Below are 56746 nucleotides of genomic sequence, written 5' to 3'. Positions count from 1 at the left end.
TGGCTGAGCAAGCTCAGCGCGCTGGCGTGCCTTTCGTGGATCAGCGTTGGTTGGGCGGTATGCTGACCAACTTCAAGACCGTGAAGACTTCCATCAAGCGTCTGAAGGACATGAAGGCTCAGCAAGAAGCTGGCCTGGAAGCCATGTCCAAGAAGGAACAGCTGATGTTTGCTCGCGAACTGGAAAAGCTGGAAAAGGACATCGGCGGCATTCAAGACATGAACGCCCTGCCTGATGCTATCTTCGTGATCGACGTGGGCTTCCACAAGATCGCTATTTCCGAAGCCAAGAAGCTGGGCATCCCACTGATCGGTGTGGTGGATACCAACCACAATCCCGATGGCATCGACTACGTGATCCCCGGTAACGATGACTCCGCCAAGGCTGTTGCCCTGTACGCTCGCGCCATCGCTGACGCGATCCTGGAAGGCCGCGAAGCCCGTCTGAACGACGTGGCTCAAGCAGCTGCCGGTGAAGGCGCTGACGAGTTCGTGGAAGTGCAAGAGTCCGCTGCCTAAGTCCTGGCACGCGCTCTGTCGCGATAAAAAAGCGGGGCTCACGTAGCCCCCTTTTTTTAAGCAAAATCCTGTAACGATTTGAACTGAATACGGAGAAACAAGATGGCTGCAATTACCGCAAGCATGGTGTCTGAACTGCGCGCAAAGACTGACGCGCCCATGATGGAGTGCAAGAAGGCTCTGGTGGAAGCTGAAGGCGATATGGCCAAGGCTGAAGAGCTGCTGCGTGTGAAGCTGGGTACCAAGGCTGGTAAGGCTGCTGCACGCGTGACTGCTGAAGGCGTGGTGGCTTGCTTCATCGAAGGCAACGTGGGTGCCATGATCGAAGTGAACAGCGAAACCGACTTCGTGTCCAAGAACGACAGCTTTGTGGCCATGGCTGACGCTGCTGCCAAGCTGGTGGCTCTGCACAATCCTGCTGACATCGAAGCCCTGGGCGCTCTGGCTTACGAGCAAGACGGCTTTGGCCCTACCCTGGAAGACGTGCGCAAGGGCCTGATCGGCAAGATCGGCGAAAACATGTCCTTCCGTCGTTTCAAGCGCTTTGAAGGCAACCTGGCTTCCTACCTGCACGGTTCGCGCATCGGCGTTGTGGTTGAGTTTGACGGTAGCGCTGTAGCTGCCAAGGACGTGGCTATGCACGTTGCCGCCATGAAGCCTGTGGCGCTGACTGCTGCTGACGTTCCTGCTGACCTGATCGAAAAAGAGCGCTCCGTGGCTGCTGCCAAGGCTGCTGAATCCGGCAAGCCTGCTGAAATCGTCACCAAGATGGTGGAAGGTTCCGTGCAGAAGTACCTGAAGGAAGTGTCTCTGGCTGACCAGGTGTTCGTGAAGGCTGAAGATGGCAAGCAGACTGTGGCTGCCATGCTGAAGGCTGCTAACACCACCGTGAAGGGCTTTACCCTGTACGTGGTGGGTGAAGGCATCGAGAAGAAGGCCGATGACTTCGCTGCTGAAGTGGCTGCCCAGATGGCCGCTGCTAAGGGCGCTTGATATTTATATTTAGCTAGCCCAACCGTTCCCTTTATTTCCTGATATCACCTTAATTAGCCGCCGGAGAATCCCTATGACACAAGTTCAACCAGTCCACAAGCGCATTTTGCTCAAGTTGTCTGGTGAGGCGCTCATGGGGGACGATCAGTTCGGCATCAATCGTGCCACCATCGAACGCATGGTCAGCGAGATTGCTGAAGTGACCAAGGTGGGTGTTGAGGTAGCGATCGTGATCGGGGGCGGTAACATCTTCCGTGGCGTAGCAGGTGGCTCGGTCGGTATGGACCGGGCAACCGCCGACTACATGGGCATGCTCGCCACGGTGATGAATGCATTGGCTCTGGCCGATGCCATGGACAAGCAGGGTCTGACAGCGCGCGTGATGTCTGCTATTGGCATCGAGCAAGTGGTTGAACCCTATGTGCGTCCCAAGGCGTTGCAGTATCTGGAAGAGGGCAAGGTGGTGGTGTTTGCAGCCGGCACTGGTAATCCTTTCTTCACCACAGATACGGCTGCTGCCCTGCGTGGCGCTGAAATTGGCGCAGAGGTTGTGCTCAAGGCGACCAAGGTGGATGGCGTGTACACCGCAGACCCTATGAAGGATCCTGAGGCAACGCGTTACACCAAGCTGGCGTTTGATGAGGCCATCGGTCGCAATCTGGGCATCATGGATGCCACGGCTTTTGCGCTGTGCCGTGACCAGAAGTTGCCCATCCGCGTGTTTTCCATCGTCAAGCCCGGCGCTTTGCTGCGTGTGGTGATGGGCGAGGACGAAGGTACACTGGTGTACGCTTGATTTGTTAAGAGCGACTTCTGGCCTTCCTTGTGCAAACACAGGAAGGCCGTTTGCTTTCAGAGGTAACAGATATGACGATTGCTGAAATCAAGAAAAATGCGGAAACCAAGATGGGGCAGTCCATCGAGGCTCTGAAGAACAACCTGTCGCGTATCCGTACCGGTCGCGCCAGCCCCCAGCTGCTGGATGTGATCCATGTGGAGTACTACGGCTCCATGGTACCGCTGTCGCAGGTGGCGAACCTGTCGCTGCTGGATGCACGCACTATCAGCGTTCAGCCCTGGGAAAAGAACATGTCGGCCAAGATCGAAAAGGCCATTCGTGAAAGCGATCTGGGTTTGAACCCCGCTTCCATGGGTGATCTGATTCGTGTGCCCATGCCTCCCATGAGCGAGGAGCGTCGCAAGGAAATGACCAAGCTGGCACGCAATGAAGGCGAAGCCTCCAAGGTTGCTGTGCGCAATCTGCGTCGCGATGCCAACGAAGCCGTCAAGCGCCTGGTCAAGGACAAGGAGGCTTCGGAAGACGATCAGAAGCGCTCTGAAGCTGACATCCAGAAGCTGACAGACAAGTTCATCGCAGAGATCGATGTGCTGGTGTCTGAAAAGGAAAAGGACATCCTGGCTGTGTAATCAGTCAAGGACGCAGAGCGAGGCTTATGACTACGAAGATGACTGTGGTGCCGTCGCATATTGCCATCGTGATGGATGGCAATGGGCGCTGGGCCAAAAAACGTTTTATGCCCCGTCTGGCGGGGCATAAGCAAGGCCTGGAAGCTCTGCGTCGCTGCGTGCGCCTGTGCATTGAGCGCGGCGTGCGTGTGCTGACGGTGTTTGCATTTTCGTCGGAGAACTGGAATCGTCCTGAGGATGAAGTCAGTGGACTGATGAATCTGCTGGCGGGTGCACTGACCAAGGAAGTGCCCAGCCTGCACGCAGAAGGCGTGCAGCTGCGTTTTGTGGGAGAGCGCGCCAATCTCTCTGAAAAAGTGCGCAATGGTTTTGCGCAGGCAGAGGCTCTGACAGCAGGTAATGACTGTCTGGTGTTCAATATCTGTTTCAACTACGGTGGCCGCTGGGACATTGTGCAGGCTGCAGCACGGCTGGCCCAAGAAGGCAAACCTATTACGGAAAGCAGCCTGAGTGCTGCCATGGCGCTGGCTCATGTGCCTGATCCGGATCTGGTGATTCGTACGGGTGCTGAAACACGCATCAGCAACTTTTTGCTGTGGCAGTCAGCGTACTCTGAGTTTTATTTCAGTTCGGCGCTGTGGCCGGACTTTGGTGCAGAGCAGCTCGATGCTGCGATTGCTGACTTTGCGCAGCGTGAACGCCGCTTTGGCAAAACCTCTGAACAAATAACCCCGACATCTGGCGAGCAGGTGTCCGCTTGAAGGGAGAGCGCCTATGCTCAAGCAGCGCGTGATCACGGCCTTGGTTTTGCTGGCCATTTTGCTGCCTGCCATGCTCAGCTCTGATACTTTGGCATTTAACGCCATAGTCTTGCTGATGCTTTCACTGGCTGGCTGGGAGTGGGGAAGGCTGAATGGTTTGCGCATGCCGGGTGCCGTATGTACAGGGCTGCTGGTTCTGGTAGCCGGGCTGGGCTTGGGCTATAGCGGTTTTGTTGCGCAGTCGCACACGGTGCTATGGCTGGCTGCTGGCGGGGTGTGGGTGCTGGGTAGTGCGGCCTTGATCAAGTCGGGTGTACCGGGTTGGGGAAAGATTCCTGTGGCGGTACGCTGGGTTGCGGGCGTCTTGGCTTTGTTGGTGGCAGGGTTGGCCATCGTTCAGGCGCGTGCCATAGGTATCAACTTCTTGCTGTCGGTGCTGGCGCTGGTGTGGGCAGCAGACATATTTGCCTACTTTGCAGGCCGTGCCTTTGGCCTGCGCTTTACCAAGGTCAAACTGGCCCCCTCCATCAGTCCCGGCAAGAGCTGGGAAGGTGCATGGGGTGGCTTTGCCGGTGTGTTTTTGATGGCCTGTCTGTGGGTGTGGCTCGATGCACGTCTGCATGCTCAGGTTGGCAGCCTGTACACACGCTTGTTTGACCAAGGCTGGTGGATGTTGCTGATGGCTGTGCTTTTCTTGACAGCCATGAGTGTGATTGGCGATCTGGTGGAGTCCTTGATCAAGCGCAGTGCGGGGGTCAAGGACAGCAGCCAGCTTTTGCCGGGTCACGGTGGTGTGCTGGACCGTATTGATGCTTTATTGCCCACCCTGCCGCTGGCCATGATGCTGACTTCTTTGGTGCATTCATGAAACAACGCCTGACGGTACTGGGCTCTACGGGCTCGATTGGTACCAACACGCTGGATGTGGTTCGTCGCCACTCCGACCAATACGAAATTTTTGCGCTGAGTGCTGCCACGCAGGTGGAGCTGATGCTGGCACAGTGTGCGGAGTTCAAGCCGCGCTACGCGGTGATGGCCAGTCAGTCACATGCCTTGCAGTTGCAGGAAAAGTTAAAGGCGAATAGCCTTCCAACGCAGGTCCTGCTTGCCTCTAATGCTCTTGAAGAAATAGCATCTCACCCGGATGTTGATGCTGTGATGGCGGCCATCGTGGGGGCAGCAGGTCTGGCGCCGGCGCTCGCAGCGGCCCGTGCTGGCAAGCGCCTGTTGCTGGCGAACAAGGAAGCCTTGGTCGTAGGTGGTGCCTTGTTTATGCAGACCGTGCACGACAGTGGCTGCACCCTGTTGCCCATTGACAGCGAGCACTCTGCCATCTTCCAGTGCCTGCCAGAAGACCGCAGCACCTGGAAGACACGTATCGACAGCCTGCTGCTGACGGCGTCAGGCGGCCCTTTCCGTCAGCGTGATCCCAGTACGCTGTCGGAAATCACACCTGCGCAGGCCTGTAAGCACCCCAATTTCTCCATGGGGCGCAAGATCTCGGTGGACTCTGCCACCATGATGAACAAGGCGCTGGAAGTGATTGAGGCGCGCTGGCTGTTTGATGTGGCGCCTGATCAGATCAAGGTGGTGATTCATCCGCAGCAGATCGTTCACTCCATGGTGCAGTTCAAGGATGCGTCCATCTTGGCGCAGCTGGGCACGCCCGATATGCGTGTGCCGATTGCCTGTGGTCTGGCATGGCCTGAGCGTATCGAAAGCGGTGTGGAGCGCCTGGATTTTGCAAAGCTGACGGCGCTGACCTTTGAGGAAGCAGACGAACAGCGTTTCCCGGGGCTGTATCTGTCCTGGCAGGCACTGAAGGCGCCAGAAGGTACGACGACGGTGCTCAATGCAGCCAATGAGGTGGCCGTTGCGGCCTTCCTGTCTGGTGAGTTGCGCTTTGACCAGATTCACGCAGTCAACCGTGCCACTATGGAGGCATTGCAGCCTCAGCGCCCGGATAGCCTGGAAGCCTTGTTAAGCTTGGATGCTGAAGCGCGCAGCGTGGCCTGGGGGCTGCTGCGTCACATGGTGGCTTAGGTCATCGTCTTATCTGCCGCTAGGAATTCATGCTGACTGTTCTTGCCTTTGTTGTTGCTCTGGGGCTGCTGATTGCTGTCCATGAGTATGGTCACTATCGCGTAGCAGTGGCCTGTGGTGTCAAGGTGCTGCGCTTTTCCATTGGTATGGGCAAGCCCTTGTTCCGCTGGAGAGGCAAGAACGGTGAAACTGAATTCGTGATTGCCGCACTGCCTATTGGGGGCTATGTGCGCATGCTGGATGAGCGAGAAGGTGACGTGCCCGCAGACCAGCTCTCACGGGCGTTCAATCGACAGCCTTTGCGCAAGCGTGCCGCAATTGTGGCGGCAGGGCCCGCTGCAAATCTGCTGCTCGCCGTCCTGCTGTATGGCTTGGTGAACTGGATGGGGCAGGAGCAGCCGCAAGCCATTATTGCCAAGCCTGCGCAGGCGACGCTGGCAGAGCGTGCGGGCTTGTTGGGCGGAGAGCAGATTCTCAGTGTGCAGACTGCTGGTGCAGATGCTGCTGCGGTGGAGTCTTTTGAGGCTTTGCGCTGGGCGCTGATGCAGGCAGCCCTCAATGGCCGTGATGTAGAACTTATCTGGCAAAAGGCAGGCGGGCGTGAGCAAGGTCAGGCATATTTGCCGCTTTCCTCCTTGCAGGGCTCGGATCTGGATCAGACTGCTTTGCGCCAGATTGGCATTGAATATCCTTGGTCGCCCGCGGTGCTGGGGGATGTGCTCACGGGCATGCCAGCCGAGAAAGCAGGGTTGCAGCCTGGCGATCGGGTACTTCAGGTCAATGACATGCAGATTACGGATGCTCCGCAGCTGCGCAGTCTGATTCGCAGTGCTGCAGCCGATCCAGCTGTACAAAACGCGATGTGGCTGATTGAGCGTCAAGATCGCCAGCTGCAGCTTCCTGTGGAACTGGATGTGGTTGAAGACAAAGGCCTGGCAATTGGCCGGGTCGGCGCCATGATAGGCAGCGCACCAGCCATGGTCTTGGTGCAAAAAGGGCCGATAGATAGTTTGCTCGCAGGTGTGGTCAAGACCTGGGATGTGTCCGTGCTGAGCTTGCAGATGATGGGCAAGATGTTGGTTGGACAGGCATCTTTGCAAAACCTCAGTGGTCCGCTGACGATTGCTGACTATGCTGGCAAATCAGCCAGTCTTGGCTTGGTGCAGTACATCTTGTTTTTGGCCCTGATCAGCGTTAGCCTCGGCGTCTTAAATCTGCTGCCGCTTCCTGTTTTGGATGGTGGGCACCTGATGTATTATCTTTGGGAAGGTGTGACTGGCCGTGCGGTCAGTGACGTCTGGATGGAACGCTTGCAACGGGGGGGCATAGGCCTTTTGCTGGTGATGATGTCCATCGCTTTGTTTAACGATATCAGCCGCATTTGGGGCTAACGAGTCTCTGCCGATCCGCAAGGATGGCGCCTGCATCACAAATGAAACTATCTAAAAATCGATATGCTGCTCGCACGGCCTTGGCTGTGGCAGCCTTGCTGAGTGCTGCACAAGCTGCATGGGCTTTAGACCCATTCAAGGTCCAGGATATTCGTGTCGAAGGCCTGCAGCGCGTAGAGCCAGGAACGGTATTTGCCTCCATGCCTATTCGTGTAGGTGAAGAGTACAACGACGATAAAGGCGCGGCAGCAATTCGCGCCTTGTTTGCGTTGGGACTTTTCAAAGATGTGCGCCTGGAAGCGAACGGCAATGTGCTGGTGGTAGTGGTGGAAGAGCGCCCAACCATTGCCAACGTAGAGTTTGTGGGCACCAAGGAGTTCGATAAGGAAGCCTTGCAAAAAGCCATGCGTGATGTGGGATTGGCAGAGGGTCGTCCTTTTGACAAGGCGCTGGCAGATCGTGCAGAGCAGGAACTCAAGCGCCAGTACATCAACCGCAGCCTGTACGGTGCAGATGTTGTGACTACAGTCACGCCCATCGAGCGCAATCGCGTGAACCTGACGTTCTCAGTGACTGAAGGTGAGCCAGCCAAAATCAATGACATCCGCATTGTGGGCAATCACGCCTTCAGTGAATCGACGCTCAAGAAACAGTTCGACCAGGACACTGGTGGCTGGATGAGCTGGTACACCAAGTCCAATCGTTATTCACGCAGCAAATTGAATGCTGACCTGGAGGCGCTGCGTTCGTATTATCTGCAGCGTGGCTATCTGGACTTTCGTATCGACTCGACACAAGTTGCGATTTCTCCAGACAAGCAAAAGATCTCACTGGTGGTCAATATCCATGAAGGGGACAAGTTTGTCGTCTCTGATGTGGAGCTGGATGGCAACTATCTGGGGCGTGAAGAAGAATTCAAGTCTCTGGTGAAGATTCGCCCTGGTCAGCCGTACAACGCAGACCAGGTGGCAGAAACGACCAAGGCATTTTCTGATCACTTCAGTAATTTTGGTTTTGCCTTTGCGCGTGTAGAGGCTGTGCCCGAGATTGATCGTGAGAAGAATCTCGTCAAGTTTGTGCTGCAGGCTGAGCCTTCGCGCCGTGCCTATGTGCGCCGCATCCATATCGAAGGCAATGATCGTACGCGTGACGAGGTGATTCGCCGTGAATTCCGCCAGTTTGAATCCTCTTGGTATGACGGTGACAAGATCAAGCTATCGCGCGATCGTGTAGACCGCCTGGGCTTTTTCACCGAAGTGGATGTCGATACCCAGGAAATTCCTGGTTCTCCTGACCAAGTGGACTTGGTGGTGCGTGTGAAGGAAAAACCCACCGGAGCAGTCACCTTGGGTGCGGGTTTCTCGAGCGCTGAAAAAGTGTCTTTGAGCTTTGGTATCAAGCAGGAAAATGCGTTTGGCTCGGGTAACTACTTGGGCCTTGATATCAATACCAGCAAATACAACCGTACGCTGGTGCTGAGTACCACCGATCCTTATTTCACACAGGATGGTATTTCTCGCACGATTGATGCCTTCTACAGAACATCCCGCCCTTATTCTGGTGATGTGTATGTGGATGACCAGGTGGTCAAGGCGGACCAGCTGTACAAGATCGTCTCCAAGGGGGCTTCAGTTCGTTTCGGTGTGCCTTTCAGCGAAATTGATACCGTGTATTTCGGTGCTGGTTTTGAGCAGACCAAGATTGATCGCGGTGTCTACATGCCTCGACAGTATGAGGCGCTTGCGGGTAAAAGCAACACTGCGATTCCTCTGACGCTGGGCTGGGGGCGCGACTCACGTGACAGTGCTCTGGCGCCTAATTCCGGACGTTATCAGCGTGTGAACGCAGAGTTGTCTCCAGCTGGTGATCTGAAGTATGTGAAAGCCACTTACCAGTTCCAGCAGTATGTGCCAGTGACCAAGGCTGTGACATTTGCCTTTAATACGGAGCTGGGCTGGGGTAAGGGTCTGGGTGGTAATGCCTACCCCATCTTCAAGAATTTCTATGCGGGTGGTCTGGGCTCGGTTCGAGGCTTTGAGCAAGGCAGTCTGGGGCCACGTGCTACAGAGTACATTGGCCCCAATGGCTCTATTGAGAAATACAGTGGCGGTAGTTACTCGTATCTGGGCGGTAACAAAAAAGCCGTCATGAACTTTGAACTGATTGCTCCGTTTCCTGGTGCTGGCAACGACAAAACTCTGCGCTGGTTCACGTTTGTCGACGTTGGCACTATTTATGGTGACAAGGAGCAGACACGAGGTCTTGGTGTTATAAACGCCGATGGTATGCGAGCATCAGCAGGTATTGGCTTGAGCTGGATCTCTCCGCTGGGACCACTGCGACTGGCTTGGGCGAACCCCATTCGCAAACAACCAGGTGATGAGTTGCAAAAACTTCAATTTCAAATTGGAACGGCTTTCTGATGAAAAAAATGTATCGCACATTGGCAGTTTCTGCCCTGTTGGGTGGTCTGGCACTGACCACTTACGCACAAGAATTTAAGGCGGGCTTTGTGAACACGGATCGTATCTTCCGTGAGGCATCGTCAGCCAAGGCTGCACAAAGCAAGCTGGAGCAGGAGTTTTCCAAGCGTGAGCGTGAACTGATCGCTGCAAGCAATCAACTCAAGAGTGCATCAGAAGCTTTTGAACGTGATGCGCCTACGATGTCGGAGAGTCAGCGTCTGGCCAAGCAGCGTGCCTTGGTCGAGCAGGATCGTGACTTCCAGCGCAAGAGCCGTGAGTTCCAAGAGGACCTGAGTGTCCGCAAGAACGAGGAATTGGCTCGCGTGCTTGAGCAGGCCAACCGGGTGGTGCAGCAAGTTGCTGAAAAGGAAAAGTACGACATCATCCTGCAGGAAGCTGTCTACGTGAATCCCAAGCACGACATCACCGATAAAGTGATCAAAGCTTTGAACGACGGTTCCAAGTAAGCCTTGAGGGCATGGAAGTGATTGTTCAGCTTGGACAAATACTCGATGCCCTGGGTGGAGAACTGGTGGGGGGCAGCAGAGAAATACCAATTTCTCGAATTGCTCCCCTCGAGACCGCAGATGCTGGATCTATCAGTTTTCTGAGTAACCCAAGGTACGAAGCACAAATGGCCGCCTCCAAGGCGGCCTGTGTCGTTGTTGCGCCTGGCATGCGTGCAGCTGCCGAGCGACGTGGGCCATGTATTGTGGCGGCCAATCCCTATGTGTATTTCGCAAAGCTGACGCAGCTCTGGAAAGCGCAGCAGCAGGGTGGCGTCCGGACTGGTATTCATCCGTCAGCAGTTGTGGACGCTACGGCGCAGGTGGATGTATCTGCCTATATTGGGCCACTGTGTGTGATTGGCGCAGGCGTGAAAATCGGTGCGCATACGGTGTTGACCTCTCGAGTGACGGTTGCCGATGGCTGTGAGCTGGGCCAGCGTTGCCTGGTTCATCCAGGCGTAGTGATCGGCGCTGATGGCTTTGGCTTTGCGAATGAGGCCGGGAGCTGGGTCAAGATCGAGCAGCTCGGTGGTGTACGCATTGGTAACGACGTTGAAATTGGCGCCAATACCTGCATTGACCGCGGGGCGCTGGATGACACTGTGATTGAGGATGGCGTCAAGCTCGACAATCTCGTGCAGATTGCGCACAACGTGCACGTAGGCGCGCATACAGTAATCGCGGGTAATACAGGTATTGCTGGCAGTGCACGCATTGGCAAGCACTGCTCGATTGGTGGTGCAGCCAACATCCTGGGTCATCTGAGCATTGCCGATGGGACCAGTATTTCTCCAACATCCATGGTGACTCGCTCGATTCACCAGCCAGGCTTGTACACTGGCATCTTTCCTCTGCAAACTAACGAGCAGTGGGAGAAAAACGCCGCATCGCTCAAGCAATTGCATGTGCTGCGAGAGCGCATCAAAAAGCTGGAGCTTGCGATGCAAGCGGAAAAAAGCAAGAACGGAAATTCATAATGGATATTCACGCAATTCTCAAGCAACTTCCTCATCGTTATCCTTTCCTGCTGGTGGATCGTGTTGTAGAGCTTGAGAGCAACAAGCGCATTCGCGCCATCAAGAACGTTACTTTCAACGAGCCTTACTTCATGGGCCACTTTCCTGGCCGTCCCGTGATGCCCGGTGTGCTGATGCTGGAAGCGTTGGCGCAAGCTGCAGGCCTGCTGGCATTTGATGCCATGGGGCAGGTGCCTGATGAAAACAATATCTACTACTTCGTGGGCATTGACTCGGCACGCTTCAAGCGTCCTGTCGAGCCTGGTGATCAGCTGATTCTGGAAGCTTCGATTGATCGCGTGCGCGCCGGTATCTGGAAGTTCAAAGGCATAGCTCGTGTGGGTGATGAAGTCGCCTGTGAAGCAGAGCTGATGTGTACCATGCGTTATGTAGGCCCTGAAAAGCAGGCTTGATGAGCAACGCCAATATCCATTCCACTGCCATCATCCACGAAGGAGCACAGTTGCATCCTTCCGTGACTGTGGGCGCATACAGCGTGATTGGCAGTCATGTCAAGGTGGGTGCTGGCACGCGTATTGGGCCACACTGCGTCATTGAGGGTTACACCACCATTGGTGAAGACAATCAGATTTTTCAGTTTGCTTCACTGGGTGCGCAGCCGCAGGACAAGAAATATGCGGGTGAGCCTACGCAGCTGGTGATTGGTGACCGCAATACCATCCGTGAGTTCTGTACTTTCAATACGGGTACGGCACAGGATTCGGGTGTGACGCGCGTGGGCAATGACAACTGGATCATGGCCTATGTGCATATCGCGCACGATTGCGTGGTGGGCAATCACACAATTTTGGCGAACAACGCCACGCTGGCAGGGCACGTTCACCTGGGTGACTGGGTGATTCTGGGTGGCCTCACGGGCGTGCATCAGTTTGTCAAAATCGGTGCGCATGCCATGTCGGGTTTTGCCAGCCGTATCGCACAGGATGTGCCCCCATACATGATGGTCGAAGGCAATCCACTGGCTGTGCGCGGCTTCAATATTGAAGGTCTGCGTCGCCGTGGCTTTACGCCAGAGCGTATCCAGGCGGTCAAGCAGATGCACAAGCTGCTTTACCGTCAAGGTCTGACCTTGCAGGCAGCGCAGCAGTCAATCGGTGATCTCTTGACAGAAATTCCTGAGGCGACCGCTGACATTGCGTTGATGCAGGAATTTTTGCAGGCATCCACCCGAGGTATTGCACGCTAGATATGTCGCTACAAGACCTATTTCAGCCTCGCATAGCGATGGTGGCCGGCGAGACGTCAGGTGACTTGCTCGCCGGTTTGCTTTTGGACGGCATGCAGCAGCAGTGGCCCGGCGTCTCCAGCTATGGCATTGGTGGGCCCTGCATGCAGCAGCGTGGTTTTGAAGCGCTGTGGCCCAGCGAGCGGCTGGCCGTGCATGGGTACAGCTTTGAAGTGTTGATGCGGCTGTGGGATATCCTGTCCATCCGCAAGCAGCTGCGCGCACGCCTGCTGCAAGATCGCCCTGATGTATTTGTTGGCGTAGATGCGCCGGACTTTAATCTGGGGCTGGAGCAGGATCTGCGCGCGGCAGGCATCAAGACTGTGCATTTTGTGTGCCCCTCCATCTGGGCCTGGCGCCCGGAGCGCGTACACAAGATTCGTGCTGCGGCCGATCATGTACTCTGCCTGTTTCCGTTTGAGCCTGATTTGCTGGCGCAGCATGACATTGCTGCGACCTATGTCGGCCACCCGCTGGCGCAAGTCATCCCCATGGAGCCTGACCGTGCTGCGGCGCGTACGCGCCTGGGGCTGGAGCAGGACAAACCCGTGCTGGCTTTGCTGCCCGGTAGCCGCCGTGCCGAAGTGCAGTACATCGCCAAGCCATTCATGCAGGCCGCAGCGCTGCTCAAGCAGGAGTTTCCAGATCTGCAGGTGGTATTGCCTGCAGTGCCTGCTTTGCATGAGCGTCTGACTGCCTTGTCGCACGAGCTGCAAGTGGCGTCATGGCTGAAGATTGTCAAAGGCCAGTCGCACGATGTGCTGGCAGCCTGTGATTGCACCTTGATTGCCAGCGGCACAGCTACGCTGGAGGCCGCTTTGTTCAAGCGCCCCATGGTGATTGCCTACAACATGCACCCATGGAGCTACAAGCTCATGCAGCGCAAGCAATTGCAGCCATGGGTGGGTTTACCAAATATCTTGTGTTCAGACTTTGTGGTGCCTGAACTCCTGCAAGACCAGGCGACACCCCGTGCGCTGGCTGATGCGATTGCACAGTGGCTGGACCATAGCGAGCATGCACGGGCCAAGGTGAAGACCATACAGGCACGTTTTACCGCCTTGCACCACAGTTTGTTTCGAGATACCCCTCAGTTATCAGCACATGCCATCCAAAAAATCCTCTCTCCCTGAGCAAAGCACACTGCCTTGGCATGCGCCAGGTCTGGTTGCCGGGGTGGATGAGGCAGGGCGTGGCCCACTGGCAGGCCCTGTCGTTGCCGCCGCAGTGATTCTGGACGACTTGAACCCTATTGAAGGGCTGGCTGACTCCAAGAAGCTTTCCGCTGCACGTCGCGAAAAACTGTTCGACGAAATCCGTGCCAAGGCCCTGTGCTTTTGTATTGCACAGGCTTCGGTGGAAGAAATTGATCGCCTGAACATCCTGCAGGCCACCATGCTGGCCATGCAAAGAGCTGTGAATGGCCTGCGCCTGAAGCCCAGTCTGGTGCAGGTGGATGGCAATCGCATTCCAAGGCTGGACATGCAGGCCGAGGCCATTGTGAAGGGGGATGCCAAGGTGCAGGCCATCTCTGCTGCATCCATCCTCGCCAAGGTGCATCGTGACCGCTGGTGTCAGGAGTTTGATCTGCAATATCCGGAATACGGTTTTGCGGCACACAAAGGCTATGGCACGGCTGCCCATTTGCAGGCTTTGCGCGGACTGGGGGCTACGCCCGAGCACCGCCGCAGCTTTGCGCCTGTGACGCAGGTGCTGCAAACCTCGACAGCGCTTTCTGGCGCAGTGACAGAGCTATGAACATCACAGAAATTTCTTCGCGCGACAACGCGTTTGTCAAAGAGCTGCGCCGCCTCTCGCGCGAAAGCGGCATGTATCGCAAGCTGGGCCATGTGTGGCTGGAAGGTGACCACCTGTGCCGCGCAGCCCTCACGCGTGGTCTGACACCCAAGGTGGCTGTTTTTTCTAAGTCTTTTTGGCCTCTAGCGCCCGTGGAATGGGCGCAAGCAGCTAGCAAAGTAATAGTTCTGGATGATGCCTTGTTTGCAGATATCAGCGGTCTGGAGTCGCCTGCACGCATGGGCTACATCCTGCCCTGGCAGGCGGATACGGCCATCTTGCCGGAGGCTCCTACCGTGGTGTTGGACCGTGTGCAGGATGCGGGCAATGTAGGCTCCATCTTGCGGTCGGCCTCTGCCTTTGGTTTCAAACAAATCATTGCCATGAAGGGTACGGCGGCGCTGTGGAGCCAGAAGGTGCTGCGTGCAGGTATGGGTGCACACTTTGCCTTGCACCTGGTAGAAGGGGTGGAGCCTGAGGCGCTGCAGCAGCTCAAGGTGCCGCTGCTGGTCACCAGTTCGCACCGTGGGGGGCTGATTCATGCATCGACATTGCCATGGCCCTGTGCATGGGCCATGGGGCATGAAGGGCAGGGCGTGGGTGAAGCAGTAGAAGCCTTGGCTGCGCAGCATGTGCGTATTGCCCAGCCTGGCGGAGAAGAGTCCCTGAATGTTGGTGCGGCGGCTGCTATCTGTTTACACGCCAGCGCGCTTTCTGCACTGAAGTGAGGCACTCCTCATGCGGGTTTATAAGAGCCTGCATGAGGCGATGGATATAATGAGTGGCTTTTCAGCATTCTTTCCATACGCCTAGCGACGCTTACTCGTCATTCATTGCAGTAGCCACTTGCTCCACGACGCTAGGTCGCAGGAGCACGCGCTGGGCGTAACCGTATTTAGAACCGGAGAATCCAGTGCTTTTGTCTCTTCAGGGAAGCTTCCCATCCGCCATCCTGGCGCTCGCAGACGGCACGGTCTTTATTGGCAATTCCATTGGTGCGCAAGGCACCACCGTGGGTGAAGTGGTGTTCAACACTGCTATCACTGGCTATCAGGAAATCCTCACCGATCCTAGCTACTGCCAACAGATCGTTACGCTGACATACCCCCACATCGGCAACTACGGTGTGAACCGAGAGGATGTGGAAGCCGACAAAGTCCATGCTGCAGGTTTGATCATCAAGAATCTGCCACTGCTGGCCAGCAACTTCCGCTGCGATGAAACTTTGTCCCAATATTTGGTGCGCAACCACACCGTTGCCATTGCCAACATTGACACCCGCAAGCTGACACGCCTGCTGCGAGACAAGGGCGCGCAAAACGGTGCCATCGTCGGTCTGGCAGCGGGTGAGCAAGTGACCCAGGCCAAGATTGACGAAGCACTGGCGGCTGCCAAGGCTGCGCCAGCCATGAAGGGGCTGGATCTGGCCAAGGTGGTGACCACCGAAGCTGCCTACGACTGGACGGAAACCGAGTGGAAGCTGGGCGAAGGCTACGGCAAGCTCGAGAGCCCCAAGTTCCACGTCGTGGCCTATGACTTTGGCGTGAAGAAGAACATCCTGCGCATGCTGGCTGAGCGCGGCTGCAAGCTGACCGTGGTTCCTGCCAAGACGCCTGCCAAGGACGTGCTGGCGCTGAATCCTGATGGTGTATTCCTGTCCAACGGCCCTGGCGACCCAGCGCCTTGCGACTACGCCATTGCTGCGGCGCAGGAAATCATGGCCGCCAAAAAGCCTTTGTTTGGCATCTGTCTGGGCCACCAGATCATGGCCCTGGCCTCGGGTGCCAAGACCTTCAAGATGCAGAACAGCCACCACGGTGCCAACCACCCTGTGAAGGAATTGGCCACCGGCCGCGTGAGCATCACTAGCCAGAACCACGGTTTTGCCGTGGAAATGGATACCCTGCCAGCCAATGTTCGCCCCACGCACATCAGCCTGTTTGACGGCACGCTGCAAGGCCTGGAACGCACCGATGTGCCCGCCTTCTGCTTCCAGGGCCACCCCGAGGCTTCGCCCGGACCCCATGACATCGCCTATTTGTTTGACCGCTTTACCGCGCTGATGGAGAGCCACAAAAATGCCTAAGCGCACCGACCTCAAAAGCATTCTGATCATTGGCGCTGGCCCCATCGTGATTGGCCAGGCCTGTGAATTCGACTACTCCGGCGTGCAGGCCTGCAAGGCGCTGCGCGAAGAGGGTTACAAGGTCATTCTGATCAACAGCAACCCAGCGACGATCATGACCGACCCCAATACGGCGGACGTGACCTACATCGAGCCCATCACCTGGCAGACGGTCGAGAAGATCATCGCCAAGGAGCGCCCCGATGCCATCCTGCCCACCATGGGTGGCCAGACTGCGCTGAACTGCGCGCTGGATCTGTGGAAGCACGGTGTGCTGGATAAGTACAACGTGGAGCTGATCGGTGCCAAGCCTGAAGCCATCGACAAGGCAGAAGACCGCCTGAAGTTCAAGGACGCCATGACCAAGATTGGTCTGGGCTCCGCACGCTCGGGCATTGCGCACTCCATGGAAGAAGCCTGGGAAGTGCAAAAGCACGTGGGTTTCCCCACCGTGATTCGCCCCAGCTTCACGCTGGGCGGCACAGGCGGTGGCATTGCCTACAACGCCGAAGAATTCGAGACCATCTGCAAGCGCGGTCTGGAAGCATCCCCCACCAACGAGCTCCTGATTGAAGAGTCGCTGCTGGGCTGGAAAGAGTACGAGATGGAAGTGGTGCGCGACAAGGCGGACAACTGCATCATCGTGTGCTCGATCGAAAACCTGGACCCCATGGGTGTACACACCGGTGACTCCATCACCGTGGCGCCTGCACAGACGCTGACCGACAAGGAATACCAGATCATGCGCAATGCCTCGCTGGCAGTGCTGCGTGAAATTGGTGTGGACACTGGCGGCTCCAACGTGCAGTTCTCGGTGAATCCCAAGGACGGTCGCATGATCGTCATTGAGATGAACCCCCGCGTCTCGCGTTCCTCGGCACTGGCTTCCAAGGCCACAGGTTTCCCAATTGCCAAGATCGCGGCCAAGCTGGCTGTGGGCTTTACGCTGGACGAGCTCAAGAACGAAATCACCGGTGGCGCAACCCCCGCATCGTTCGAGCCCACCATCGACTACGTGGTCACCAAGATCCCACGTTTTGCGTTCGAGAAGTTCCCTGCTGCTGACAACCGCCTGACCACCCAGATGAAGTCTGTGGGTGAGGTGATGGCCATTGGCCGTACCTTCCAGGAATCCTTCCAGAAGGCCCTGCGTGGTCTGGAAGTGGGCGTGGACGGCATGAACGAGAAGACCCAGGACCGCGAAATCCTGGAAAAGGAACTGGGCGAGCCTGGTCCCGAGCGCATCTGGTACGTGGGCGATGCCTTCGCTGCCGGCTGGACGCTGGATGAAGTGCACAACATCACCAAGATCGACAAGTGGTTCCTGGTGCAGATCGAAGAGATCGTGAAGATCGAACTCGAACTGGACAAGCACTACGAAGCCCATGGTGACAAGGCGCTGTCCATGCTGGACGCTGCTACGCTGCGCGCCTTGAAGCAAAAGGGCTTCTCTGACCGTCGCCTGGCCAAGCTGCTGCACACCACCGACAAGGCCGTGCGCGAAGCCCGCAAGGCACTGAAGGTGCGCCCCGTGTTCAAGCGCGTGGACACCTGCGCAGCGGAGTTCGCCTCCAACACCGCCTACATGTATTCGACTTATGACGAAGAGTGCGAAGCCGCACCTTCGGACAAGAAGAAGATCATGGTGCTGGGTGGTGGCCCCAACCGCATCGGCCAAGGTATTGAGTTTGACTACTGCTGCGTGCACGCAGCCATGGCCATGCGCGAAGATGGTTACGAAACCATCATGGTCAACTGCAACCCCGAAACCGTTTCGACCGACTACGACACGTCCGACCGCCTGTACTTCGAGCCACTGACGCTGGAAGACGTGCTGGAAATCGTGGACGTGGAGCAGCCTGACGGCGTGATCGTGCAATACGGCGGTCAGACACCTTTGAAGCTGGCCCTGGGTCTGGAGCGCGAAGGCGTGAAGATCATCGGCACGACCCCTGACATGATTGACGCAGCCGAAGACCGTGAGCGCTTCCAGAAGCTGCTCAACGACCTGGGTCTGCGCCAGCCACCTAACGCGACTGCGCGTACGGAAGAAGAAGCACTGGAAAAGGCTGCTGGCCTGGGCTATCCCCTGGTGGTGCGTCCTTCCTACGTGCTGGGCGGCCGTGCGATGGAAATCGTGCACGAGCAGCGCGACCTGGAGCGCTATATGCGCGAAGCCGTGAAGGTTTCCAACGACTCCCCCGTGTTGCTGGACCACTTCCTGTCCAACGCCATTGAGTGCGATGTGGACTGTGTGCGTGACAAGACAGGTGCCGTGTACATCGGCGGTGTGATGGAGCACATCGAACAAGCGGGCGTGCACTCCGGTGACTCGGCCTGCTCGCTGCCTCCTTACTACCTGAAGGCTGACACTGTGGCTGAAATCAAGCGCCAGACCGCTGCCATGGCCGCAGGCCTGAACGTGGTGGGCCTGATGAACGTGCAGTTCGCCATCAAGGAGCAAGACGGCCAGGACGTGATCTACGTGCTGGAAGTGAACCCCCGTGCTTCGCGTACCGTGCCTTTCGTCTCCAAGGCGACCGGCGTGCAGCTGGCCAAGGTGGCAGCACGCTGCATGGCCGGTGACACTCTGGCAGAGCAGGGCATCACCAAGGAAGTGACACCGCCTTACTTCAGCGTCAAGGAAGCGGTGTTCCCCTTCGTGAAGTTCCCCGGTGTGGACACCATCCTCGGCCCTGAGATGAAGTCCACTGGTGAAGTCATGGGCGTAGGCAAGACCTTCGGCGAAGCCTTTGTGAAGAGCCAGCTGGGCGCAGGCGTGAATCTGCCTGAGTCTGGCAAGGTGTTCCTGTCGGTGAAGAACAACGACAAGGCACGTGCCGTGGCTGTGGGCAAGGAGCTGGCTGCCATGGGTTACACCCTGTGCGCTACGCGCGGCACTGCAGCTGCTCTGGCAGAAGCGGGCCTGGAAGTGCAGGCTGTGAACAAGGTGGCAGAAGGTCGCCCTCACATCGTGGACATGATCAAGAATGGCGAAATCGCCATGGTCATCAACACGGTGGAAGAGCGCCGCAACGCCATTGCGGACTCCCGCGCCATCCGTACCAGCGCTTTGCTCAACCGCGTGACCACCTTCACCACCATCTTCGGCGCAGAAGCTGCCGTGGATGGCATGAAGGCCATGCGTGGCGATCTGGAAGTACATTCGGTGCAGGAATTGCACGCAATGTTGCAGCATTCATAGGCTGCATCGGGTTTTACTGAGGGTCGGCGGCTGTAAACACGGCATAATTGATCCCTAAACCTAGGAACACCGCCGCGCGGCTCACTGCGCGGCGGTTTGCTTTTGGGGCGTCCCATCCATACAGCCACGTCGTGTGGCGCTCTGGACATGCCCTTGTGGCGCAACTGCGCAATCGTGCGCGTGTACGCCCAGCCGTATGTGGAGAAACTGACATGGCAACCATTCCAATTACCAAGCGTGGCGCAGAAAAGCTCAAGGCCGAGCTGCAGCGCCTGAAGACTGTGGACCGTCCTGAAGTGATTCAGGCCATCGCCGAAGCACGTGCCCAGGGCGACCTGAGTGAAAACGCCGAGTACGAGTCCGCCAAGGATCGCCAGGGCTTTATTGAAGGTCGCATCATGGAGATCGAAGGCAAGCTCTCGACCGCACAGATCATTGACCCCGCCGCACTCGATGCGCAGGGCCGCGTGGTGTTTGGCGCGACTGTCGATCTGGAAGACGAAGACACGGGCAACCAGGTGACCTACCAGATCGTGGGTGAAGACGAGGCCGATCTGAAGCACGGCCTGATCAACATCTCCAGCCCTATTGCCCGCGCCCTGATCGGTAAGGAAGAGGGCGATGTGGCCGAAGTGCAGGCCCCCGGTGGTGTGCGCCGCTACGAAATCGTTGCGGTCAAGTACATCTAAGGCAACGCTTCAGCAGGCATGGCCACACACAGCACACGCCCCAAAGCTGCGCTGGCGCTCACTGGCAGCTGGCTGCTGACGCTCAGTCTGAGCACGCTGGCCGTGGCCGTGCTGCTGCACAGTGCCAGCAACTGGCATGCGGTGCGTGACCAGCTGCAGCAGCTGAGTTTGTGGCAGTCATGGATTTCTATAGCAGCTTGCGCTGGTCTGCTGGTCATTTCGCGTAAAAAACACTCGGAAAACCAGCAGGAATGGGCGCAAGGCGCTCTACTTATTTATGTGATCGGAGGCTTGCTGACTGCGCTGGTGCTGCACCATGGTGTGCTGACACAGTTTCTGGCGCAGCACGAGAGTCTGCTGCGTCAGGCACAGGTGCTGGTACTGCTGGCGCTGCACTGGCTGTGTGCCGTGCTGACACTGCGCAGCCTCTGGCGATTCCGCCAGGCTGGCTGATACGGCTGCTGAACACCATCCATGAAAAAAACCGCTGGGCGCAAGCCGCAGCGGTTTTTTCTTGCCAGCAGATGTAGCTTAGAAACGGTGGCGGATACCCACGGCTACGCTGGTGCCGGAACCGTTGCTTGCTGTGAATGGAGAAGGCATGTTCTTGATCTTGTCGTACATCACCACGGTGTACACATCGGTGCGCTTGGACAGGAAGTGGTCATAGCCCAGGGTATAGGTGGTGCGTTTGATATCTGCAGGGTTAGCAGTTTCTGCCTTGGTGTAGGCCGCAGCAGCCTTGAAGGTGCCAGCCTTGGTTACAGGCACGTCTACGCCCAGCGATGTGGTCTTGGCGTCGTACTTGGGTACAGTCGAGTCCTTGACCTTGGATTGGCCGTATGTGGCATATAGCTTGGCTACGGAGAAGTCATAGCTGCCGCCCAGCATCCAGTTTTGCTTGGTAGGCTGCTCTGAAGTGTTGGGGTTACGAATCTGAGCGCGCTCGATGAAAGCAGACAGGGCCAGCGGGCCCTGGAAGTACAGCACATTGGCGCCTACGTTCTTCTTGTTCTTGTTGTCGCCGCTTTGCTCACCAAATTGGTAGTGCAGGTTGGCGCTCAGACCACCAAAGCTGGGAGTGCTATAGGTGATCTGGTTGCTCCAGCCAGTGTCCGCAGCTGTGGTCTTGTAGTTGTGGGTATCATCCACACCCCAGCCCGTATTGGCGTGCAGCACCAGCGGCGAGACAGTGAAGGAGTCACCGTAGGGGTTGAACAGGATGGTAGGCAGGAAGTTGGGGGCCATGGAGCGGCCCAGCTTTACCGTACCAAAGCCACCAGACAGGGAGACATTGGCGTCACGCGCGAAGAAAGTTTCGTCGTAGGCGCCGGAGCCTACGTCCCAACGACCAGGGGTGCCGGTGTCTGCGCGGAAGAAAGCACCCAGTGCAAAGCCAGCCTTCAGACCATTGCCCAGGTCTTCCGTGCCCTTGATGCCCCACCACGATGTGGTCAGGCCGCCAGAACCCACCTGGCTGGTGCGTGCACCACCGGGAGCCTTCATGGAGCCGACATACATGTCGACCAGTCCAGACAGTTCTACGTTGCTTTGGGCGTGCGCAGTACCCAGGCATGCCAGCGCGGCACCCAGGGCGATCAGAGTGTGTTTCATGGGGGAATCCCTCAAAAGGTCAATAGCTAAGCTTGAAATTTTTTGAGCGAACTGCAGGCTGAAAACACTGTCTGCAGTTGCTTTTGCTTATAAAGCATGAGCCGTGCCAAATCGAGGGATGGTTGTGGGTACTACGTAAGATGAAGTAGTAGGTCTTTACTTGCTGTGCATGCGGCTGAGCAAATCTTGTGCTGCGGCTTCTGGATCTGGCGCATTGACCAGTGCACGCACCACAGCAATCGAGCCCACGCCAGTGCTCAATACCTGTGGGAACTGCTCAGCCGCAATGCCGCCAATGGCCACCAGTGGGTACTGCTGCATCAGCCGCACATAGGCCTGCAGGCGTGCCACACCTTGCGGTGCGGTGGCCATTTTCTTGAGCGTGGTGGGGAACACGGCACCAAGGGCGATATAGCTGGGCTGCACCGCATGGGCGCGCACCATTTCGGCGTAGCCGTGGGTGCTCACGCCCAGACGCAGGCCACTGGCACGGATGGCGTCCAGTTGCGCACCTTCGAGTGCATCGAGGTCCTCCTGGCCCACGTGGATGCCGTATGCACCTGCATCAATGGCAGCCTGCCAGTGGTCGTTGATAAACAGGCGTGCGTTGGTGCCTTGCACGGCTGCCACAGCGGCCTGCACTTCGCGGCGAATGGCTGCCTGGTCATCGCTTTTGAAGCGCAGCTGCACCGTGGGCACACCTGCGCGGGCCATGCGTCCCACCCATTCGGCAGTGGGTAGTACGCCGTACAGACCCAGAGCACGTGGGCATTCTGGGAAAGCCAGCGTGGGGTCTGCACCTGCCAGGCCAAAGTCCTGCGGGTCATCAGGCCAGTGGGCGGCATCGAACTGGCCAGTACGTTCTGTCTGGCGCTGCCAGGCCTGGGCCAGGCATTCGGCGTCAATGGCGATAAAGCCCAGCGCGCTGCAGGCCTGCAAAGCGGCGAGGTACGCCGGTTCGCTGCGGCTGGGGGCTGGCACAGGCTGCGAGGGCAGCGTGTCAGACGTAAAGGTGGCGCGGTGCGCGGCCACGATGGCGCTGGCCATCTCGGTGATGTGCTGCTCAGTCATGGTGCCAGAACGGTGTGCCAAGAACGGGGGTGCTGGGCTGGGCGGCAGATTGCTCAGCCATGGCACCAGCCAGATAGCCATCACGGCCAGCCTGCACGGCATCGGCAAAGGCACCAGCCATGCGCACGGGGTCTTCCGACAGGGCCACGGCGGTGTTGAGCAGCACGCCATCAAAGCCCCACTCCATGACGGTGCAAGCGTGCGAGGGGCGGCCCAGACCGGCGTCCACGATCAGTGGCACATTCAGGCGCTCGCGCAGCACCTGCATGGCATAGGGGTTGGCAGGGCCACGGCCTGTGCCAATGGGGGCAGCCCAGGGCATGACGGCCTGGCAGCCGACGTCCACCAGGCGCTGGCACAGCACCAGGTCTTCGGTGCAGTAGGGTAGCACCTGAAAGCCGTCTTTGATAAGGATGGAGGCAGCTTCCACCAGATTCAGCGTATCGGGCTGCAAGGTGTAGTCGTCGCCAATCAGCTCCAGCTTGATCCAGGGCGTGTCAAACACTTCACGCGCCATCTGGGCGGTGGTGACGGCTTCCTGGATGGTCATGCAGCCCGCGGTGTTGGGCAGCACGGGCACGTTGAGTTTGCGCAGCAGCTCCCAGAAGCTGGCGCCGGTTTCGGCGGCATTGCTGCCCTGGCGGCGCAGGGAGGCGGTGACCATGGCGGGCTTGGCGCGTGTAACGGCGGCTTCCAGCACCGCAGGCGATGGGTAGCGCGAGGTGCCCAGCAGCAGGCGGCTGTGGAAGGTCTGGCCGTACAGCACCAGGCTGTCGGTGGCAGAAGAAGTCTCAGTAGTCATATCGTTTTGATAGCTGCCAGCGCCCGTAAGATAAGCGCTAGAGGCCAATTTCATTCAAATTTCTGAAAGATGCTCAGCCGCCTGTGACAGGGGCAATGATTTCCAGGCGATCGCCCGCTTGCAGGGTGCGAGTGGCATAGCCGGACTTGGGTACGAATTCCGTATTCACGGCAACGGCAAACGGTGGCTTGGGTTGCCATTGGGCAACGGCATCGGCCACGGTGGCGTGGTCAGGCAGTTCCACGGTTTGTTGGTTGATGGTGATGTGCATGTCTGTCCAGATCAGGGCAAAGACGGGGTAGAAAAAATCAGACGCCAGCAGGCTGGTGCACGGGCACGTCAAAGCGTTCGGCCAGCTCGGTGCTACCGGTGCGCAGTATCTGCAGCGTGACGTCGAGCATAGCCGGAGAAATCATGTAGCCATGGCGGTACAGGCCGTTGACCTGCAGCACGCGCTCGCTCAGCCAGCGCACGGCAGGCAGATTGTCTGGCAGCGTAGGGCGGCATTGGGTGGCAATTTCCAGAATGCGTGCTTCGGCAAACCCTGAGTGCACGGTGTAGAGGGCGCTGAGCAGCTCCATGACCGAGCGCAGGCTGGCTGGGCTCATGTCGTCAGATTCGATCTCGGTCGCGCCAATCACAAACAAATGGTTTTCCTTGGGTGCGATGTACAGCGGATAGCGGGGGTGCACCAGGCGTGTGGGGCGCTGCAGGGTCACTTCAGGTGCATACACGCGCACGACCTCGCCGCGTATGCCGCGCAGGGATTTCCATTCGGTGCGCGCGCCCAGGCCGCGGGCGTCAATCACCAGATCGGGCTGGCCTGCGGTACCAGGCGCAAAGTCGGTGGTTTCGCGTGGGGTGTGCCAGTGAAAATTAACGCCCAGGCGTGTCAGTGTTTTTTCAAGGGCAGCCAGCAGCTGGCGGTTGTCCAGCTGGCCTTCACCGGGCAGGTAGACGCCCTGAGTAAAACGGCCCTGCAGGGCGGGCTCTACGTCGTTCAGGCGCTGGGCGTTCAGGTTTTCCAGCGCTGGCAGCGTGGGGTTGATTCGGCGGTTTTTCTCAAACAGTCCGCACAGGCGGTTGGCGTCTGCTGTGTCCTGACGGTGCCAGACAACGAGCGTGCCGTTTTGCTGAAAGAAGACGTGCTCCTGGAGTTGCGCAATCAGCTCAGGCCAGCGCGTGAGGCCATACTGGCCCATGCGCACCACGCCGGGTTCGGTGATGGCCGACTCCGCCAGTGGCGCCAGCATGGCTGCTGCCACGCGAGCGGCGGCCCCATCGGCTTCGGGTCCCTTGGCTTCGAACATGTCCACGCGATGCCCTTCACGTGCCAGCTCCAGGGCCAGCAGACGGCCCATCAGGCCTGCGCCCAGAATGGCAATGTGTGAAGGTGAGGTCAGAGCGATCATGGTGAGTGTTTACGTCCGTTTATCTGTGTCGCCAAGGACAAAACGGGCGTGCTGCCGCTCCGGTGAAACTCCCCACGCCAGCATGATCTGGATCGGGTAGCGGGGCCTGCATGGCTGCATTGTCTGCCCCAGGGTCTTTCTCAGCCGCGCACCGGGCTGCCGTTCGTTGGCAGTTCTGGCGGGACACCCCTGTTTCGTCCACAAGCCTCGATTACAGCACAGCAGGGGGCACTGCGGGGCTGAGGCAGGAACAAGCCTTGGCTTGAGTCATAATTTTTCGTATGACGATGCAACAGATGCCTTCGGGCAGTGCCACTTCCTCCCTGCCGCGCTATGCGCGTGTGCTCTCCATCGCTGGCTCGGACAGCGGCGGTGGCGCAGGTATCCAGGCTGACCTCAAGACTTTTGCCGCACTGGGCTGCTATGGCATGACGGCGATTACCGCCATTACCGCACAGAACACGCAAGGTGTGCGCGCCATCCACGGTATTCCCCCCGAGATGCTGCAGGCGCAGATCGATGCCGTGATGCAGGATATTGGTGCAGACGCCATCAAGATCGGCATGCTGCACGCGCCAGAGATTGTGCATGTCGTGGCCGATGCCATTCGCCGCCATGGCATCACCAAGGTGGTGCTCGACCCAGTGATGGTCGCCACCAGTGGTGACAAGCTCATCCATGATGAAACCGCAGAAGTGCTGGTGCGCGAGCTGTTTCCGCTGGCGACCGTCATCACGCCCAACCTGGACGAAGCAGGCTGGCTGATTGGACGCAAGATTGAAGATGTCTCAGACATGGAAGCTGCCGCCCAGGCGTTGCTGAATATGGGCGCGCCGCATGTGCTGCTCAAGGGCGGCCATCTGCCTGGTGAATGGGTGGTAGACCTGCTGGCAGGCAAGGACGGCTTGCGCAAGGAACTGGGCAGCCAGCGAATTCATACGCACAACGGCCACGGCACGGGCTGCACGCTCTCGTCTGCGATTGCGGCGCACATGGCGCTAGGGTTTGAACTGCAGCCTGCGGTGGAGAGTGCGCGCACCTATATCGTGGGGGCAATTGCCTCGGGTGCGCAGGTACATACAGGGCAGGGCCATGGGCCGCTGAACCATGGTTTTGCACCATTGCCTCAGATGATTTTCAGGGGCTAGGGCTTATCCAGACTGCGCAAGCAGCTATAAAAAACGGCGCTTGAAGCGCCGTTTGCGGTTTGGGTGAGGGAAGTTCTTACCAGCCCCAGCCCAGGCTGGTAGACATCCAGCCTTCCTGGCCGTCAGCAGTTTGGATCTTGGCCCAGTCACTCTGCTTTTCCAGCGTCTTGACGATGTCGTACTTGTTCAGCTTGGTCACGACTGCGTGGTTGGTACCAGGGCCTGAGCGCAGGTTCACTGTATTGGCCTTGACCAGGAAGTGGGGCTCATCGGTGGTCAAGGGTTTGTGCACCCAGCCCAGCACGCCTTCAAAGTCCTTGACCTTGAGCCAGTCACCTTCGCGTGCAATCACTTGCACGGGATAGCCTTTGATCAGCTCCCAGGCAATTTCAGACTTGGTGGTCGGTTTGGCGCGAATGTTGACGGTGTTGCCCTTGATACTCAGAAACTCTTGTGCTTGGGCTAGCGTAGGGGCAGCAGTCAGCATGCCAGTCAGCAACAGCGTCGCAAAGCCTCCACGGCGCAGGGAGCGGGTGAGGTGAAGGGTGAATGAGTGCAACACGCGGCAATAACTCCTGTTAATCAATGGGATGAGGCACCGGGCTCACTCAAACATGCCGGTGGTTGAGCACCTGCGTAACCCGGCGGTATCACCAGTGCAAGCCTGTGACTTGCCTTGTGGTGTGAGCGGTGCTTCGAGCGTAATACACAGTGCCTCACATGGGGTGATCATGCCGCACAGCGTCTGATAGAAAGTTGTTTTCCTCCAAGCTCAGAAGGCATGTGCTGACATTTTTACAACGCGGCGCATATTAACTGCTGAAACCTTTGGACACAACTAAACTGCGCAAGCAATTTTGCGCTGGATGAAAGCATGACAAAGCAGCAAGGTCTGGCTGTTGCATTCCAGTGCCGTATATGCAGGACGAGCATGCCTTGTGCCAGCTCCTATCTCTCAACGGTAGCCTGCGGCTATTGAAATGGCGCTGTCGGGATGTATGTCCCGTACAGCGCCATTGCAGTCTTCAGTGATTTCTCAGTGGTTTATCAGTGGTTTATCAGCTGACTGCGCTACGCGGCAGGCATCGTGCCAGCACAAAGCAGATCAGCAGGGTAGGAATGGCGCGGCCTGCATCCTCGCTGATCAGCGGCATGCAGTGGTAGAGCACAATGCCACCTAGCCACAGCACGACGGTGCTCCAGCGCACGCTGTGCATGGTCTGCAGCTGTATTTGCGGCTGCCAGGCCAGGCGTCCCAGAATCACGCCAAACAGAGGTACAAACACCGAGCTGAGCAGCAGCAGAAATGGCTCAATGCTGTGCATGGGCAGCACCATTGCCAGCAGCACGCAGACCAGCGTCAGCAGCAGCCCCCACTGGCGCACACTCCAGCGCGGCAGCACGCTGTGCACCGCCATGGCGCCGGAGTAGGTGTCGCCATAGGCGTTGTCGACCTCGTCAATCAGAATCAGGCTCAGTGCAATCAGCCCCCCCTGAGCCAGCAGCAAGGCGGTGACCAGATCCTGGCTTGGCAGCGTCAATGCCACCAGCACGCCCAGTCCGTAGCACCAGATGTTGGCCAGCGCAAAGCCCAGCCAGGTGCCATGCAGGGCAGAGCGGCCATCGCGCCCGTGGCGTGCATAGTCAGCGACCAGCGGTAGCCAGGAAATGGGCATGGCTACCACCAGATCCATGGCTGGTAACCAGCCCATGCCGCCTGTGCCTTGCCGCTGCCAGATGTTGTGCCAGCCTTGCTGCAGTGCCAGCTGCACAAAGCTCCAGCTCAGCCACAGCAGCGACAGCACCACCAGCGGCAGTGCAACGCGTGCAATCAGCTGGCGCACCAGCTTGAGCATGGAGCCGCTGATCAGCAGGGCAATCACCATGCCCCAGAGCAGGGTGGCCATCACTGGCCAGTAGCTGGCCTGCATGCCCCCAGCCTCGCGGGCAATGGCGATGGTGGCATCGCGCATCACCACCAGTTCAAACGTACCCCAGCCAATGAGCTGCACCAGATTCAGCAGGATGGGCAGCTTGGCAAACTGCGTGCCGTAGACATGCGTCATCAGCGCAGCGCTGGAAAGCCCCGACCTGCAGGCAATCAATGCCATCCAGCCGAGCAGGCCTGCGCCCAGCAAGGAGCCCAGCACAATCGCCAGTACCGCCTGCTGGGTGGACAGTGCAGGCACCAGATAGGCACCCACCTGCATGACCAGCAGGCCTACGCCCAGACTGAACCACAATGCGGCATGGTCACGAAAACCAAAGACACGCTCTGTATGGTGGGTGGGTGACAGCGCCTGGTTGTGCGGCGCTGAAGCGGAAGAAGAAACAGACATGAATGCTCCGTATGTCAACGAAGCAGGGGCCGTGACGGCGCGCCACGCCGCACCGGGAACCACGGCGGGCGAATCACCAGAACAGCTTCCCTGCGCGAGGATGACCTCAATCAGGTTCAAAGGGTGTGATCTCAGCCCTGCTGCAGCGCAGCAGGACACCCCTAGCGAATGCCAGCAAAGTGGCGGGGCGGATTGTGCCTGTGGATGGGGGAAATAGCCAGTGGCCAGGACTTCACGGCGTGGAGGGCCTGCGTCGCGGAACGCTATGGCTGAAGTGCTCTTTGCAGCGCATCTACACAAAATGCCATGCTGTCCCAGGACGTGTCGTAGCTGGGTGAGAACCGCAGCACAGAGTGCAGCTGGCGGGCCTGCATATCCCATGGCGTAAAAGCTGCCGGACATAACGCCGCTTCAATGCCCTGGCGTTGCAGGCTGGTGTGGATATGTTCATGGCTGTGCGATACGCATTCCAGAGTCACGATGCCAGAGAGATGCTCGCGTTGTGGAATATGGACTTTGACCGCAGGGAGGGTCTGCAAGCGCTCTCGCAGCCATGTTGCACGTTCCTGGATTTGCTCTTGCACCTTGGCTGCGCCAGCAGCATTCCATTCGTCGAATGCCTGACTCAAACCCAGTCGCAAGGCGATGGATGACTCTGAGAGCTCCAGTTTTTTTGCATCCGTCCTATGGACCCACGTACTGTCTGTTTGCCATGGGCGGGAGAAGTGGTCTGCACCCAGTGGATGTAGGGAGGGTAAAAAGTCTGGATGCACATAGGCAAAACCTGTGCCGCGAGGCCCTCTGAGCCACTTGCGACCGGGAGCGGTGAGCGCAGTACATTGCAGTGCTTGCACGTCAATGTGCCACTGTCCCATGGCCTGCGCTGCATCAATCAGCAAGGGCGTCCTGTACTGCGCACAAAGTGCGCCAATGGTCTGTGCAGGTTGAATGAGCGGGCTGTTGGATGAAAACCAGGTCAGCACCACCAGACTGGTGGGTGTTTGCAGCAAGCGGTCCAAGGCATCTATATCCACAAGGCCATCAGCATTGCATGGCATTTCTTCGATGCGGACACCGTACTGCGCGCGCAGCTGCATCAAGACACCCAGGTTGCCTCCCCATTCATTGCGGGCAACGAGAATGCGCCCACCTTGGCGCCAATCCATGCTGCTGATGATGCGCCCCCAGCCGTCGCTATTACCTTGCGTCAAAGCGATATCTTCAGGGCGTGCATGGATAGCCTGCGCGATTTTTTGATAAACGCTGGCGATGTCTTTGTGTACCTGCTTGGCTGCGAGATAGCTGCCCATTTGCTGCTCTTGGCACATATAGGCATGCATGGTGTTGCGCGTAGCGTCCGACATCAGGCCGCAGGCGGCATGGTTGAGATAGTGCATGAAATGGGGGGTGAGTGGGAGCTTCTGGTCGGTGCTGACAGTCTAGGGCGCAGCGTGCCTGATGCACCTCGTATTCAACGTAGGCAGTCGTCAGGCTTTTGTCCCAGCCTGACTGGTCGACGACATCATCACCATCTCATGCCCTGCAGCTTTGCCAAGCTGCCTACACTTCACACCATGCCAAATCTCTATGACGCTTTGACGCAGATGCTGCGTGAGTACTGGAAGGCCCATGATGGCGCCTATCCCCAAGCCATTGAACTGATGCCCCAGGATCTGCAGGCGCTGCGAACAGGTCGCAAGCTGATCAATGAATCCATGAACTTTCAGTTGGACGAAGACTGGGGTGGGGAGTTTCTGGGCGTGCCGTTGCGTGAAGGGCAGATGAACTGTCTGGTCGCAGGTGATGGCCAGCGCCTGCCCGTACAGCTGACCGACGAGGAGCAGCCGCCTGCAGCCTGAATTTTGATCAAAATGGCTTTCAGGGCAGATGTAGTCTGCGCTGGAAGCTATGTATTTGGAAGCTGCCTCATCGCAGCAGCGTATGCAGTGGCACATGGTGGAGCAATCACCATGTGCTTTTTTTGTGGCTGGCTGCATGGGGTATGCAGGCAGCGGTATCCGATGCCTCAGGGTTTACCCGTGAAGCATCCGGCTGCAGGCATGAAGTCTGTCGCAAGGTTGACAGCGCAGAGGCTTGCAGCCGGGATGACTGGTGAATGGGCCGGTCTCTGACGCGACAATGGGGCGGTTTTTAGTCACAGACAAGACAGGCTATGGACGACCCGATTCTTACTATGGGAGAGAGAGAGGCGATCAATGCTGGTCGCTGGTTTTCATCCCTTTCCCCTTCATTGCGGCACGACATATTGCGATGCGCTTACGTCAAACGGTTCAAGGATGGTGCTTTGATCTGCGCGCGTGGCGAGGTGCCGGAGGAGTGGTTTGCGTGTGCCAGGGGGGCGGTGCGGGTCAGCTCCACCTCCATCACGGGCAAGCAGATCACACTCACCTATGTGGAGCCGGGGATCTGGTTTGGGGATACCTCAATTTTCGACGGAGACAGGCGCACGCACGATGCGTACGCACACGGCGCCACCACGCTGCTGTGTGTGGCCAAGGCGGATTTCAAACGCATTCTGGCAACGCACACGGAGTTTTACGAAGCCATGCTGTGGCTGGCAGCGCGGCGCATTCGCCAGCTCTATGGGCTGGTGGAGGACCTGAATACTTTGCCATTGCGTGCGCGGCTGGCCAAGCAGCTGCTGCATCTGGCGCGTAGCTATGGCATTCCCAGCCTGGCCAATGGCGAAGAAATTCGCATCGGCCTGCAACTGGCACAGGAAGAGCTGGCCCAGCTGCTCGGGGCTTCACGCCAGCGCGTGAACCAGGAGCTCAAGGGCATGGAGCGCGAGGGGGCCATCCGGATCGAACCGGGTGGTCTGGTGGTACGTGACCGCGATGCGCTGCTGCGTATTGTGGAAATAGACTTTTAAGGACTTATGAGCAACTTTGACCAATTTGTAGGTACCAGACCTGTCTCGGAAGCCCACGCTTTTGATCTTGCCGCACTGAGTGCCTGGATGCATTCCCATGTGGATGGCTTTGAAGGCCCCGTGCAGGCAGAGATGTTCAAAGGCGGCCAGTCCAACCCGACCTACAAACTGGTCACACCGGCGCGCAGCTATGTGATGCGCGCCAAGCCCGGCCCGGTAGCCAAGCTGCTGCCTTCGGCCCATGCGATTGAGCGCGAATTTCGCGTGATGCGTGCGCTGGCGGGTACCGATGTGCCCGTGCCCCACATGTATGCGCTGTGCGAGGATGAATCCATCATCGGCCGGGCCTTCTACATCATGGAGTTCAAGCAGGGGCGTGTGCTGTGGGATCAGGGCCTGCCGGGCATGGCGAACCCGCAGCGCGCAGCCATCTATGACGAGATGAACCGCGTGATTGCAGCGCTGCATACCGTAGATGTGCAGCAGCATGGGCTGAGTGACTACGGCAAGAGCGGCAATTACTTTGAGCGCCAGATTGGCCGCTGGAGCAAGCAGTACCAGGCCTCGATCACCCAGCCCATTGAGGAAATGGACCTCCTCATGGACTGGCTGCCTGCCCACATGCCCGATAGCGCCAGGGATGAGCGCAAGCTCTCCATCGTCCATGGTGACTACCGCATGGACAACCTGATGTTTGCACCCGAGGAAGACCGTGTGGTGGCCGTGCTGGACTGGGAGCTGTCCACACTGGGCCATCCGCTGGCGGACTTCAGCTACCACTGCATGGCCTGGCACATTCCCGCCAGCCTGGGGCGTGGTATTGGCGGGCTGGATATTGCCGCGCTGGGCATTCCCAGTGAGCAGGACTACATGCGCAGCTACTGCGAGCGTACCGGGCTGGCAACGCCCGAGCAGCTGCAGGCGGACTGGAACTTTTACCTGGCCTACAACATGTTCCGCATTGCGGCCATCTTGCAGGGCATTGCCAAACGCGTAGAGGCTGGCACGGCGTCCAGCGCACAGGCCAAGGCCGCGGGTGAGACAGCACGGCCCATGGCCCAGCTGGCCTGGGCCTACGCGCAAAAGCACGGCGCTTGAGTGTTCCTGCAGACACAGCAGGTCTGCAGGTTTTTTTCCTTCATGCATCAGACGGCAGGCGATGGCCGAAGGGCAGCGCTCGCCCAAGTTTCGCCCTAACTACGACAGGAGGCTCCCATGGATTTTGATTACTCCCCCAAGACCAAGGAATTGCAGGCGCGCTTGCTGCGTTTCATGGACGAATACATCTACCCGAACGAGCAGGCATTTCAACAGGAGTTGCAAGCCAATACCGAGGCGGGCAAGCGCTGGACGCCCCTGCAGCTGATTGAAGGCCTGAAGGACAAGGCCAAGGAGCAGGGCTTGTGGAACCTGTTTCTGCCGCAGGACACCGCCGAGATTGCAGGGGTGCAGGGTGCAGGCCTGACGAATCAGGAATACGCACCGCTGGCCGAAATCATGGGCCGTGTAGGCTGGGCCTCCGAAGTGTTCAACTGCTCGGCACCTGATACGGGCAATATGGAAACCATTGCCCGCTATGGTACGCAGGAGCACCGTGACCGTTGGCTCCAGCCTTTGCTCAATGGCGAGATCCGCTCCGCCTTTGCGATGACCGAGCCTGAGGTGGCATCGAGCGACGCCACCAATATCTGCACCCGTATTGAGCGCCAGGGTGATGAGTACGTGATCAATGGCCACAAGTGGTGGATTTCTGGCGCGGGCGACCCACGCTGCGCCATCTACATCGTCATGGGCAAGAGCAATCCCGATGCCCCCAAGCATGCGCAGCAAAGCATGGTGCTGGTGCCGGCTGACACACCCGGCGTGCGTGTGGTGCGCCCGCTGCAGGTGCTGGGCTATGACGATGCACCGCACGGCCACATGGAAATGTATTTCGAGAACGTGCGCGTGCCTGCCAGCCATATTTTGCTGGGCGAAGGCCGAGGCTTTGAAATTGCGCAGGGTCGCCTGGGCCCCGGGCGTATCCACCACTGCATGCGCCTGATCGGTCAGGCCGAGCGTGCGCTGGAGCTGATGTGCAAGCGTGCCTCCAGCCGCGTAGCCTTTGGCAAGACGGTGGCGCAGCAGACCGTGACGCAGGAGCGCATTGCCGAGGCACGCTGCCGCATCGACATGGCACGTCTGCTCACGCTCAAGGCGGCCTGGATGATGGACACCGTGGGCAACAAGGTGGCACGCACCGAGATTGCCATGATCAAGGTGGTGGCCCCCAAGCTGGCCTGCGATGTGATTGACTGGGCCATGCAGGTACACGGTGGCGGTGGTATGAGCCAGGACTTCCCGCTGGCCCATGCCTATACCACGGCGCGTACGCTGCGCTTTGCCGACGGCCCGGATGAAGTACACCGCAATGCCATTGCCAAGTGGGAGCTGGGCAAGTACAGCGAATATGGGCGTGATGCACAGGTGCCTGTGACGCGCGGCGCATAAGCAGTCCACAACCTAAAAAAGAAAGCGACCCGAGGGTCGCTTTCTTTGATGGGTGGTGTAGCGGAGAGGCTTATTCCACCTTGGCCTTGGCGCGCAGGTCTTCCTGGAACTGCACCATCTTTTGCTGTTCCAGTTGGGAGGCGATCTGGGGCTTGATGTCTTCCAGGGCAGGCAGTTCTGCGTCGCGGATGTCATCGACACGAATCACGTGCCAGCCGAACTGGCTCTTGGCGGGAGTGTCGCTGACTTCACCCTTTTTCAGCTTGAGCATGGCTTCGGTGAACTCAGGCACGTAGTTGGATGGGCTGGCCCAGTCCAGATCGCCACCATTCTGGGCGGAACCTGGGTCCTTGGATTCCTTCTTGGCGATGTCTTCGAACTTCTTGGAGCCGGACTTGATTTCCGCAATGATGGCCTTGGCACGGTCTTCCGAGTCCACCAGGATGTGGCGTGCACGGTATTCCTTGCTGGAGTTGGCGGCGACAAACTTGTCGTATTCGGCCTTGATTTCGCCGTCAGTGACAGGGTTCTTCTTGAGGAAGTCAGAGAACAGTTCGCGGATCAGCAGTGTTTCGCGAGCCAGCTCCATCTGCAGCTTGTACTCGGGCGAATTTTCCAGACCGCGCTTGGCTGCTTCCTGCATGAAGATTTCACGCGCGATGATTTCGTCCTTGATCTGAGGATCCATCTCGGCAGGGACTGTGCGGCCGGAGCTCTCGATTTGCTGCTTCAGTGCGTGGAAGCGTTCCATGGGAACGGGCTTGCCGTTCACAATAGCCAAGTTTTGCGCAGAAGCCGAAAGGGCGACAGTGCCCAACACGACGGCGGCCACAAGGCTGGGCAAAAGCTGTTTTTTCATGCGGAAATCCAAGAAAAGGTGAGAAGGTTGGTGCTTGCCAACGACCGTTGGCAAGTCTTTGACATCGTAGGTCTACAGCACTTCGATTGCCAGCGCGTGCAGCCCCTGATCAATGAAAGCTTGAAGGCAATCATACACAAGGCGATGACGCGCTACGCGGCTCTTGCCAGCAAATGCATCGCAGGCAATGCGCACACGAAAGTGGGTGCCAAATCCTGTGCCATTGGCGCCTGCATGGCCTGCATGGGCCGCGCTTTCGTCAATGACTTCCAGCTGGGTGGGTGCCAGCCGCTCGCGCAGCACGGCTTCAATCGCAGCAGCGGTGATGGGCTCACTCATGGCCCTGCTCCTTGCTGCTGGGTTCCACGTCCTTGAGGTAGCGGCTCAGGTACAGGGCTTGCGCTATGACAAAGAGCAGCATCAGCCCCAGACCACCGAACATCTTGAAGTTGACCCAGGTATCGGTATCAAAGTTGAAGGCAATCCAGATGTTCAGCACGCCCATGACGGCAAAAAATGCCGTCCAGGCCCAGTTGAGGGTGTTCCAGACCGGGTCTGGCAGCTGCATCTGTGCGCCCATCAGGCTTTTGATGAAGTTCTTTCTGAAGATCAGCTGGCCCACCAGCAGCGCGCCGCCCATGAGCCAGTACAGCACCGTGGGCTTCCATTTGATGAAGTTCTCGTCGTGGGCCAGCAGCGTCGCGCCACCAAACAGCACGATGACGATCAGGCTGACCCACTGCATGGGCTCCACCTTGCCGTGCTTGAAGCGCAGATAGGCAATTTGCACGATGGTGGCCACGATGGCGACGGCAGTGGCTTCATAGATGCCCCAGACCTTGAAAGCCACGAAGAACAGAAGAATGGGGAAGAAATCAATCAGCAGTTTCATGAAACATTGGGGCAGTGTGCTGCCCGCAGACATGCGAAAGACGCCAAGCATGCCATAGCCTGGCGAGGTATCTGGCCGCAAAGACCTTGATGGCGCTGGACAAAGCCACGCGCTGCGTGGCCGCAGCAGACTCAGGGCTGTGCGTCAGGTGCGGGAGCCTGAAAATCCAGCGATGCAGAGTTCATGCAGTAGCGCAGTCCTGTGGGGGCTGGGCCGTCCGGGAAGACATGGCCCAGGTGCGCGCCGCACTGGCTGCACACGGTTTCGGTGCGCACCATGTGGTGGCTGTAGTCGGTGATTTCCTTGATGGCACCGGGCACAGCCTGTGAAAAGCTGGGCCAGCCGCAGCCTGCATCAAACTTGGTATCTGCATCAAACAGCTTGGCACCGCAGCAGATGCAGTGGTAGCTGCCGTCGGCCCAGTGCTGTTCATATTTGCCGGTGAAAGGGCGCTCGGTGGCGGCATGGCGTGTGACCTGGTAGGCCACGGGCTCTGCGCCCTTGGCCTGCAGATGTTGCTGCCATTCGGCATCGGTTTTCTGGATGGGAAATGTCATGACGAACAACTGATGGCAATAGAAGAAGCCCATTCGGGCGGAAAGTCAGCCCAGTCACGGTGGGCGGGCTGCTCGACAAAGGGCTGGGCCAGCACCTGCTGCAATGATTGCACCAACGTGAAGTCCCCAGCGCGTGCCGCACGAATGGCTTGTTCTGCCATGTGGTTGCGCAGCACATACACTGGGTTGGTATTAAGCATCAAATTGGCGTCTGGCGCTTGTCCCGCCTGCGCTGACAGCTCTTGATACGAGAGCAGCCACTGGTCAAAGTTGAAAGTGCCAATAAACAGCTCGCGGGTGCGTTCGTAATTGCCATCCTGCGCGCTCAGGGACAGGCGCCGCCAGAAGATGGTGTGGTCCACGCGGCTGCTGGCCAGCAGCTCCAGCAGTTGGCCGATGACGGGTGCGACCTGTTCCTCGTGCGTCTGCGCGGCCTGCGGCAAGCCCAGCTTGGCGCACATGAGCGCGCGGAACGCATGGCTGAAGGCGGGGCGATAGGCTTCCAGCGCCTGCACGGTGATGTCTTCATCGCCAATCAGAGGCAGCAATGCCTGGCCCAGGCAGAACAGGTTCCAGTACGCCACCTGCGGCTGCTTGCTGAAGGCGTAGCGGCCCTGGTGGTCGCTGTGGTTGCAGATGTGTTGCGGGTCAAACGCATCCAGAAACTGAAAGGGTCCATAGTCAATCGTCAGGCCCAGAATGCTCATGTTGTCCGTATTCATCACGCCATGGCAAAAGCCCACGGCCTGCCAGTGCGCCATGAGCTGCGCCGTGCGCTGGCCCACGGCATGCAGCAGCGCGGCGTAGGCATTGCCGCTGTGTCCGTCAGTGCTTTGCCAGCCATTGCGGCAGGCAGGGTAGTAGCGGTCAATCACATAGTCGGCCAGCTGGCGCAGCTCGGTTTGCATGTCACGCGCGGCAAAGTGCTCAAAGTGGCCAAAGCGCACAAAGCTGGGGGCAGCGCGTGTGACCACGGCAGCGGTCTCTACTTCCTCGCGGTAGACGGGAGCATCAGAGGCTGTCAGGCACAGTGCCCGCGTGGTGGGAATGCCCAGGGCATACATGGCCTCGCTGCACAGGTATTCGCGAATGCTGGAGCGCAGCACGGCACGGCCATCGCCGCCGCGTGAGTAGGGGGTGCGGCCCGCGCCTTTGAGCTGCAGTTCCCAGCCGCTGGCGGTCTCGCCCAGGCAGATGGCGCGCCCATCGCCCAGTTGCCCGGCCCAGACGCCAAACTGGTGGCCGCTGTACACGCTGGCATAGGGCTGGCTGCCGGGCAGCAGGGTATTGCCGGTGAAAGCCTGCAGGGCAGCGTCAGTCTCGAGCAGGCCTTCAGGCAGTTGCAGCTGCTGGGCCAGTGCCTTGTTGCGTGCCACCCATTGCGGATCAGGCAGCGGTGTGGGCTGCAGGTAGGTCAGAAAAGCGCTGCCCAGCTGGGCAAAGCCGGTTTGCCACGGCAGGGCGAGGGGGCCGGAAGAAGAGTGCATGTCAGCCATTGTCACCAAGCCGTGAAACCCTTGCGATTGCAGGAAATGCCTGCACAGCCGTGGTGCAAATGCCGTTTAACTGGCACTTGGGCGACACCTGAATGCGCGTAAATCCGCAAACTGGTGTGCAAAGGCTGCACGTAGGATGCCTGCAAGGCAGGTTGCAACCAGCCGTACAAAACCAAAAGGAGACAACACCATGCAGGGTTTGATGCAAAGTCAGCAGCTGCTGATTTCGAGTCTGATTGAGTTCGCGGCGCGCCACCACAGGGATGCGGAAATCGTCTCGCGCCGTGTGGAAGGCGATATCCACCGCTACACCTATACCGAGCTGGCGCAGCGCTCCAAGCAGTTGGCCAATGCGCTGGATGGGCTCAAGGTGGCGCATGGCGACCGTGTGGCATCGATTGCCTGGAACGGCTACCGCCACATGGAGATGTACTTTGGCGTCAGCGGCTCGGGCCGGGTGCTGCACACCATCAACCCGCGTCTGCACCCCGAGCAGGTGGCCTGGATTGTCAACCATGCCGAAGACCAGGTGCTGTGCTTTGACATGACGTTTTTGCCCCTGGTGCAGGCCGTGCATGCCAAGTGCCCTACGGTGCGCCAGTGGGTGGCGCTGTGCGATGCAGACAAGCTGCCTGCGGACAGCGGCATTCCCGGGCTGGTGAGCTATGAACAGTGGATTGGTGCGCAAAGCATGCACTACCGCTGGCCACAGCTCGATGAAAACACGGCCTCCAGCATGTGCTACACCAGCGGCACGACCGGCAACCCCAAGGCGGCGCTGTACAGCCACCGCTCCACCGTGCTGCACGCCTATGGTGCAGCCTTGCCAGATGTGATGTGCCTGTCTGCACGCGATGCGGCGCTGCCCGTCGTGCCCATGTTCCACGTCAATGCCTGGGGCATTCCGTATTCGGCCGCGCTGACTGGTGCCAAGGTGGTGTTCCCCGGGCCGGCGCTCGATGGCAAGTCGCTGTACGAGCTGATCGAGGCCGAGGGCGTGACCTTTGCTGCTGGTGTGCCCACCGTGTGGCAGATGCTGCTGGGCCACGTGCAGAGCGTAGGCGGCAAGTTCAGCACGCTCAACCGCACGGTGATTGGCGGCTCAGCCTGCCCACCGGCCATGATTGATGCTTTCGAGCAGGGCTATGGCGTGAAGGTGCTGCACGCCTGGGGCATGACGGAAATGAGCCCGCTGGGCACGCTGTGCACCTTGAAGAACAAGCACCTCAAGCGCAGCAAGGAGGAGCAGCAGCGCATCAGTCAGAAGCAGGGCCGTGCCATTTTTGGTGTGGACATGAAGATTGTGAACAGCGAAGGCCTAGAGCAGCCCTGGGACGGCAAGACCTATGGCGACCTGCTGGTGCGCGGCCCTTGGATTCTGGAGCGCTACTACAAGGGCGACAGCCCGCTGGTCATGGACGAGCAGGGCCAGGGCTGGTTCCCCACGGGGGATGTGGCCACCATTGACGAAGACGGCTTCATGCAGATCACGGACCGCACCAAGGATGTGATCAAGTCAGGCGGTGAATGGATCAGCTCCATTGACATCGAAAACATCGCCATGGGCCACCCCGCCGTTGCCATGGCCGCCTGCATTGGCATGCCCCACCCCAAGTGGGATGAGCGCCCGATTGTGGTCGTGGCCCTCAAGCCGGGCGTGCAAGTCTCGCGTGAAGCAATTCTGGCTTTCTACGAAGGCAAGATTGCCAAGTGGCAGATTCCGGATGACGTGGTGTTTGTAGACGCCATTCCGCTGGGCGCTACGGGCAAGATGCTCAAGACCAAGCTGCGTGAGCAGTTCAAGGATTACCAGCTGCCCACGGTCTGATCCATTTCTGGCGCTGCTTGCGCCAGCTTATATTTCATAGCGCCTGGCGCTTGATTTTGCAGGGTTTGAGGCTTATAGGGCTTTGAAAACCTTGCGGGACAAGCGCTAGGTGCTCTTTTTTTATAAGCGTTATTCCCAAGAGGACTAGTCCCAAGAGTGAAAGCACCATGCGTTTTTTACGCGGGTCTGACTACGCTTGTCGGGTGTTCGGCACGTTCCAACCAACCCCATCTCTCGATTGAGGAGGCAAGCATGCAGTATGTGTGGAAGACCCTGGCCGCATCCATTTTGTTCAGCAGCGCAGGTGCAGCGCTGGCGCAGCAGGGTGAGACCGTCAAGATCGCGTGGCTGGACCCGCTCTCTGGCCTGATGGCGGCGCTGGGTACCAACCAGATGAAAAGCTGGCAGTACCTGGCCGAGGAATTCAGCAAGGACAACCCTGCTGGCGTGAAGTTTGAAATCATTCCCATCGACAACAAGCTCAGCCCGCAGGAGACCACCAGCGCCCTGCGCTCGGCCATGGACCAGGGCGTGCGCTATGTGGTGCAGGGCAATGGCTCTGGGCCTGCGCTGGCCATCATGGACGCGCTGGAAAAGCACAACGCCCGCAACAAGGGCAAGGAGGTGCTGTATCTGAACTATGCAGCGGTGGACCCTGACCTCACCAACAGCAAGTGCAGCTACTGGCACTTCCGGCTGGATGCTGACACCTCCATGAAGATGGCGGCGCTGACGAGCTACATCCAGGAAATGCCGGATGTGAAAAAGGTCTACCTGCTCAACCAGAACTACGCGCACGGCCACCAGGTGAGCAAGTACGCCAAGGAAATGCTCAAGCAAAAGCGCCCTGACATCGAAATCGTCGGCGACGACATGACACCGCTGGCCCAGGTGCGTGACTTCTCGCCCTACATCGCCAAGATCAAGCAGTCCGGCGCGGATACGGTGATTACGGGCAACTGGGGGTCTGACCTGGCGCTGATGATCAAGGCCGCCAACGATGCGGGGCTGAATGATGTCAAGTTCTACACCTACTACGGCGCAACCACGGGCGTGCCCACGGCCATGGGGCAGGGCGCGGCAGGCAAGGTCTATCAGGTGGCCTATGCCTACCCCAACCTGCCCGGTGCTTTCAGCGATGTGAACAAGGGCTTCAAGGCCAAGTTCAATGACGACATGTACACCGGCGCGGTCTACCACGGCCTGGCCATGCTGACCGAAGCCTTTCAGCGCGCCAAGAGCACCGACCCCGTCAAGGTGGCAGCGGTCATGGAGGGCATGAAGTTCAACAGCTTCAACGGCGAGGTCGAAATGCGCAAGGACGACCACCAGCTGCAGCAGGGGCTGTTCATCAGCCGCTGGGAAAAGACCAATGCCGACAATCCCGTGGACATGGAAAACACCGGCATGACCTTTGTGCCCGTCAAGAGCTTTGACGCCTCGGTGGCCAGCACGCCCACGACCTGCCAGATGAAGCGTCCTTCCTGAGTCGCTGCCGCAGGCAGCGTGTTCTTGCATGCAGCACAGGCCCGGCGCAGGGTGGGTGCTGCATCCCTTTGCCGAGCTGCCGCAGGCCTGCAGTGCCAGCGGCAGCTCCCAACGCGGGTGGCAACTGATGAATCCAGAGTTTTTTGCGATATCCATGCTCAACGGCATCAGCTATGGGCTGCTGCTGTTCATGCTGAGCTCGGGCCTGACGCTGATCTTCAGCATGATGGGCGTGCTCAACTTTGCACATACGAGCTTTTACATGCTCGGTGCCTATTTCGGCTACATGCTCTCGGGCGTGATTGGCTTCTGGCCTGCGCTGGTGATTGCGCCGCTGCTGGTCGGGGTGCTGGGCGCGCTGTTTGAGCGCTACAGCCTGCGCAAGGTGCACAAATACGGCCATGTACCAGAGCTGCTGGTCACATTTGGTCTGTCCTATCTGATTCTGGAGCTGGTGCAGCTTCTGTGGGGCCGCAGCGCCGTGCCCTATGGCCTGCCACCTTCGCTGCAGGGGCCTCTGTTCACGCTGTACGGCACGCAGTTCCCCAAGTCGCGCTCTTTCATCATGCTGGTGGCGCTGCTCATGCTGGTGGCCGTGTGGCTGCTGCTTACGCGTACCCGCATTGGTCTGGTGATTCAGGCCGCCCTCAAAAAGCCGGAGATGGTGGAAGCGCTGGGCCACAACGTGCCGCGTGTGTTCATGCTGGTGTTTGGTGGCGGCTGCGCACTGGCCGGGCTGGCGGGAGTCATTGGCGGCAATACCTATGTGACGGAGCCCTCCATGGCCATGTCCGTGGGCTCCATCATCTTTGTGGTGGTGGTCGTCGGCGGCCTGGGCTCACTGGCCGGGGCATTTCTGGCCTCGCTGCTGATCGGCATCGTGCAGACCTTTGCCGTGGCGCTGGACTATTCCTGGGCTTCGCTGCTGAACACGCTGGGCCTGCAGCTCACGCCAGAGAGCTTTGGCTGGCCGGTGCTCAGCCTCACGATTTCACAGATGGCACCCATCCTGCCGTATCTGCTGCTGGTGCTGATGCTGATCTTCCGCCCCAAGGGGCTGCTCGGAACACGGGAGGAATAACACCATGTCTGCCATTTTGTCTCCTGCCGTACCCAACGAGGTCGTGCCCATTGCCACGCCGCCATCTGCCATCGGGGCACCGGCGTACTACCGCTTCAAGCCCTGGAATGTGGGGCGCATCGTTATCTGGAGCCTGTTTGCGCTGATGCTGATTGCCGCGCCGCATGTGTTCACCAGTTCGCTGGCGCTGACCATGCTCAGTCAGATGGGCTATGCCATCATCATCTGCCTGTCCTACAACATCCTGCTGGGGCAGGGCGGCATGCTCAGCTTTGGCCACGCGGTCTATACAGGGCTGGGTTCCTTCATCGCCATCCACGCCATGAACCGGGCGGCCGAGGGGGCGCTGCCCATTCCGCTGGTGCTGATTCCTGTTGTCGGCGGTCTGGCGGGCATGTTCTTTGCCGCGCTGCTGGGCTGGGTCACCACCAAGAAATCCGGCACCACGTTTGCCATGATCACGCTGGGCGTGGGGGAGCTGGTGGCCTCCATGGCGCTGATGTTTCCAGGCTTTTTCGGGGGGGAAGGCGGCATCACCACGGACCGGGTGTACGGCCAGCCTTTCCTGGGCTTTGACTTTGGCCCGGGCATACAGGTGTACTACCTGATCGCGGTCTACTGCTTTGTCTGCACGGCGCTGATGTTTGCCTTTACCGGCACCCCGCTGGGCCGCATGCTCAATGCCGTGCGTGACAACCCAGAGCGCGTGGCCTTTGTGGGCTACAACCCGCAGCGCGTGCGCTACATGGGCTTTGTGGTGGCCGGCTTTTTTGCCGGAGTGGGCGGTGGTCTGGCGGCCATCAACTTTGAAATCGTCACCGCCATGGATAGCGTCAGCATTCTGCGCTCGGGCTCCTACCTGCTGTTTACCTTCCTGGGCGGAGCGACCTTTTTCTTTGGCCCCATCATCGGCGGCGTGCTGATGGTGATTGCCACGGTGTTTCTGTCTGAGCTGACCAAGGCCTGGATGCTGTACCTGGGGCTGATCTTCCTGTTCATGGTCATGTACGCGCCGGGCGGTATTGCCAGCCTGATCATGCTGAACCTGCGCCTGGCCAAGTACGGCAAGCTGGGGCGCATCGTCTGGGCCTATCTGCCACTGGCAGGCACGGCGCTGGTGATGACACTGGGTGTGGCCGCCATGGTGGAGATGATCTACCACCTGCAGCTCAACAGTGCGCTGGGCGACGAGCTGCGTTTTCTGGGCATGACGCTGCATGTGCGCAGTGCCGAGAGCTGGCTGGGGGCAGTGGCAGTGTTCCTTACCGGGCTGGGGCTGTTTGAGCTGACACGCCGCGCCTATCTGCGCCAGTGGCACCAGATTCAGGAAACCATTGCACGTGAGATTGAACGAGGGGAGGCCACAGCATGAGCCAGACCAAGACCTATGCGCTGGAGCTGCGCGATGTGCGCAAAAGCTTTGGCCGCACGGAAATCATTCGTGGCGCCAATCTGGCCGTAGAGGCCGGGGAGCGCGTGGCCATCATCGGCCCCAACGGTGCGGGCAAGAGCACGCTGTTCAACCTGATCAGCGGCCGCTTTGCGCCCACCAGCGGAGAGATCCTGCTGCATGGGCAGCGCATTGAGGGCAAACAGCCGTATGAGATCAACCGTGCAGGCCTGTCGCGCAGCTTTCAGATCACCAACATCTTCCCCAAGCTCAGCGTGTTTGAGAACCTGCGCTGCGGGGTGCTGTGGAGCATGGGCTACCGCTACACCTTTTTGCGCTTTCTCTCGCGCATGATCGAGGTGAACGACCGCGCACGGCAGCTGATGCAGCAAATTGGCCTGCACAAAAAGGCCGATGAGCTGGCGGGCAATCTGACCTATGCCGAGCAGCGCGCACTGGAGATTGGCGTGACCATTGCAGGCGGGGCCAATGTGATCTTGCTGGACGAGCCCACGGCTGGCATGAGCAACAGCGAAACCGGGCGCTTTATCCAGCTCATCCGTGAAGTGACCGAGGGCAAGACGCTGCTGACGGTGGAGCATGACATGGGCGTGGTCTTCGGGCTGGCCGACAAGATTGCCGTCGTTGTCTATGGCGAGGTGATTGCCTTTGATACGCCTGAGAACGTGCGCGCCAACCAGCGCGTGCAGGAGGCGTATCTGGGCTCCGTCGTCGCAGAAGAGCAGGCCGCACTGCATTGAAGGAAGGAACAGATGCTCAGCATTCATAACCTGCATGCCTTCTACGGCAAAAGCCATGTGCTGCATGGCGTGGACTTTGAGGTGCAGCCTGGCGAGATCGTGGCCTTGCTGGGGCGCAATGGCTCCGGGCGCTCCACCACGGCCAAAGCCATCATGGGCCTGGTGAACTGGGAGGGTGACTTGCAGTGGAAAGGCCAGGCCCTGCACGGCAAGAAAGCCTTTGAAGTCGCGCATCTTGGCATTGGCTATGTGCCGGAAAGTCGAGACGTTTTCCCCAACCTGACCGTGCACCAGAACCTGCTGCTGGGCCAGAAAGGCCGGGGCAAGGGCAGCCGCTGGAGCTTTGACGACATGTACGCCATGTTTCCGCGCCTGAAAGAGCGCCAGCACACCGAGGCCGGAGTGATGTCCGGTGGCGAGCAGCAGATGCTGACGCTGTGCCGCACGCTGATGGGTGACCCAGACCTCATCATCATCGACGAACCCACTGAAGGGCTGGCGCCCAAGATCGTGGAACTGGTGGGCGAGTACCTGCAGAAGATCAAGGAGCGCGGCGTCTCGGTGCTGCTGATCGAGCAAAAGCTCACCATTGCGCTGCGCATCTCAGACCGCGCACTGGTCATGGGGCACGGTGCCATTGTGTTTGATGGCACACCGGAATCCCTCAAGGCCAACCAGCACATTCGCAAGGAGTGGCTGGAGGTGTAGCCCGCATACGTTTGCTGAGCGTGTGCGCGGCTGCTTCATGTACTCCATGAATGGCAAGGCACCGGACGATGGGCATGACATTCTGGTGTCACTGGAAGCCTATGCATACTGGATGGCGCAGAAAGCGCCTACGGGTGAAAAGCTGCCGGGTGCAGGCTTTGTCAAAGTGGGGCTGCCAGAGCGCAAACCCAGTTTTGAGGAAGGCTTGAAGGTGTATGAAGCCAAGTGTGCCCTGTGCCACGGTGCTGACGGCCAAGGCCAGAAAAGCGGGGGCGTGATGGTATCCCCTCCGCTGTGGGGCAGCGACTCGTACAACTGGGGTGCGGGCATGCATGAAATTGACAAAGCGGCCAATTTCATCAAGTCCAACATGCCTTATGGCCTGCACAATGCCTTGAGTGATCAGGAGGCATGGGACGTAGCAACCTGCATCAACAGCTTTGAGCGCCCGCAGGCCCCCCGTTTTACGGGTGACGTCGCGAAAACGCGTGAGGTTTTCCGCAACACGCCACACTCGCTGTACGGTGTGGAAGTCAACGGCAAGCTGCTGGGAAAGGGGCTCTAAAGTCCTGAGCACATCACCGCGTTTACGCAAATAACAAAGGCACCTTGAAGGTGCCTTTGCTGTATCTGGCGCTGATGCTTACTTCAGTGCCGTGCGCTTGCCGTCCTTGTCCAGCTGGAAGACGACGAACTCAAAGTCCTTGAGGTCGCCCTTCTTGTCATAGGCCACCTTGCCGATTACGGTGTCGAAGGCGTTTTCATGCAGGTAGTCGGCCACCTTCTTGGGGTCAGGGCCTACCGCCTTGATGGCGGTGTCCAGCACCTGCACGGCGGCATAGGCGGGCATCTGGAAAGCGCCGTTGGCAGAGCGGTTGGCTTTCTTGAAGGCTTCGACCACGCCCTGGTTTTCAGGGCGCTCACTGAAGTCGGCTGGGAAGGTGAACATCATGCCGTCCACGGCAGGGCCTGCGATGTCGATCAGGTCCTGGTTGAAAGTGCCTTCAGGGCCCATGAACTGGGTCTTGAGGCCTTGTTCCTTGGCCTGGCGCAGCAGCAAACCCATTTCAGGGTAGTAGCCGCCAAAGAACACAAAGTCCACCTTGTTAGCCTTGAGCTTGGTGATTACGGCGGAGTAGTCGCTGTCACCGGCATTGATGCCGTCATACATCACCACGGGCACGTTCAGGCTCTCCAGCGTGTTTTTCACGTGCGAGGCCACGCCGGAGCCATAGGTCTGCTTGTCATGCAGCACGGCCACGGCCTTGGGCTTGATTTTTTCGGCGATGAACTTGGCGGCAAACGGGCCTTGCTGGTCATCACGGCCAATGGTGCGGAAGAAGTGGTGGCCGTTGAGCGTGTCTGTCACCAGGGGCGAAGTGGCCCCGGGTGTGATAGCCACAATGCCTTCCTGCTCGTAGATCTTGGAAGCTGGCACGGTCACGCCCGAGCACACGTGGGCCACGGCGAACTTGGCACCGGAAGTCACCACACGGTTGGCGGCAGGCACGGCCTGCTTGGGCTCACAGGCATCGTCAATGAATTCGGCCTTGTACTGGATGTTGCCGCCAGCGGCGTTCAAGGTCTCAACGGCCGTCAGAAAACCAGCTTTGACTTCATCGCCGTACTGGGTGTTGGGGCCGGTCATTGGAATCGGCACACCGATGAGTACGGTTTCTGCTGCCGTGGCGCCCAGCGATGCCATGCCCAGCATGGCCGCTGCTGCCCATGAGGTACTCAGGCGAATGAAAGTTTTACGTTGCATAGAGTCAGCCTCCAGTGTTGATGAGGTGTTGCACCAATGTGAGTCAGCGCATCGCACATTGTTGGGCCAGCAGCCAAACGCCTGTTCATGGTTTGCACTAGCGTTTTTTTGCAGCCACAGACCGCATGCCTGCTGGTACACAGGGCGGTTGTGCGCTGAAGTGCAAGAACGGTGCCATCGACCATTGCAGGCCTGACCGTTCATCGGATTTCTGCGCTGCCCTCCTGTCACTGCCCACGGGCTGATATGGCGCAAACATGGACTGTCCCTTAGAGGACAAAGCTAGGGCTTGCGTTGATGGTCTAGGAGCAGGGCGCTTCCTAGAATGGTCCGCGAACGAACGTTCTTTTTTTGCCAGCTACGACACCGAGGAGACAAGCCATGACGGCTGAATACAAGGTACACGGCAATGTGGCCGTAATTACGCTCAACCATCCCCCGGTCAATGGCCTGGGGCTATCCACCCGACAGGCCGTGCTTGACGGGTTGACCCGAGCCAATGCCGATGCGGCGGTGCAGGCCATTGTGATCACCGGGGCCGGCAAGGCCTTCTCGGGGGGCGCGGATATCAAGGAGTTTGGCAAGGAAGCAGCCTTGCAGGAGCCCAATCTGCACACCGTGATTGCGCAGGTAGAGCGCTCGGCCAAGCCCGTCATTGCGGCGATTCACAGCGTATGCATGGGCGGCGGTCTGGAGCTGGCGCTGGGCTGCCACTACCGCATGGCAGCACCGGGCACGCATGTGGCGCTGCCTGAAGTCAAGCTGGGCCTGTTGCCTGGTGCAGGCGGTACGCAGCGCCTGCCACGTGCGCTGGGCGTAGAGCCTGCGCTGAACATGATCGTCAGCGGCGAAGCCATCAAAAGCGAGATGCTGGCCATGGTGCCCGGCCAGAAGCTGTTCAACAAAATGGCAGCCAGCGCAGACAGCCTGGCTGCGGAAGCACTGGCCTACGCTCAGGAAGTGGGCGAGCGCCATGCGGCCAGCCATGAAGCCTTGCCACTGGTGCGCAACCTCCCATGTGCCCACCCCAAGGGCGATGCCTACTTTGGCTTTGTGCGCAACACGGTCAAGGCCATGTCCAAGCACTACCCCGCACCGCTCAAGTGCGTGGATGCGGTGGAAGCAGCCACCAAACGCAAATTCCAGGATGGCCTGGACTACGAGCGCGAGCTGTTCGTCAATCTGATGTGGACGCCAGAGTCCCGTGCGCTGCGCCACCTGTTCATGGCCGAGCGCGCAGCTTCCAAGATTGCCGACGTGCCATCAGATACCCCGGTGCGCGAAATTCGGAAGGTAGGCGTGATTGGTGCAGGCACCATGGGCGGCGGCATCAGCATGAACTTCCTCAATGCAGGCATCCCCGTGACCATTCTGGAGATGAAGCAGGAGGCGCTGGACCGTGGCACGGCCACCATCCGCAAGAACTACGAAGCGCAGGTGAAAAAGGGCAAGCTCAAGCAGGACAAGTACGAGCAGCGCATGGGTTTGCTCAGCACCACACTGAGCTATGACGACCTCAAGGACTGCGACCTCATTATCGAAGCCGTGTTTGAGGAGCTGGGTGTCAAGGAAACGGTGTTCAAGCAGCTTGATGCGGTGGCCAAGCCCGGTGCGATTCTGGCGTCCAACACCTCCACGCTGGATGTAGACAAGATTGCCGCCTTCACCAGCCGCCCGCAGGACGTGGTAGGCATGCACTTCTTCAGCCCCGCCAACGTGATGAAGCTGCTGGAAGTGATTCGCGGCAAGGCCACAGCCAAGGATGTGCTGGCCACCGTGATGCAGCTGGCCAAGAAGATTCGCAAGACTGCGGTGGTCTCTGGCGTGTGCGATGGCTTTATTGGCAATCGCATGATCGAGCAGTACAGCCGCCAGGCCGGTTTCCTGATTGAAGAGGGCGCTACGCCGCAGCAGGTGGACAAAGCCATCGAGAAGTTCGGCTTTGCCATGGGTCCGTTCCGCATGGGTGACCTGGCGGGCAACGACATTGGCTGGGCCATCCGCAAGCGCCGCTATGTCGAAAAGCCCCATATGAAGTACAGCAAGACCGCCGACCTGCTGTGCGAGATGGGCCGCTACGGCCAGAAAACCGGCAAGGGCTGGTACGACTACCAGGAGGGCAAGCGCGATGCCATCCCCAGCCAGGAAGTGCTGGACATGATCGAGCAGCACCGTAAGGCGCTGGGCATCACACCGCGCAAGATTTCCGACGAAGAGATCGTGCAGCGCCTGGTGTTCTCGCTGGTCAACGAGGGCGCGCACATCCTGGAAGAAGGCATTGCCAGCAAGTCCGGCGATATCGACATGGTGTATCTGACGGGCTATGGCTTTCCCATCTATCGCGGTGGCCCCATGCACTATGCGAGCGAACTGGGCCTGATCAATGTGGTGCGTGCCATGGAGCGTTTTGCGCAGAACCCGCATGACGATGCGCAGTTCTGGCAGCCCGCACCGCTGCTGGCGCGCCTGGCTGCGCAAGGCCAGCGCTTTGCCTGATGTGCGCCGCAAGACCCGCCATTTCTCGACATAACGGCGTGCTGCCCGGCGCATTGCCCCGGCAGCAGCCAGCAAGACTGGAAGGATTGAATTCATGACCTCCGCAGTGATCGTATCCACCGCGCGTACCCCGCTGACCAAGAGCTGGAAGGGCGCATTCAACATGACCTATGGCCCCACGCTGGGTGCCCATGCTGTCTCTCATGCCGTGCAGCGCGCGGGCATTGAAGGTGCTGCCGTGGAAGATGTCATCATGGGCATGGCCATGCCCGAAGGCACCACGGGTGGCAACGTGGCGCGCCTGATCGCCATTCGTGCCGGGCTGCCGGTGACGACGTCTGGCCTGACCATCAACCGCTTCTGCTCCTCGGGCCTGCAATCGATTGCCCTGGCGGCGCAGCGCATTATTGCGGGCGAAAACGAGGTGCTGGTGGCCGGTGGCCTGGAAAGCATCTCCTGCGTGCAGCAGGAAGCCAACCGCCATATGGCCGAAGACCCGGAACTGGTGGCCATGAAGCCCGAGATTTACTGGAATATGCTGCAGACCGCAGAGCAGGTTGCCAAGCGCTACGGCATTACGCGCGATGCCATGGATGAGTACGGCGCTGCCAGCCAGCAAAAGGCGTGTGCCGCGCAGGCAGCGGGCCTGTTTGACCAGGAAATCGCCCCCATCACCGTGACCATGGGCGTGGCCGACAAGCTCATGGGCCTGACCACCAAGCAAGTCACGGTCAGCAAGGACGAAGGCACACGCGAGGGCACGACCAAGGAAGGCATCTCCGGTCTGCGCAGCGCCTTGCCCGGCGGGCTGATTACGGCGGGCAATGCCAGCCAGTTCTCCGACGGTGCCGGTGCCTGTGTGCTGGTGCATGAGAACTATGCGGCCAGGCATGGCCTCAAGCCCCTGGGCCGTTTCCTGGGCTTTGCCGTGGCAGGCTGCGAGCCTGATGAAATGGGCATAGGCCCCGTGTTTGCTGTGCCCAAGGTACTCAAAAAGCTGGGCCTGACGGTGGATGACATTGACCTGTGGGAGCTGAATGAAGCCTTTGCCGTGCAGGTGATCTACTGCCGCGACAAGCTGGGTATTCCCAACGAAAAGCTCAACGTCAATGGCGGCGCGATTGCCCTGGGCCACCCCTATGGCCTGTCGGGGCAGCGCCTCACGGGCCATGCCCTGATTGAAGGCAAGCGCCGTGGTGCCAAGCGCGTGTGCGTGACCATGTGCATCGGTGGTGGTATGGGCGCAGCTGGCGTGTTTGAGGTGCTCTAAGCCACTGCAGTGCCCAGGCCGTCATGAGCCTTGAAGCCGCCCTTCCTGCTGGTTCGAGGGGGGCGGCTTTTTTGCCGACTTGTGTTCTTAAAAACAATAGCTACTAGAGCTTGCTGCATAAGCGTTAGAAGCCAATTTGAGCAATATTATGTCTCCCCTGCGTTCGACCCTGGACTTTCTGATGTACGACTGGCTGCAAGCCGAGCAGCTCGCCAGCCGCGCCTTTTACGCAGACCATAGCCGCGAAACCTTTGATGCGGTGATGGACACCTGCGAGCGCATTGCCCGTGAAAAGTTTGCGCCCTTCAATCGCACCGTAGACATGCAGGAGCCCGCCTTTGATGGCGAAAAAGTCATCCTGCCCGCCTGTACCTATGAAGCGCGCAAAGCCTATGCGGACAGCGGCATGCTCAGCGCAGCGCAGCCCTATGCGCATGGCGGCATGCAGTTGCCCTATGTGGTGGAGGCCGCAGCCAACAGCTTTTTTGCCTGCGCGAGCATCAGCATTGGCTCGAACCTGCTCACGGCGGGCAATGCCAACTTGCTGCGCGTGCATGGCACGCCCATGCAGCAGCAGGTGTTTGCCGACAACGAATTCAATGGCCGCTGGGCAGGCACCATGGCACTGTCTGAGCCACAGGCGGGCTCCAGCCTGAGCGATATCTGCACTCGGGCCGAGCCTGATGGCGATGACTTTGCCAATGATCCCCTGGGGCCACGCTATCGTCTCAAGGGCAACAAGATGTGGATCAGCTCGGGCGACCATGAACTGACCGAAAACATCGTGCATCTGGTGCTGGCCAAGATTCCCGGGCCGGATGGCAAGCTGATACCGGGTGTGAAGGGTATTTCGCTGTTTATCGTGCCCAAGCAGCTGGTCGATACCGAAGGTCAGCTCACGGGCGAGCGCAACGATGTGGCGCTGGCGGGCCTGAACCACAAGCTGGGCTGGCGCGGCACCACCAATACGCTGCTGAACTTTGGCGAGGGCAGATACCCGGTGCGCGGCAAGGCAGGGGCCATCGGCTATCTGGTGGGCAAGCCGCACGAAGGCCTCAGGTGCATGTTCCACATGATGAATGAGGCACGCATTGGCATAGGCATGGCGGCCACCATGCTGGGGCTGGCGGGGTACTACGCCAGCTTGGACTACGCGAGGAACCGCCCGCAGGGCAGGCCCATGACGGACAGCGGAAAAGACGCCAGCAGTCCGCAGGTACCCATCATTGAACACGCCGATGTCAAACGCATGCTGCTGGCGCAAAAGGCGTATTGCGAAGGGGCGCTGGCGCTGAACCTGTACTGCTCCAGGCTGGTCGATGAGGCCCGCACAGGCGCACCAGACGATGCAACACGCGCCAAGCTGCTGCTGGAAGTGCTCACCCCGATTGCCAAGAGCTGGCCCAGCGAAAACTGCCTGGAGGCGAACTCTCTGGCCATCCAGATCCACGGTGGCTACGGCTATACGCGTGACTTCCCGGTGGAGCAGTACTGGCGTGACAACCGCCTGAACATGATCCATGAGGGTACGCATGGCATCCAGGCCGCGGATTTGCTGGGCCGCAAGGTGGTCATGCAAGGGGGCGCAGGTTTTCAGCTGCTGGCACAGACCATGCAGGCCACCATCGAACAGGCCATGGCGCACACCGAGCTGCACCCTTATGCCACGGAGCTGACCAAGGCATTGCAGGAGCTGGAGGCCGCGACGCGCGCAGCCTGGGCTACCGGACAGCCGCAAGAGGCACTGGCCAATGCCGTGCCGTACATGCAGGCCTTTGGCCACACGGTGCTGGCGTGGGTCTGGCTGGATATCGCGTGCAAGGTGCTGGAAGTGGATGCTTCCATATCTGTAACTTCTAACGCAGGCAGGATAAGCGCTACACGCTATTTTTATCACTATGAGTTGCCCAGGATCACAGCCTGGCTGCGTGTGGTCAGCACCCGTGACATGACCTGTGCGCAGATGCCGGTGGAGGCGTTCTAAGTGCTGGCTGCCTGGGTACCGTTTGCCATGGTGCCCAGCAGTTGCAGGCTCTATTCCAGGGTGCTGTCCACAGGTGTGGCGTTCGGCTTTTCTTCAGGTTTTTCTGTTGTGCTTATGTTTGGTGCTGGCGCCAACATGGGGGCAAACCTTTGTGCGGATTCCACCGGGCTAATGACGTCGGCCAGCGTGTAGAAGCTGAGGTGGTGCAAGAACGCAGTAACAGCACCGTTGAGGATGCCGGTGAGAGGGCACTTGCCAGCGATCTTGCAATTGTTGTTGCTGCCCAGGCACTCCACCAGCGCAAAGCCAGGTTCAATGCTGCGCACCACCGCGCCAAGATGAATCAGATGTGGCTCCTTGCTCAGTCTGAGGCCCCCTTTTTTGCCTCGCACAGTAGTGATCCAGCCCTGCTGAGAGAGTAGCTGAGAGACCTTCATCAGGTGTGTCTGCGAGATGTCGAAGGCATGGGCAATTTCGCTGATCGTGCATAGCCGGTCCCTGTGCGATCCGGCATAGATCAGGACTCGCAGTGCATAGTCAGTGAGAGCAGTGAGGCGCATGGTGAGTAGCTGAAGTCATGTGTGTGCCGCATCGCATGACGGCTGCAGGGCGGTATCTCCGCATGTGTTGTAGTCAGTATGGGAATGCATCGGTGCAGATGCAAGCTCAGGATCTGGAAGGGCAGTCCGGCCAAAGTGGCCATATTGGGTTTTCAGTCGTTTTTAAACATGGATTAAAAATCTATGTTTGTTGTTAAAAAATGATGAACGAATCATTGGGTTGATATTTTTGCCGATGTACATGAGAAATCAGATTTCTCCTACTTCATTTGTAAGTTATTGAATTTATTTATGGGCTATGCTCTGGTGGGTAAGAGTATTGGGTTTTGAGAGGATCAAAGTGACTTTTAAATATTGATTTGATATTCATCAATATAAGAAAAGCAACCACTCACTACATTACAAGCATGAACCCACGGTGCTGTGCTGGTTGGCAGGGCTTCAAGAGAAGATGCTTTGGTCTGACCGTGCGGCCATCAGTCCCGCAGAAAGGTGGTCTATGGCGGACAAGAAAAAAACATCATCGCGCAAGGAAGAGGCACGCAGCTTTGCCTTTCTCACCATCGTCATGGCTCCGGTGCTGGCGGGCATCCTTATCGCGGCGTACGGCTTCATCGTCTGGTTCTACCAGATGTTTTCAGGCCCTCCCCATGCATAAGGCAGGCATTTTTCATGACTGATGAACTGCATATTGCCAGCGTGGTCGTACATGTCCTGCCTGAGGCACTGGCAAGCGTAGAACAGGCATTCACCCAGTATCCAGAGATGCAGGTGCATGGCAGCCATCCAGATGGCAAGCTGGTCGTAACCCTGGAAGGCGCAAGTGCCAACCACATCATGGACCAGATCTTAGAAATTCGGCAAATCGCAGGAGTGCTTAACGTCTCCTTGGTTTACCAACACACAGAACCCCGTCAATCATTCAACGAGGGCATTACCCATGACTAGCACACGACGCGATTTTGTTCGCCAATCTGCCGCAGCGGCAGCCGGTGCCGTAGCCGGCATCCCAATCCACGCCATTTCACAGCAGCAGGTCGCAGGGGCAGGCAATGCACCCATGAAGTGGTCCAAGGCACCATGCCGTTTCTGCGGTACGGGCTGCGGGGTGATGGTGGCGGTGAAGGAAAACCGGGTGGTTGCAACCCAAGGTGACCCTCAGGCGGAAGTGAACCGTGGTCTGAACTGTGTCAAGGGCTACTTCCTGTCCAAGATCATGTATGGCGAGGACCGCCTGACCAAGCCTTTGCTGCGGATGAAAGACGGCAAGTACGACAAGAATGGCGAGTTCCAGCATGTGTCCTGGGATACCGCGTTTGACGTCATGGCCGAGCAGTTCAAGAAAGCACTCAAGGTCAGGGGACCATCGGGCGTGGGCATGTTTGGCTCAGGTCAGTGGACCGTGTGGGAAGGCTATGCCGCTTCCAAGCTGTTCAAGGCAGGTTTCCGTTCCAACAACATTGATCCCAATGCTCGCCACTGCATGGCTTCGGCTGTGATGGGCTTCATGCGTACCTTTGGCATGGACGAGCCCATGGGCTGCTATGACGACATTGAGGCCACAGACACCTTCGTGCTGTGGGGCTCGAACATGGCGGAAATGCACCCTGTGCTGTGGACCCGCGTGACGGATCGTCGTCTGAGCGCGCCCAACGTCAAGGTGGCCGTGCTCTCGACCTTTGAACATCGCTCGTACGAGCTGGCAGATATTGAGCTGACCTTCAAGCCTCAGACGGATCTGGCCATCCTGAACTACATCGCGAACCACATCATCACCACAGGGCGCGTGAATAAGGACTTCGTGTCCAAGCACGTCAACTTCAAGATGGGCAATACCGACATCGGTTATGGCCTGCGCCCAGAGCATCCGCTGCAGCAGGCAGCCAAGAATGCAGACAACCCCGGTGGTGCCAAGGAAATGACGTTTGAGGAGTACGCCAAGTTCGTCTCCACCTACACCCTGGACTACACCGCCGAGCTGACGGGTGTACCTGCCAACCGCCTGCTGGAGCTGGCAGAGCTGTATGCAGACCCCAACCGTAAGGTGGTCTCGTTCTGGACCATGGGTTTCAACCAGCACACCCGTGGTGTCTGGGCGAACAACTTGGTCTACAACATCCACCTGCTGACTGGCAAGATTTCTACACCCGGCAACAGCCCCTTCTCGCTGACCGGCCAGCCTTCGGCATGCGGTACAGCCCGTGAAGTAGGGACTTTCTCGCACCGTCTGCCTGCAGACATGCTGGTGGCCAATCCAGAACACCGCAAGATTGCAGAAAAAATCTGGAAACTGCCTGAAGGCACTATCCCTGCCAAGCCTGGCTACCACGCGGTTCTGCAAAACCGCATGCTCAAGGATGGCAAGCTCAATGCCTACTGGGTGCAGGTGACCAACAACATCCAGGCCAGTGCGAATCTCGCGCAAGAGGGCTATCCAGGCTACCGTAACCCAGAGAACTTCATTGTGGTCTCGGATGCCTATCCCACAGTGACTGCTGTGTCTGCTGACCTGATCCTGCCTACCGCAATGTGGGTGGAAAAAGAAGGGGCTTACGGCAATGCCGAACGTCGTACGCACTTCTGGCACCAGCTGGTTGAGGCCCCCGGCGAAGCGCGCTCTGACCTGTGGCAGATCATGGAGTTCTCCAAACGCTTCAAGATTGAAGAAGTCTGGCCTGAGGAGCTGCTGGCCAAGGCACCACACCTGCGCGGCAAGACCATGTATGAAGTGCTGTTCCGCAATGGTCAGGTTGACAAGTTCCCTGTCAGCGACATTGAAGCTGGCTACAAGAATCACGAAGCCGAGGCCTTTGGTTTCTACCCTCAGAAGGGCCTGTTCGAAGAATATGCGGCATTTGGTCGCGGCCATGGTCACGATCTGGCTCCGTTCGACACCTACCACCAGGTGCGAGGCTTGCGCTGGCCCGTGGTCGATGGCAAGGAAACCAAATGGCGCTACCGCGAGGGTGCGGATCCCTATGTCAAACCTGGCAAGGAGTTTGAGTTCTACGGCCACAAGGATGGAAAAGCCATCATCTTTGGACTGCCTTATGAACCACCAGCAGAAGCGCCCGATGCGGAATTCCCGTTCTGGCTCTCGACGGGCCGTGTGCTGGAGCATTGGCACTCAGGTTCCATGACACGCCGTGTGCCTGAACTGCACCGTGCTGTACCCAATGCACTGTGCTACATGCACCCTGAGGATGCCAAGGCGCTTGGCCTGCGCCGGGGCAGCGAAGTGGAGATCGCCTCGCGCCGTGGAGCCATTCGTTCACGGGTCGAAACCCGTGGCCGTAACAAGCCACCACGCGGTCTGGTCTATGTGCCATGGTTTGATGCCAGCCAGCTGATCAACAAGGTCACACTGGATGCGACCGATCCCATCTCGCTGCAGACCGACTTCAAGAAGTGTGCAGTGAAGCTGACCAAGGTCTAACAAGAAGCAGAGGAACCCCCTATGACATTCATACGCAAACTGGGAATGGCGCTGATGCTGTGCATCTGTGCATCCTCTGCCGCAGTGGCAGCTGAACCTCTGTACGACAAGGCCCGTGGTGAAACGCCAGTGATGGAAACGACCAAGCCTCCGGTGCTGGGTAATGCCATCAACGACGACGTACGCCGCACCCGCAACTACGCACAGCAGCCGCCGGTGA

General features: G+C 58.7%; 53 protein-coding genes, 1 pseudogene and 1 riboswitch (2 of these 55 running past the window's edge). Of the genes and pseudogenes, 39 read left to right on the top strand and 15 right to left on the bottom strand.

The genetic code is table 11. The features are described from left to right. The 20 genes from rpsB to F7P80_RS04365 all read left to right on the top strand — a co-directional run. Nucleotides 1-518: the 3' portion of a 30S ribosomal protein S2 gene (gene rpsB / locus F7P80_RS04460; protein ID WP_054066939.1), read on the top strand. 235 nt of this gene lie to the left of the window's left edge; the window shows 518 of its 753 coding nt (coding positions 236-753); its start codon lies off the left edge, out of view; it ends in the stop codon at nt 516-518. 102 nt (nt 519-620) lie between these two features. Further along, entirely contained in the window at nt 621-1511 is an 891-nt protein-coding gene (tsf, locus tag F7P80_RS04455; protein ID WP_054066856.1) for a translation elongation factor Ts, read from the top strand. 73 nt (nt 1512-1584) lie between these two features. Further along, nucleotides 1585-2307 carry a UMP kinase gene (pyrH, locus tag F7P80_RS04450; RefSeq protein ID WP_054066857.1) on the top strand — a complete coding sequence of 241 codons (723 nt, stop codon included), beginning with the start codon at nt 1585-1587 and terminating at the stop codon, nt 2305-2307. 71 nt (nt 2308-2378) lie between these two features. Beyond that, on the top strand, nt 2379-2939 hold the full coding sequence (frr, locus tag F7P80_RS04445) for a ribosome recycling factor (protein ID WP_054066858.1): 561 nt from the start codon (nt 2379-2381) through the stop codon (nt 2937-2939). Between the two features lie 26 nt (nt 2940-2965). Further along, the gene (uppS, locus tag F7P80_RS04440) at nt 2966-3700 is read left to right on the top strand and encodes a polyprenyl diphosphate synthase (protein WP_151043062.1); all 735 of its coding nucleotides are present in this window, start codon (nt 2966-2968) and stop codon (nt 3698-3700) included. Nucleotides 3701-3713: 13 nt separating this feature from the next. After that, nucleotides 3714-4568 (top strand): phosphatidate cytidylyltransferase, encoded by an 855-nt coding sequence (locus F7P80_RS04435; protein ID WP_054066860.1) that lies wholly within the window; start codon nt 3714-3716, stop codon nt 4566-4568. After that, nucleotides 4565-5743: a 1-deoxy-D-xylulose-5-phosphate reductoisomerase gene (ispC, locus tag F7P80_RS04430; RefSeq protein ID WP_077344861.1), complete on the top strand. Its 1179-nt coding sequence runs from the start codon at nt 4565-4567 to the stop codon at nt 5741-5743. Before F7P80_RS04435 ends, ispC begins: the two co-directional genes overlap by 4 nt. A 29-nt stretch (nt 5744-5772) precedes the next feature. Further along, nucleotides 5773-7134 carry an RIP metalloprotease RseP gene (gene rseP / locus F7P80_RS04425; RefSeq protein WP_151043060.1) on the top strand — a complete coding sequence of 454 codons (1362 nt, stop codon included), beginning with the start codon at nt 5773-5775 and terminating at the stop codon, nt 7132-7134. A gap of 41 nt (nt 7135-7175) precedes the next feature. Then, on the top strand, nt 7176-9557 hold the full coding sequence (gene bamA / locus F7P80_RS04420) for an outer membrane protein assembly factor BamA (RefSeq protein WP_151043058.1): 2382 nt from the start codon (nt 7176-7178) through the stop codon (nt 9555-9557). Beyond that, entirely contained in the window at nt 9557-10066 is a 510-nt protein-coding gene (locus tag F7P80_RS04415; protein WP_054066863.1) for an OmpH/Skp family outer membrane protein, read from the top strand. The genes bamA and F7P80_RS04415 overlap by 1 nt, the downstream gene beginning before the upstream one ends. 17 nt (nt 10067-10083) lie before the next feature. Next, entirely contained in the window at nt 10084-11085 is a 1002-nt protein-coding gene (lpxD, locus tag F7P80_RS04410) for a UDP-3-O-(3-hydroxymyristoyl)glucosamine N-acyltransferase (RefSeq protein ID WP_054066941.1), read from the top strand. Continuing rightward, the gene (gene fabZ, locus F7P80_RS04405) at nt 11082-11537 is read left to right on the top strand and encodes a 3-hydroxyacyl-ACP dehydratase FabZ (protein WP_054066942.1); all 456 of its coding nucleotides are present in this window, start codon (nt 11082-11084) and stop codon (nt 11535-11537) included. The genes lpxD and fabZ overlap by 4 nt, the downstream gene beginning before the upstream one ends. Next, entirely contained in the window at nt 11537-12331 is a 795-nt protein-coding gene (gene lpxA / locus F7P80_RS04400; RefSeq protein WP_054066864.1) for an acyl-ACP--UDP-N-acetylglucosamine O-acyltransferase, read from the top strand. Before fabZ ends, lpxA begins: the two co-directional genes overlap by 1 nt. Nucleotides 12332-12333: 2 nt before the next feature. After that, a complete protein-coding gene (gene lpxB / locus F7P80_RS04395) occupies nt 12334-13503 on the top strand; it encodes a lipid-A-disaccharide synthase (protein WP_249041374.1) in 1170 nt (389 codons plus the stop codon). Beyond that, nucleotides 13475-14128 carry a ribonuclease HII gene (gene rnhB / locus F7P80_RS04390; RefSeq protein ID WP_054066866.1) on the top strand — a complete coding sequence of 218 codons (654 nt, stop codon included), beginning with the start codon at nt 13475-13477 and terminating at the stop codon, nt 14126-14128. The genes lpxB and rnhB overlap by 29 nt, the downstream gene beginning before the upstream one ends. Then, nucleotides 14125-14895: a TrmH family RNA methyltransferase gene (locus tag F7P80_RS04385; RefSeq protein WP_151043056.1), complete on the top strand. Its 771-nt coding sequence runs from the start codon at nt 14125-14127 to the stop codon at nt 14893-14895. The genes rnhB and F7P80_RS04385 overlap by 4 nt, the downstream gene beginning before the upstream one ends. A 185-nt stretch (nt 14896-15080) precedes the next feature. Continuing rightward, on the top strand, nt 15081-16253 hold the full coding sequence (gene carA / locus F7P80_RS04380) for a glutamine-hydrolyzing carbamoyl-phosphate synthase small subunit (RefSeq protein ID WP_054066868.1): 1173 nt from the start codon (nt 15081-15083) through the stop codon (nt 16251-16253). Then, nucleotides 16246-19497: a carbamoyl-phosphate synthase large subunit gene (gene carB, locus F7P80_RS04375; RefSeq protein WP_054066869.1), complete on the top strand. Its 3252-nt coding sequence runs from the start codon at nt 16246-16248 to the stop codon at nt 19495-19497. Before carA ends, carB begins: the two co-directional genes overlap by 8 nt. A gap of 212 nt (nt 19498-19709) precedes the next feature. Continuing rightward, nucleotides 19710-20186, top strand: coding sequence for a transcription elongation factor GreA (greA, locus tag F7P80_RS04370; protein ID WP_054066943.1), 477 nt, complete (start codon nt 19710-19712; stop codon nt 20184-20186). An 18-nt stretch (nt 20187-20204) separates the two neighbouring features. Continuing rightward, nucleotides 20205-20639 carry a hypothetical protein gene (locus F7P80_RS04365; protein WP_151043054.1) on the top strand — a complete coding sequence of 145 codons (435 nt, stop codon included), beginning with the start codon at nt 20205-20207 and terminating at the stop codon, nt 20637-20639. Nucleotides 20640-20717: 78 nt separating this feature from the next. Here F7P80_RS04365 and F7P80_RS04360 read toward each other — a convergent pair whose 3' ends face one another. From F7P80_RS04360 to F7P80_RS04340, 5 genes are all read right to left on the bottom strand, one after another. Next, nucleotides 20718-21800: a porin gene (locus tag F7P80_RS04360; protein WP_151043052.1), complete on the bottom strand. Its 1083-nt coding sequence runs from the start codon at nt 21798-21800 to the stop codon at nt 20718-20720. 156 nt (nt 21801-21956) lie between these two features. Further along, nucleotides 21957-22871: a thiamine phosphate synthase gene (gene thiE, locus F7P80_RS04355; RefSeq protein ID WP_054066872.1), complete on the bottom strand. Its 915-nt coding sequence runs from the start codon at nt 22869-22871 to the stop codon at nt 21957-21959. Next, nucleotides 22864-23673, bottom strand: a complete 810-nt coding sequence (locus tag F7P80_RS04350; RefSeq protein ID WP_054066944.1) for a thiazole synthase — start codon at nt 23671-23673, stop codon at nt 22864-22866. The genes thiE and F7P80_RS04350 overlap by 8 nt, the downstream gene beginning before the upstream one ends. A gap of 73 nt (nt 23674-23746) precedes the next feature. Continuing rightward, nucleotides 23747-23944, bottom strand: a complete 198-nt coding sequence (gene thiS / locus F7P80_RS04345; protein WP_054066945.1) for a sulfur carrier protein ThiS — start codon at nt 23942-23944, stop codon at nt 23747-23749. Nucleotides 23945-23981: 37 nt separating this feature from the next. After that, the gene (locus tag F7P80_RS04340) at nt 23982-25085 is read right to left on the bottom strand and encodes an FAD-dependent oxidoreductase (RefSeq protein WP_151043050.1); all 1104 of its coding nucleotides are present in this window, start codon (nt 25083-25085) and stop codon (nt 23982-23984) included. Between the two features lie 281 nt (nt 25086-25366). Between F7P80_RS04340 and thiD the strand changes: the two genes are divergently transcribed. After that, nucleotides 25367-26233, top strand: a complete 867-nt coding sequence (gene thiD, locus F7P80_RS04335) for a bifunctional hydroxymethylpyrimidine kinase/phosphomethylpyrimidine kinase (protein ID WP_054066873.1) — start codon at nt 25367-25369, stop codon at nt 26231-26233. 76 nt (nt 26234-26309) lie between these two features. On the opposite strand, the gene F7P80_RS04330 is transcribed toward thiD, so the two are convergent. From F7P80_RS04330 to F7P80_RS04320, 3 genes are all read right to left on the bottom strand, one after another. Next, a complete protein-coding gene (locus F7P80_RS04330; RefSeq protein ID WP_249041373.1) occupies nt 26310-26795 on the bottom strand; it encodes an SH3 domain-containing protein in 486 nt (161 codons plus the stop codon). Nucleotides 26796-27291: 496 nt separating this feature from the next. Next, the gene (locus F7P80_RS04325; protein ID WP_151043048.1) at nt 27292-28572 is read right to left on the bottom strand and encodes a purine-cytosine permease family protein; all 1281 of its coding nucleotides are present in this window, start codon (nt 28570-28572) and stop codon (nt 27292-27294) included. Nucleotides 28573-28642: 70 nt separating this feature from the next. Next, nucleotides 28643-28745, bottom strand: a riboswitch (TPP riboswitch). A gap of 90 nt (nt 28746-28835) precedes the next feature. Further along, nucleotides 28836-29969, bottom strand: a complete 1134-nt coding sequence (locus tag F7P80_RS04320; RefSeq protein ID WP_077344869.1) for an aminotransferase class V-fold PLP-dependent enzyme — start codon at nt 29967-29969, stop codon at nt 28836-28838. 177 nt (nt 29970-30146) lie between these two features. On the opposite strand from F7P80_RS04320, the gene F7P80_RS04315 reads away from it, so the two are divergent. From F7P80_RS04315 to F7P80_RS04300, 4 genes are all read left to right on the top strand, one after another. After that, entirely contained in the window at nt 30147-30431 is a 285-nt protein-coding gene (locus F7P80_RS04315) for a hypothetical protein (RefSeq protein ID WP_151043046.1), read from the top strand. A gap of 314 nt (nt 30432-30745) precedes the next feature. After that, on the top strand, nt 30746-31465 hold the full coding sequence (locus F7P80_RS04310) for a Crp/Fnr family transcriptional regulator (protein ID WP_151043044.1): 720 nt from the start codon (nt 30746-30748) through the stop codon (nt 31463-31465). A gap of 6 nt (nt 31466-31471) precedes the next feature. Beyond that, nucleotides 31472-32563 carry a phosphotransferase gene (locus tag F7P80_RS04305; protein ID WP_151043042.1) on the top strand — a complete coding sequence of 364 codons (1092 nt, stop codon included), beginning with the start codon at nt 31472-31474 and terminating at the stop codon, nt 32561-32563. A gap of 117 nt (nt 32564-32680) precedes the next feature. Further along, complete coding sequence (locus F7P80_RS04300; RefSeq protein ID WP_151043040.1) at nt 32681-33955, top strand: acyl-CoA dehydrogenase family protein; 1275 nt, start codon at nt 32681-32683, stop codon at nt 33953-33955. A gap of 70 nt (nt 33956-34025) precedes the next feature. On the opposite strand, the gene F7P80_RS04295 is transcribed toward F7P80_RS04300, so the two are convergent. From F7P80_RS04295 to F7P80_RS04275, 5 genes are all read right to left on the bottom strand, one after another. After that, nucleotides 34026-34814: a peptidylprolyl isomerase gene (locus tag F7P80_RS04295; RefSeq protein ID WP_054066881.1), complete on the bottom strand. Its 789-nt coding sequence runs from the start codon at nt 34812-34814 to the stop codon at nt 34026-34028. Between the two features lie 72 nt (nt 34815-34886). Beyond that, the gene (locus tag F7P80_RS04290; protein WP_054066882.1) at nt 34887-35153 is read right to left on the bottom strand and encodes a BolA family protein; all 267 of its coding nucleotides are present in this window, start codon (nt 35151-35153) and stop codon (nt 34887-34889) included. Next, entirely contained in the window at nt 35146-35706 is a 561-nt protein-coding gene (locus tag F7P80_RS04285) for a septation protein A (RefSeq protein WP_054066948.1), read from the bottom strand. Before F7P80_RS04285 ends, F7P80_RS04290 begins: the two co-directional genes overlap by 8 nt. A gap of 131 nt (nt 35707-35837) precedes the next feature. Further along, entirely contained in the window at nt 35838-36263 is a 426-nt protein-coding gene (gene msrB / locus F7P80_RS04280) for a peptide-methionine (R)-S-oxide reductase MsrB (protein ID WP_151043038.1), read from the bottom strand. Further along, the gene (locus tag F7P80_RS04275) at nt 36260-37759 is read right to left on the bottom strand and encodes a protein adenylyltransferase SelO (protein ID WP_151043036.1); all 1500 of its coding nucleotides are present in this window, start codon (nt 37757-37759) and stop codon (nt 36260-36262) included. The genes msrB and F7P80_RS04275 overlap by 4 nt, the downstream gene beginning before the upstream one ends. A gap of 190 nt (nt 37760-37949) precedes the next feature. On the opposite strand from F7P80_RS04275, the gene F7P80_RS04270 reads away from it, so the two are divergent. From F7P80_RS04270 to F7P80_RS04240, 7 genes and pseudogenes are all read left to right on the top strand, one after another. Then, a complete protein-coding gene (locus F7P80_RS04270) occupies nt 37950-39587 on the top strand; it encodes a 3-(methylthio)propionyl-CoA ligase (protein WP_151043034.1) in 1638 nt (545 codons plus the stop codon). A 252-nt stretch (nt 39588-39839) separates the two neighbouring features. After that, a complete protein-coding gene (locus F7P80_RS04265; protein ID WP_054066886.1) occupies nt 39840-41075 on the top strand; it encodes a branched-chain amino acid ABC transporter substrate-binding protein in 1236 nt (411 codons plus the stop codon). A 127-nt stretch (nt 41076-41202) separates the two neighbouring features. After that, complete coding sequence (locus F7P80_RS04260) at nt 41203-42156, top strand: branched-chain amino acid ABC transporter permease (protein WP_054066949.1); 954 nt, start codon at nt 41203-41205, stop codon at nt 42154-42156. Nucleotides 42157-42160: 4 nt separating this feature from the next. Next, nucleotides 42161-43528 carry a branched-chain amino acid ABC transporter permease gene (locus tag F7P80_RS04255; protein WP_058879810.1) on the top strand — a complete coding sequence of 456 codons (1368 nt, stop codon included), beginning with the start codon at nt 42161-42163 and terminating at the stop codon, nt 43526-43528. Further along, nucleotides 43525-44307 carry an ABC transporter ATP-binding protein gene (locus tag F7P80_RS04250; protein ID WP_151043032.1) on the top strand — a complete coding sequence of 261 codons (783 nt, stop codon included), beginning with the start codon at nt 43525-43527 and terminating at the stop codon, nt 44305-44307. The genes F7P80_RS04255 and F7P80_RS04250 overlap by 4 nt, the downstream gene beginning before the upstream one ends. A 12-nt stretch (nt 44308-44319) precedes the next feature. Beyond that, nucleotides 44320-45015 carry an ABC transporter ATP-binding protein gene (locus F7P80_RS04245; RefSeq protein ID WP_054066889.1) on the top strand — a complete coding sequence of 232 codons (696 nt, stop codon included), beginning with the start codon at nt 44320-44322 and terminating at the stop codon, nt 45013-45015. Nucleotides 45016-45022: 7 nt separating this feature from the next. Then, nucleotides 45023-45580: pseudogene (locus F7P80_RS04240) on the top strand (c-type cytochrome); the annotation flags it as partial. A gap of 78 nt (nt 45581-45658) precedes the next feature. On the opposite strand, the gene F7P80_RS04235 reads toward F7P80_RS04240, so the two are convergent. Beyond that, on the bottom strand, nt 45659-46780 hold the full coding sequence (locus tag F7P80_RS04235) for a high-affinity branched-chain amino acid ABC transporter substrate-binding protein (protein ID WP_054066890.1): 1122 nt from the start codon (nt 46778-46780) through the stop codon (nt 45659-45661). A 381-nt stretch (nt 46781-47161) separates the two neighbouring features. Here F7P80_RS04235 and F7P80_RS04230 point away from each other — a divergent pair, with 381 nt between their 5' ends. From F7P80_RS04230 to F7P80_RS04220, 3 genes are all read left to right on the top strand, one after another. Next, nucleotides 47162-49276, top strand: a complete 2115-nt coding sequence (locus F7P80_RS04230; RefSeq protein ID WP_151043030.1) for a 3-hydroxyacyl-CoA dehydrogenase NAD-binding domain-containing protein — start codon at nt 47162-47164, stop codon at nt 49274-49276. 94 nt (nt 49277-49370) lie between these two features. Then, nucleotides 49371-50546 carry an acetyl-CoA C-acyltransferase gene (locus F7P80_RS04225; protein ID WP_151043028.1) on the top strand — a complete coding sequence of 392 codons (1176 nt, stop codon included), beginning with the start codon at nt 49371-49373 and terminating at the stop codon, nt 50544-50546. Nucleotides 50547-50694: 148 nt separating this feature from the next. Beyond that, nucleotides 50695-52530, top strand: coding sequence for an acyl-CoA dehydrogenase (locus tag F7P80_RS04220; RefSeq protein ID WP_151043026.1), 1836 nt, complete (start codon nt 50695-50697; stop codon nt 52528-52530). A gap of 50 nt (nt 52531-52580) precedes the next feature. Here the strand turns inward: F7P80_RS04220 and F7P80_RS04215 are convergent, their stop codons facing one another. Continuing rightward, a complete protein-coding gene (locus F7P80_RS04215; protein WP_151043024.1) occupies nt 52581-53090 on the bottom strand; it encodes an RrF2 family transcriptional regulator in 510 nt (169 codons plus the stop codon). Between the two features lie 499 nt (nt 53091-53589). Here F7P80_RS04215 and napE point away from each other — a divergent pair, with 499 nt between their 5' ends. The 4 genes in view from napE to F7P80_RS04195 are tightly spaced (at most 21 nt apart) and all read left to right on the top strand, a layout consistent with a single transcriptional unit that may run on beyond the window. Beyond that, nucleotides 53590-53748 (top strand): periplasmic nitrate reductase, NapE protein, encoded by a 159-nt coding sequence (napE, locus tag F7P80_RS04210; protein ID WP_054066895.1) that lies wholly within the window; start codon nt 53590-53592, stop codon nt 53746-53748. Nucleotides 53749-53762: 14 nt separating this feature from the next. Continuing rightward, nucleotides 53763-54038 (top strand): chaperone NapD, encoded by a 276-nt coding sequence (locus F7P80_RS04205; protein ID WP_249041372.1) that lies wholly within the window; start codon nt 53763-53765, stop codon nt 54036-54038. After that, the gene (napA, locus tag F7P80_RS04200) at nt 54031-56526 is read left to right on the top strand and encodes a periplasmic nitrate reductase subunit alpha (protein ID WP_151043022.1); all 2496 of its coding nucleotides are present in this window, start codon (nt 54031-54033) and stop codon (nt 56524-56526) included. The genes F7P80_RS04205 and napA overlap by 8 nt, the downstream gene beginning before the upstream one ends. 21 nt (nt 56527-56547) lie before the next feature. After that, a protein-coding gene (locus tag F7P80_RS04195; RefSeq protein WP_054066897.1) for a nitrate reductase cytochrome c-type subunit crosses the window boundary here: on the top strand, nt 56548-56746 show its beginning. Its footprint extends 290 nt past the window's final position; the window shows 199 of its 489 coding nt (coding positions 1-199); it begins with the start codon at nt 56548-56550; its stop codon lies beyond the right edge, outside the window.

Origin of the sequence: Comamonas kerstersii (genome assembly GCF_008801935.1) — a bacterium.
In the GTDB taxonomy this organism is placed as follows: Bacteria; Pseudomonadota; Gammaproteobacteria; order Burkholderiales; family Burkholderiaceae_C; genus Comamonas; species Comamonas kerstersii.
The sequence above is the reverse complement of the archived record's forward strand: the minus strand, read 5'-3'. Positions and strand labels throughout refer to the sequence as shown.

Excerpts from the sequence above, each read along its gene's own strand:
- tsf (WP_054066856.1), top strand. The coding sequence starts at position 621 with ATGGCTGCAATTACCGCAAGCATGGTGTCTGAACTGCGCGCAAAGACT.
- pyrH (WP_054066857.1), top strand. The coding sequence starts at position 1,585 with ATGACACAAGTTCAACCAGTCCACAAGCGCATTTTGCTCAAGTTGTCT.
- frr (WP_054066858.1), top strand. The coding sequence starts at position 2,379 with ATGACGATTGCTGAAATCAAGAAAAATGCGGAAACCAAGATGGGGCAG.
- uppS (WP_151043062.1), top strand. The coding sequence starts at position 2,966 with ATGACTACGAAGATGACTGTGGTGCCGTCGCATATTGCCATCGTGATG.
- F7P80_RS04435 (WP_054066860.1), top strand. The coding sequence starts at position 3,714 with ATGCTCAAGCAGCGCGTGATCACGGCCTTGGTTTTGCTGGCCATTTTG.
- ispC (WP_077344861.1), top strand. The coding sequence starts at position 4,565 with ATGAAACAACGCCTGACGGTACTGGGCTCTACGGGCTCGATTGGTACC.
- rseP (WP_151043060.1), top strand. The coding sequence starts at position 5,773 with ATGCTGACTGTTCTTGCCTTTGTTGTTGCTCTGGGGCTGCTGATTGCT.
- bamA (WP_151043058.1), top strand. The coding sequence starts at position 7,176 with ATGAAACTATCTAAAAATCGATATGCTGCTCGCACGGCCTTGGCTGTG.
- F7P80_RS04415 (WP_054066863.1), top strand. The coding sequence starts at position 9,557 with ATGAAAAAAATGTATCGCACATTGGCAGTTTCTGCCCTGTTGGGTGGT.
- lpxA (WP_054066864.1), top strand. The coding sequence starts at position 11,537 with ATGAGCAACGCCAATATCCATTCCACTGCCATCATCCACGAAGGAGCA.
- lpxB (WP_249041374.1), top strand. The coding sequence starts at position 12,334 with ATGTCGCTACAAGACCTATTTCAGCCTCGCATAGCGATGGTGGCCGGC.
- rnhB (WP_054066866.1), top strand. The coding sequence starts at position 13,475 with ATGCCATCCAAAAAATCCTCTCTCCCTGAGCAAAGCACACTGCCTTGG.
- F7P80_RS04385 (WP_151043056.1), top strand. The coding sequence starts at position 14,125 with ATGAACATCACAGAAATTTCTTCGCGCGACAACGCGTTTGTCAAAGAG.
- carB (WP_054066869.1), top strand. The coding sequence starts at position 16,246 with ATGCCTAAGCGCACCGACCTCAAAAGCATTCTGATCATTGGCGCTGGC.
- greA (WP_054066943.1), top strand. The coding sequence starts at position 19,710 with ATGGCAACCATTCCAATTACCAAGCGTGGCGCAGAAAAGCTCAAGGCC.
- F7P80_RS04365 (WP_151043054.1), top strand. The coding sequence starts at position 20,205 with ATGGCCACACACAGCACACGCCCCAAAGCTGCGCTGGCGCTCACTGGC.
- F7P80_RS04360 (WP_151043052.1), bottom strand. The coding sequence starts at position 21,800 with ATGAAACACACTCTGATCGCCCTGGGTGCCGCGCTGGCATGCCTGGGT.
- thiE (WP_054066872.1), bottom strand. The coding sequence starts at position 22,871 with ATGACTGAGCAGCACATCACCGAGATGGCCAGCGCCATCGTGGCCGCG.
- F7P80_RS04350 (WP_054066944.1), bottom strand. The coding sequence starts at position 23,673 with ATGACTACTGAGACTTCTTCTGCCACCGACAGCCTGGTGCTGTACGGC.
- thiS (WP_054066945.1), bottom strand. The coding sequence starts at position 23,944 with ATGCACATCACCATCAACCAACAAACCGTGGAACTGCCTGACCACGCC.
- F7P80_RS04340 (WP_151043050.1), bottom strand. The coding sequence starts at position 25,085 with ATGATCGCTCTGACCTCACCTTCACACATTGCCATTCTGGGCGCAGGC.
- thiD (WP_054066873.1), top strand. The coding sequence starts at position 25,367 with ATGACGATGCAACAGATGCCTTCGGGCAGTGCCACTTCCTCCCTGCCG.
- F7P80_RS04325 (WP_151043048.1), bottom strand. The coding sequence starts at position 28,572 with ATGTCTGTTTCTTCTTCCGCTTCAGCGCCGCACAACCAGGCGCTGTCA.
- F7P80_RS04320 (WP_077344869.1), bottom strand. The coding sequence starts at position 29,969 with ATGCACTATCTCAACCATGCCGCCTGCGGCCTGATGTCGGACGCTACG.
- F7P80_RS04315 (WP_151043046.1), top strand. The coding sequence starts at position 30,147 with ATGCCAAATCTCTATGACGCTTTGACGCAGATGCTGCGTGAGTACTGG.
- F7P80_RS04310 (WP_151043044.1), top strand. The coding sequence starts at position 30,746 with ATGGACGACCCGATTCTTACTATGGGAGAGAGAGAGGCGATCAATGCT.
- F7P80_RS04305 (WP_151043042.1), top strand. The coding sequence starts at position 31,472 with ATGAGCAACTTTGACCAATTTGTAGGTACCAGACCTGTCTCGGAAGCC.
- F7P80_RS04300 (WP_151043040.1), top strand. The coding sequence starts at position 32,681 with ATGGATTTTGATTACTCCCCCAAGACCAAGGAATTGCAGGCGCGCTTG.
- F7P80_RS04295 (WP_054066881.1), bottom strand. The coding sequence starts at position 34,814 with ATGAAAAAACAGCTTTTGCCCAGCCTTGTGGCCGCCGTCGTGTTGGGC.
- F7P80_RS04290 (WP_054066882.1), bottom strand. The coding sequence starts at position 35,153 with ATGAGTGAGCCCATCACCGCTGCTGCGATTGAAGCCGTGCTGCGCGAG.
- F7P80_RS04285 (WP_054066948.1), bottom strand. The coding sequence starts at position 35,706 with ATGAAACTGCTGATTGATTTCTTCCCCATTCTTCTGTTCTTCGTGGCT.
- msrB (WP_151043038.1), bottom strand. The coding sequence starts at position 36,263 with ATGACATTTCCCATCCAGAAAACCGATGCCGAATGGCAGCAACATCTG.
- F7P80_RS04275 (WP_151043036.1), bottom strand. The coding sequence starts at position 37,759 with ATGGCTGACATGCACTCTTCTTCCGGCCCCCTCGCCCTGCCGTGGCAA.
- F7P80_RS04270 (WP_151043034.1), top strand. The coding sequence starts at position 37,950 with ATGCAGGGTTTGATGCAAAGTCAGCAGCTGCTGATTTCGAGTCTGATT.
- F7P80_RS04265 (WP_054066886.1), top strand. The coding sequence starts at position 39,840 with ATGCAGTATGTGTGGAAGACCCTGGCCGCATCCATTTTGTTCAGCAGC.
- F7P80_RS04260 (WP_054066949.1), top strand. The coding sequence starts at position 41,203 with ATGAATCCAGAGTTTTTTGCGATATCCATGCTCAACGGCATCAGCTAT.
- F7P80_RS04255 (WP_058879810.1), top strand. The coding sequence starts at position 42,161 with ATGTCTGCCATTTTGTCTCCTGCCGTACCCAACGAGGTCGTGCCCATT.
- F7P80_RS04250 (WP_151043032.1), top strand. The coding sequence starts at position 43,525 with ATGAGCCAGACCAAGACCTATGCGCTGGAGCTGCGCGATGTGCGCAAA.
- F7P80_RS04245 (WP_054066889.1), top strand. The coding sequence starts at position 44,320 with ATGCTCAGCATTCATAACCTGCATGCCTTCTACGGCAAAAGCCATGTG.
- F7P80_RS04235 (WP_054066890.1), bottom strand. The coding sequence starts at position 46,780 with ATGCAACGTAAAACTTTCATTCGCCTGAGTACCTCATGGGCAGCAGCG.
- F7P80_RS04230 (WP_151043030.1), top strand. The coding sequence starts at position 47,162 with ATGACGGCTGAATACAAGGTACACGGCAATGTGGCCGTAATTACGCTC.
- F7P80_RS04225 (WP_151043028.1), top strand. The coding sequence starts at position 49,371 with ATGACCTCCGCAGTGATCGTATCCACCGCGCGTACCCCGCTGACCAAG.
- F7P80_RS04220 (WP_151043026.1), top strand. The coding sequence starts at position 50,695 with ATGTCTCCCCTGCGTTCGACCCTGGACTTTCTGATGTACGACTGGCTG.
- F7P80_RS04215 (WP_151043024.1), bottom strand. The coding sequence starts at position 53,090 with ATGCGCCTCACTGCTCTCACTGACTATGCACTGCGAGTCCTGATCTAT.
- napE (WP_054066895.1), top strand. The coding sequence starts at position 53,590 with ATGGCGGACAAGAAAAAAACATCATCGCGCAAGGAAGAGGCACGCAGC.
- F7P80_RS04205 (WP_249041372.1), top strand. The coding sequence starts at position 53,763 with ATGACTGATGAACTGCATATTGCCAGCGTGGTCGTACATGTCCTGCCT.
- napA (WP_151043022.1), top strand. The coding sequence starts at position 54,031 with ATGACTAGCACACGACGCGATTTTGTTCGCCAATCTGCCGCAGCGGCA.